Raw genomic sequence first — 57671 nt, forward strand, 5'->3', positions numbered from 1 at the left:
GGGACGCCCCGTTCTCTGCGGCGGCGACACGATGTCCTCAATGAGGGCCCAGCCGTTGTCGGAGATCTCGTAGCGTCCTGCCATGGGTCACCTATACTGCTTCGGCATCGACGACATTAGCAGATTCGACTTTTCGGACAAAACCTAGGTCTCAAACTGCTCGCGGATGTCCTTGAGGCGTGTTCGGACCCGATTCTCCATGCTCTTGTTGCTGAATGAAGGCCCGTAGACAGTTACTGGCTGCGATGCTCCGTAGAACATAATTCCTTTATAGAACCGTATCGATAGGCTTAAACATGGCTTGCATCATTGAGTTTACCGGTAAACCCGGTTCCGGAAAAACGCACTACTGCAGAGAGCTTGTTAGGCGCACTGATGAAGAGAGTATTCATCATCGAGTCAAAGTGATGTTGTTCAGCGGTCAACGGAAATTTAAATATCCGTTGAAGATCATCTCCTGTTTCGAGTGTCTAGTTGCATCAAGGGCTCATGCATTAAAGATTGTAAAAAAAATTAACAATGCACTGTCAGGGGTAAACAAAAGAAGGTTGGTTTCAACTATTGTCAACGCGGCATATATCGACTTCAACCTGCGTCGAGCCCTTCGGGATCATGATATAGTCATTCTTGACCAAGGCTTCGTTCAGCTATGCTGGGCAAATATTCATGACGAAAACATTGAAGAAGTTAAGTCCATGCTACAAACGCTTTACGAGCCATATGCTGATCACGTTGTTTTGATTTCCTATATTCATGCGTCTGGAGAAGTCTTTGAAGCTAACCTGGCTACCAGGCCTGACCTATTGGATAAATGTAATGACCAAGTTAACTTCTTTGATGAAACCACATTTTTAGGCTTGGTTGGGGAGGCCTGTATGTCGAACCGACTTGATTTGATCAGACTCCATAATAATTATTATGGTAGCGCCGATGTTGGGAGGGTGTTTTCTCGGATCGAAGCGGCTTGCTGCGCCAGTCAATGAGTCTATCCAGCCATGCGTTTTTCTTATACGAATAGGTCATCCCTATGGATTTAGGTAAAGTAAATTCTCAGCCAGTGGTCGTGACAGCGATAACATCACATGTGAGTGCAGTCCTGATAAGAGGGCAGTTAAAGTATATAAAGGATAATAATTTTTTGCCAGTTTTGGTCTCGTCACCAGGTCAAAGTGTCAGAGACCTTGCTGCCGTAGAAGGGGTACAGCTCTATGAAATCCCTATGGAGCGTGAGCCCAGTCTCTTTAAGGACATTGGTTCCTTGTTTCGTTTGATCATGCTTTTCATTCGGCTACGTCCCGCTATTGTCAATGCGGGAACTCCGAAAGCCGGTTTTCTGTGCATGATAGCTTCTTTCGTTTGCCGAGTTCCTGGAAGAGTCTATACAATAAGAGGATTTCGCCATGAGTCATTATCTGGTGTTCGCTGCTGGCTGATGAAATGTTGCGAAAAGTTATCCTGCACGCTATCTAACAAAGTTGTATGCATCAGTTCGAGTGTTGCCTTGCAGGGACTAAATGAAAAAATATTGAAGGAGGAGAGCTATCAGCTGAACGGGATAGGCAGCAGCAATGGTTTGAACCTGGATAGGTTCGACCCTACGCGCACGGACTTGACTCCTGTTAATAAAATAAAAGAAAACATTGGTTTCAAGAATGACAATTTCATCATTGGTTTTGTCGGTCGAATTGTTGACAGAAAAGGGGTGGATGAACTCGTTGATGCATTCTTGAGACTAAACTCACAATATCCCCATACTCGACTTCTTCTTATTGGCCCCTATGAGGCTGAACAGAGCGTTTCGGACGTCACACTCGACAGAATAGAAAGCCACGTAAATATCACCAGGCTTGGGTTCGTAGAGGATGTCGAGAATTATTATCGCATAATGGACCTGTTTGTTCTTCCTGCCCATTGGGAAGGATTCGGAAATGTACTTATTGAAGCGGCGGCTATGGAAGTCCCTGTCATCGCATGTAATGTGAATGGAACCAAAGATGCTGTATCCGATGGCTTTAATGGCATGCTTGTGCCGCCGAAAGACGTAGATGCCCTGCACGATGCAATAAGATCTTACATCCTTGACGGTGAGCTCAGGTATGAACACGGTCGGAACGGACGCCTCTGGGCGCAAAAATTCAGTAATGTCCTCATCTGGGAAGACCTTCTCAAGTTATATCGGTCATTGTTGACCATCAAGAATGCTTGACGTATACCCCCTCATATTTTTCTGCACAGTCGTAATTAGTGATCTTAATCTCATTACACACTGATCTCCTGCCAATATGGATAATCCATCTCGATCTCTTGCAAGGACACATTGAGAGTAGATGCGCTTTTTATATGGCTGTCGTAGTTCGCTAAGTATGAGAAAAATAGTGTACGCAAGAAATAGTAGAATAATGTAACATTGTGTATGTGAGTATGTTTCGCTTTGTATTCTCAGGCGTCGTCTCAGAACTTATTATTACTTGGTGATGGCTTCACCCTGGTTATCAAAGAAGAAATTCCACGGACCATTGGGCTCGAGCGGTAGCCATTCCCGTTGACAGGCTACCGGGCCTCACTTCGATAGGGATTGAGAATCTCATGAGATACTTGCTGACAGGCGGCGCAGGCTTCATTGGATCATCAGTGATTCGGCACCTCATAGCCAATACTTCCCATCACGTTGTCAACGTAGATAAGTTAACTTATGCAGGAAACATGGAGTCTCTGCTGGAAGTATCGAATAGCTCACGCTACGCGTTTGAGCGCGTAGATATCTGTGATGCTGAAGAACTGGAAAGGGTATTCTCTACGTACAAACCTGATGTTGTCATGCACCTTGCTGCCGAGAGTCATGTCGATCGCTCAATTGATAGCCCGGCAGCTTTTGTTGAAACAAATATAATTGGTACCTATCATTTGCTTGAAGTGTCAAGACGCTACTGGCTGAAACTCAGCGCCGCGAAGAGAGGGACCTTTAGATTTTTACATGTTTCTACGGATGAAGTGTTCGGTGATCTCGGTCAAGCCAGGGAGCGGTTTACAGAAACAAGCCGATATGCGCCAAGTTCACCGTATTCTGCCAGTAAGGCGAGCGCAGATCATCTGGTTCGTGCTTGGCAACGGACTTATGGTTTGCCGACTCTCATCACAAACTGCTCGAACAACTATGGCCCTTATCATTACCCTGAGAAGATGATTCCATTGATGATATTGAATGCCCTGGAGTGCAAGCCGCTACCCGTATATGGACAAGGCCTGCAAGTGCGTGACTGGCTCTATGTGGAAGATCATGCTCGTGCACTTTGCACAGTGATGGAAAAGGGGAAACCTGGAGAAACCTATAATATTGGTGGAAATAATGAAAAAAGGAATATTCAAGTTGTCGAGGAAATTTGCGACTTACTGGACCTGATACATCCAGCCTCCCGACCATACCGTAGTCTGATCGAATATGTTGATGACCGGCCTGGGCATGATTATCGCTACGCCATTGATCCAGGAAAGTGCCATTCAGAATTGGGCTGGTCACCTAGCGAAACATTTGAATCAGGATTAAGGAAGACTGTTGCGTGGTATCTTGACAACCTTGAATGGTGCCGGCGAGTACAAGAAGGAAAATATCAAAGGAATCGACTTGGAATTTCAGGGGCGGAGGTAGCATGAGCATGAAAGGTATCATTCTAGCAGGAGGTTCCGGTACACGACTCTATCCCATAACGATGGGCATTTCTAAACAATTACTCCCCATCTATGATAAACCAATGATCTATTATCCATTGTCCGTGTTAATGCTGGCTGGTATTCAGGATATCTTGATTATTACCACGCCCGACGAACAGTATTGTTTCCAGAGGCTTCTGGGAGATGGCAAACAATTTGGGCTTAATCTTTCCTATGCTATTCAACCTAGCCCTGATGGTCTGGCCCAAGCGTTCATTATCGGCGAGCATTTTATTGGAGATGATAGAGTCTGCCTTGTGCTGGGGGATAATATATTTTATGGGCAAGGATTTTCGCCCTTACTCAGAGAAACAGCTAGCCGTACTGAGGGAGCCACTGTGTTTGGATATCTTGTAAAGGATCCAGAGCGCTTTGGTGTCGTAGAATTCGATGAAAATAGACGCGTTATATCCATTGAAGAAAAGCCGGAAAATCCTAAATCACGCTTTGCGGTTACAGGTTTATATTTTTACGATAATGATGTGGTTGAGCTTGCCAAGCTTGTAAAGCCTTCAGGTCGGGGAGAGCTGGAAATTACATCTATTAACCAGAGCTATCTCTCTAAAAAAAGCTTGAAGGTTGAGGTGCTAGGTCGTGGTTTTGCATGGTTGGATACGGGAACGCATGAGAGCTTACTTGAAGCCTCCCAGTTTGTTGAAACAATTGAAAAGCGACAGGGATACAAGGTTGCATGCCTTGAAGAAATTGCTTTTAACAATGGTTGGTTGACGGTCAATGATCTTACCAAAGCCGGTAGTTCCCTTTCAAAGAACGGTTATGGTCAGTATCTTCTGGATATAGTGAGTGAGCTATGATTCCTGTCGTCCGCCCTTACCTCCCTGACCGAAGAAAGCTTGACTCATATATTGATAAAATATACCAAAGTAAACAATTGACAAATAATGGAGGGCTGGTCAAGGAGTTGACCTCAAGGCTGGAAGAATATCTCGGTGTAAAACATCTGCTTTTGGTCAACAACGGTACTCTAGCACTCCAGGTTGCCTATACAACCTTCGGCCTAGGAGTGGAAAAATGTATAGATGAAGCCATAACCACTCCGTTTACCTTTATTGCTACAGCGAGTTCATTGAAATGGCAAGGGATCAACCCCGTATTTACAGATATCAATCGGGACACTTGGTGCCTGGATCCAGAGTGTGTAAAAAAGGGTATCACTGACAGGACCCGCCTAGTAGTTCCCGTACACGTTTTTGGAAACGGTTGTGAAGTTGAGGAGCTGGAGAAGATTGCCCAACAGTATGGTGTCAAGGTTATTTACGATGCAGCACATGCGTTTGGTGTAAAATATAATGACAAAAGTTTACTCGCTTACGGTGATGCATCCGCTGTGAGTTTCCATGCGACTAAGCTGTTTCATACGATAGAAGGTGGTGCCATTATCTTCAAAAACCCCGAAGACCATGATTACGCTTCAGAGATAATCAATTTCGGCATGACAAAAGATTCGAATATAGAGTCTCTCGGCATTAACTGCAAAATGAATGAATTCCAGGCTGCCATGGGCCTCTGCGTTCTTGAGGATATTGATAACATAATCGCCATCCGTGAAGAAATATTTTACCGATACAAGAAGGTGTTGACTGACTGGGTTGGATTTCAGGTTCTAAATGACAAGATTACAATAAACTACTCATATTTTCCTATATTGTTATCTAGCGAGTCTGAGGTGGTAAGGGTACGAGATGCCCTAGAGTCTAATGGTATCTTTCCAAGAAGATATTTCCACCCCTCCTTGGATACGCTGAATCTTCCTGGGTTTGATAATAGTCATTGCGACGTGTCAAGAATGGTTTCTCGGCGTGTGCTATGCTTACCCATTTTCTTTGGGTTAAGTGTCAACCAGGTAGACTCCATTTGTTCAATCATTAAGTCGGCCTTGTCAAGGACGCCTGTGATTGACCAACCATGTTTTTAATATCGAATGATCAATATGGTGTGCTTAAAATACGACGAACTGGCCGGCCCTAAAGAACTATTCCATAGCTATTATAAATCGACCGGTGCATATTCTGGTTCTACATCCTTCTGAGAAAATGCAAAAATACCTAAGCGCGGGGGAACCATGAAAAATTCAGTGAACCAACACTATGCAGAGATAGACCTCGGGCGGCTATTCGGGCTGTTGATGGATCACAAGTGGCTAATCCTTTTTATAACTTTCTTGTTTTTTGTTTTCGGAGCAATTTATGCGACTCTCGCAACACCTATCTATAGAGGTGATGCACTCGTTCAGGTTGAACGTCGTGCCAGTGTAAATCCGCTTGAACAAATGTCTGCAGTCGCTCGCGGTGATGAGCGCGAGAGCAGCACTGCTGCTGAGGTCCAGATACTTAAGTCACGCATGGTGCTGGGTCGCGTTGTAGATCGCCTTGGGCTAGATACAGAAGTTTTACCCAAATCTCTGCCAATTATTGGTAGTTATGTCCAGCGGATGGATATACCCAGACCATCGTTTGCCAACAATGACTTTGTGCTTGCAGGCTCACTCCCTGACTTTTTGCAGAAATATGCCCACTTGCCGGACTCTTTGCAAGAACATATTCGTCTTCCAAGCTTCCTCCAGACTCAATCTTTAGTTTGGGGAGGTGAGGAACTCGAGCTTGGTCGCCTCGAAGTGGCTGATTATCTTCGCGGTACCCCGATCATCCTTACTACTGCTGAAGACGGGCACTATTCCCTGAGCCTTGGCGGAAAGACACCTAGAGACGTTGGCGAAAGTCAGGTTGGTGAAATTGCCAATTTCTTAGATGGTGATATTAAACTGCGGATTGCCTCCCTGGATGCTCCTGTGGGTGCCCAATTTACACTCTTTAGGCACTCTCGCGCCTTGGCTATACGAAATCTGGCTAACCGCTTTGATGTGGCGGAAGTAGGCGGATCACGTGACGCGAGCACCGGTATGCTCAAGCTTATGCTCACCGGTGTAGATCGAGAAGAGATTCAACGCTCGCTGAATGCAGTGGCAGAAACCTTTCTCAATCAGAATGTTCAACGTCAGTCTGCCGAAGTCGACGAAAGTCTAGCATTCCTGGAAGAGCAGGCACCTGCTCTTAGAACACAACTTCGTTCTGCCGAGGATAGCCTTAATGAATACCGCTCGAACCAGCATAGTGTCGACTTGACCTCTGAAGCACAGGCAGCTATTGAACAGTTTATCCAACTTGATAGTCAGTTAAATGAATTGGAGTTCAAAGAAGCCGATTTGGCTCAAAGGTTCACGAAAAACCATCCTGCCTATCAGTCTTTGCTTCGTCAGAAGCGACATCTGGAGTCTGAAAGAGCAGAGCTTAATGACAGAGTTGACGATCTTCCAGAAGCACAACAGGAAGTAGTCCGCCGTACCCGAGATGTAGAAGTCACTCAAGCTATCTATGTCAATGTACTTAATCGTATGCAGGAGTTACAAGTCGCCCGTGCTGGTACTATAGGCAATGTGCGTATCATCGATCACGCCCAAGTAGACGCTAGGCCAATAGAGCCCAAGAAGCCCAGGGTCGTGATGCTGTCGACTATGTTAGGTGGCATGTTGGCAGTTAGTCTAGTTCTGGTTCGTGGAGTTTTGAATCGTGGGATTGAACTTCCCGAGCAGCTTGAGGAAGCTGAGTTACCTGTCTACGCAACCGTGCCTTTTTCTAACGAACAAAAAAAGCTTGTCAAAAAGGTCAAGCATCGTCGAGATCGACATGCTTTTGATGTGATGGAAGACTTACTGGCCGAGCGTGTACCTACCGACATTGCGGTAGAGTCACTGCGTAGTCTTCGGACCAGCTTACACTTCGCTATGCTCGAAAAGAAAGATAATCGATTGGTGATCACCAGCCCAACTCCGAATATCGGAAAGAGCTTCATTTCTGCCAATCTGGCTGCCATTTGTGCGCAGGCTGGCCAACGAGTACTGCTAGTTGATGCTGATATGAGGCGAGGGCACCTTCATCATCTATTCAATGATCGCAGCCATGGTGGGTTGTCCGAACTGTTAGTTGGCGATTCCCACTCTCATGATATTATTCGTCACAGTGGAATTGAAGGCCTAGACTATATTTCCCGTGGCCGAGTTCCACCCAATCCCTCTGAGCTACTTATGACATCATCATTTAGTCATTTTTGTGATGAGGTTTCTGAGCTATACGACCTGGTTATTTTTGATACGCCGCCAGTTCTTGCAGTTACGGATTCTTCCGTCATAGGAGCACTGTGTGGTACTTCCCTGCTCGTGGTACGCTTCCAGGTAAACCCAGTTAGGGAGGTCCTGCTGGCTGTGAAACAGCTCGAAAAATCTGGCGTTAAAGTTAGCGGTGCCATTCTCAACGCAATTGAGCGGAAAGCTGCTAATCGTTATGGTTATAGCTATGGTTATAATTATAAGTACAAGTAAAGAAAAGTCACAAAACGTACACTGATCGCCAAACTCCAAGGATTTTTGTCATGCTCCCAAATCTCAAGGATCTTTACTGCCTGCTAACAAGTGGACAGCGGAAGAGACTGATAGGCCTGCAGTTGCTTGTTGTATTAATGGCCTTTGCTGAAGTGGCTGGTGTGGTCGCAATTGGTCCCTTCATGGCCATAGTCGGTGATATGAGTCAACTGGAGGGTGAGGGAGTTATCGCTCGGTTTTATGCATTGTCAGGTTTTCAAGACCCTTCGGATTTTGTTTTCTGGTTTGGGGTGTCTGTCCTTTTCATTCTTATCATGGCTTCTTGCCTGTCGATGTTTACGGTCTGGAAGTTGTCGATGTACGGTCAGCAAATTGGAGCAGAGCTCAGCACTAGACTCTATCGACACTTTATGCAGCAACCATGGCTTTTTCATGCCGGAGGCAGCAGTGCACAGTTGACGAACAAGATATCTCAGGAGTGTGCCAGGATAACAGACAAGATCATTGCTCCAATAATGAAGATGAATGCCAAGGTTGTCATGGTTCTATTCATGTCATTGGCAATTCTGATATATAATCCTTTGGTAGCTGCAACCGGTGTTATCGTTTTCGTCTTGGTGTACTTAACCCTGTATAGAACTGTGCGGCGCAAGCTGGTATCAAACGGAAAGGCAATTTCCCAAACGCAACGTGAACGTTTCAAGCTAATGGCAGAAGGGTTTGGCGGTATCAAGGATGTATTGCTGCTTGGTCGACAGTCGGTTTTTAATTCCCGTTTTGAAAAGTCTAGTCGTTCTTTAGGACGTGCTAGAGGCACTACAAAAGCATTGTCTGAGGTGCCTCGCTATGCCATGGAGATGGTGGCCTTTGGCTCAGTGATATTTCTTGTTCTTTATTTGTTATCTGCACATAGAGGAAACCTGGGAGATATACTGCCAGTGCTGTCTGTTTTCGCTTTAGCGGGACTCAAGCTGCTACCTGCCTTTCAACAGATCTATACCAGTGTCGCTACCATTAGAGGCAACCTGGCAGCCTTTGACAGTATTCGCGAAGACCTTTTCAATAGTCGCCACTCTCAAGACGATGATGGGCTGAAAGAAACGCCTAGAGTCCATGTGGACCTTCATGGTGAGATTGAACTACGCGATATTGTTTTCCATTATCCCGGTAAGTCCGAGGCTGCACTTGATAAGCTATCATTGATTGTTCCGGTAAACAAAGTGATCGGTTTGGTTGGTGCCTCTGGGTCAGGGAAGTCAACAGCAATAGATATTATTCTTGGTTTGATTGAGCCGGATAGTGGTGATTTGCTGATCGATGGCGAGGCACTCACTGAGTCATTGTTACACCCTTGGCAAAACAGTCTTGGCTTCGTTTCCCAGTCAATCTTCCTTGCAGATGCCAGTATTCGTGAAAATATAGCATTTGGATTGCCAGATGAAGAAATCGATGATCAACGCGTATTGCGAGCAGCAAGAATGGCTCGCCTTGATGAGCTTTTATGTGAACTTCCGGAGGGAGTGGAAACACGTGTGGGTGAGCGTGGCATTCAGCTATCTGGCGGTCAACGTCAGCGTATCGGCATTGCCAGGGCGCTTTATGATGACGCTAATATCTTGATACTTGATGAGGCTACCAGTGCCTTGGATGGCATTACCGAAAAGCAGGTCATGGATGCTATTCATGATTTTTCAGGCAATAAGACCATCATTATGATTGCTCACCGCCTGGCTACGGTACGGAAGTGTGATTGCATTTACCTCATCGACAAGGGACGTGTCATCGATTTTGGCGTATATGATGACCTTGTTGATCGTAATACAATCTTTCAACGCATGGCAACTCATGCCTGATCTCCTGGCTTAAAAAGGGTATTGGTATCTTACACTATTTCTATCCGCTTTTTCCTGGAGGTTGAGATGTATGTTAAGCGGTTCCTAGATTTCGTGATTGCATTTTTTTGGCTCGTTCTATTGAGTCCACTGCTTCTTCTGGCTTCTATTGTTGTGTATTTAAATTTCGGGTTTCCAGTCTTATTTCGTCAACAAAGGCCTGGGCTGCATGGACAGCCTTTCGTGATGCTCAAGTTTCGCAGTATGCGTAATGATATCGATGCGGAAGGCAACTTGTTGGCAAATGAGTTGCGGATGACACGCTTCAGTCAATGGTTGCGATCAACCAGTCTGGATGAGTTACCTACTCTGTGGAACGTTCTCAAGGGCGACATGAGCCTGGTCGGGCCGCGTCCCCTTTTGATGGAGTACTTACCACTCTATACCCATCGGCAGGGCCGTCGCCATGAGGTAAAGCCTGGAGTGACTGGCTGGGCACAGGTCAACGGACGCAACGCCATTACTTGGGAAGAAAAATTCGAGCTAGACCTTTGGTACGTAGAGCATCACACCCTATGGCTCGACTTCCGTATTCTCTTTTTGACCTTGCTCAAGGTCCTGCGACGCGATGGCATTACCCATGCAGGGGACGTCTCCATGCCTCGCTTCCGTGGGGAGTCCCATGAGTAGTCCAGCGCGAAGACTTGCCATTCTGGGGGCGAGCGGACATGGCAAGGTTCTGGCTGACATCGCCTTGCTGAATGGTTGGGAGGAGGTCTGGTTCTACGATGACGCTTACCCTGCTTGTAGCGTCGTTGAGCACTGGCCGGTGGTAGGCACCTCGGAGACTTTACTCGCGCATGTCGATTGTTTTGCAGGCGTCATAGTTGCGATCGGAGATAATCGTGTTCGCAACGATCATCTGGCATCTTTGCATGAGCATGGTGTTAACCTGGTGACCCTTATTCATTCACGAGCCATCGTCAGTCCTTTTGCCACTCTAGCGCCTGGCTGTGTGGTGTGTGCCGGTGCGGTGCTCAACCCTTTCGCCTTTGTCGGCCCTGGATGCATCATCAATACGGCTGCGACGGTTGATCATGATTGCCGACTCTTTAACTGTGTCCATGTGTCTCCCGGCGCGAATATCTCCGGGGAAGTGACCATCGGCCGCTTCACCTGGGTCGGTGTTGGGGCCTCTGTTCGCCAGAGAATTAGCGTTGGCGAAAATGTGATAATAGGTGCTGGCGCCGCAGTGATTTCCGACGTGCCTGATGACGTCACTGTTGTGGGTGTACCGGCGCGTCCGGTGCACTCATCAACCTGATTGCTTAACTTCAAGAGGTCGACCATGCTGGATGGACCCTTTTCTCCCTGGCCTTGCTATTCCGAGGAAGAGGCCGAGGCGGTGCGAACTGTCTTGCTCTCCAATCGTGTGAACTACTGGACCGGTCAGCATGGCCGTCTTTTTGAAGCTGAGTTTGCTGATTATGTTGGTGTCAGCCACGCCATTAGCGTCGCGAATGGCACTCTTGCCCTGGAATTGGCCCTTCGTGGTCTAGGTATCGGTAGCTGTCTGGGAAGGCGAGATGAAGTCATTGTGCCCCCTCGTACCTTCCTTGCCTCCGCTTCGAGCATTGTCGCCACAGGCGGGGTACCTGTTTTTGCTGACGTTGATGAAGATTCCCAGAATATCACTGCGGCGAACGTAGCAGCGGCCATCACTCCCTACACCCGAGCTATCATCGCAGTTCATCTTGCCGGCTGGCCATGTGAGATGGACGAGCTGCTCGCACTGTCCGATCGGCTTGGACTGTACCTGATAGAGGACTGCGCCCAGGCCCATGGGGCCACCTGGCAGGGGCAGAGCGTTGGCAGCCTGGGCCATGTGGGGTGTTGGTCCTTCTGCCAGGACAAGATTATGAGTACTGGTGGGGAAGGTGGCATGGTAACCACCCGTGATGAAGAGCTGTGGCGGCGAATGTGGGCCTACAAGGATCACGGCAAGAGCTTGGCTGCCGTCTATGAGCGTGAGCACCCTCCTGGGTTTCGCTGGTTGCACGAAAGCTTTGGAAGCAACTTTCGGTTGACCGAGCCACAGGCGGTGATCGGTCGTCTGCAACTCAAGCGTTTGCCAGCCTGGAAGCAGGCACGCCGGTTTAACGCCGAGCAGATCTGGTCGGCTGCCAGCAATTGTCCGGGCTTGCGTGTGCCCGTAGTTCCGCCTCATATCGAACATGCTGCCTACAAGGCTTACGTCTTTGTGGAACCCAATAGTCTTCGTGAAGGATGGAGTCGCGACCGGATCATTGCCGAAATCATGTCAGCCGGTGTGCCATGTCTGTCCGGTTCCTGTTCCGAGATATACCTCGAGAAAGCCTTTCAATCCATTGGATGGGCTCCCAAACGGCCCTTGCCAGTGGCCAGGCGTCTGGGCAATACGTCACTTATGTTCCTCTGTCATCCCACTCTTACCGATTCTGAGGTCGAGTTGACGTGCAAGGTCTTAAAAAAGGTGATGCGACATGCTGTGAAATGAGTACTCTGCATGCTTTTCGGCATCCAGTCGTGTCACTGTTCTGAAGAAAGGGATGCGGTTCCACCGCAGAAGCGTTTTGGGCAGTCACCAGCACGTCTTTTCGTGGCCTTTGATAGTGCATGATTGCTAATTTTATTTTATATCACCTGCATAAATTTAATGGACTATGATCGCTTCAAGGTTGATTTCGTTGGCCGGTGGTGTTCTTCTGTTCGCCTTTTTGGCGCTATTGATTTCCGTACCATGGGGCTACGCTGTCTTACCTTTATTTATGCTTGTCTCAGTGTTGGTAAGCCTGCCAATGGTATTCAGGGATCTATTGAACAGAGCAAGAAGCTACCTGGGAATTCGTGATTTTATATTTTGCTTTCCTTTAATACTATATTCATTAATATGGTCATGGGATGTCTGGGCTTCTTCAGAAACGCCGATCGATAGCGAGTACGGTGCCATGTCGCTTTGGCCGGCTATGTCCACCGTCGTATTGGTATGGTTTCGCCTCTTTCCCCCTTCTCCTTCATTTTGGTGGGCCGGTATTTTTACAGGCGCCTCTCTCGCAGGGTGCATTGCCCTATTTCAGCGATGGGTGATGATGCATGATCGAGTCGGAAACGGAATGAATGCAATCCCGTTCGGCAACCTTGCACTGTTACTTGGATGTCTGTCGCTTATAGCATACGTCTGGCGGTTATCGCAGGGGAGGTGCGGACGTGGAAAGGGGGTGTTTTTGCTTGCCGCTGCCGCCGGGGGCATTGTAGCCTCATTGCTTTCGGGGACACGTGGTGGTTGGGTGATACTACCTCTATTATCATTCTTTATCTGGGTTATCTGGCGCAGCATGCATGATCACCAAGTGCAACTGTCCCGACGTTTCGACTGGGATGTTGTAGTATTGGTCTCGCTGATTCTCGTCGTCATGATGGCTCTGGGTTCAGCTGGGCCTCGCATTGCCACGGCTTTTGATGAGATGCATGCATACTGGTCACAAGACTTCCGCGGCGGCTCCATAGGTCTTCGCCTGGAGATGTGGAAAGGAGGCGTGATACTTTTCAGTGAACGCCCGCTGACGGGATGGGGCGAGGGAGGCCTTCAGTCTGCCCTTGACACTCTGGTGAGTCAGGGGCTGCTGTATCCAGGTGTCAGCGTATTCACTCAGTTGCATAGCGACATGATTGATACCGCAGCACGACGCGGGTTGGTGGGGCTTGTATCGTTGCTGGGGCTATATGGGGTGCCACTCACGCTGTTCTGGCGATGTCGGCGTGATCCCGACCCTCGTGTGCGCTTGCTGGCGATCGCCGGGGTGATGATTGTGACCTCGTTCATGATCTTTGGGTTTTCGCAGTCCATGCTGCGGGATGTCCGTGGACTCAGCGGCTATCTCGGTCTCTGCGTGGGATGTTGGGCGGTACTGAGATCCATTGAGTCATCGAATCGTTTTGCGTGCCCTCCGGGCGAGAGGTGCGTAAATGCAAGGGCTCTGGTCCGGTAGCGCATTCATTGCCTGCGATGAGATGATTTTTGGATTTGCGTGTCTGTTGACCTGAACACGTTAGACGGGATGGCTTGATGATCGATTCGATACAGCGCTTCTTCAGCGACATCCTGGTGGCGGACGACAGCAGCGATACCGCGGCGCCCAGCCTTGAGCTGGCCACGGCGGCGCTGCTTTTCGAAGTGGCGCGTGCCGACTACCATCTCGACGACAGTGAAGTGGCATTGCTGCGCGAGCTGTTGCAACGGCGTTTCGACCTGGCAGACGCCGACCTCGACGAACTGATGCGCCTGGCGTGGGAAGAGGCCGAGTCGGCCGTGGATCACTACCGGTTCGTCAGCTTGGTCAAGGAGCACTTCGATTATGGCCAGCGTTGCGAACTGGTGCGGATGATTTGGGCGCTTTCGCTGGCCGACAGTGAACAGCATCACCTCGAGGAGCACCGCATCCGCCGCCTGGCGGAGCTGTTGCACGTCAGCCATTCGGACTTCATTCGGGCCAAGTTGAAGGTGCTGGACGCCGAGTCCGACTGATGCCGCGGCGCGACTTTCCCTTGACGGATAGAAAGTGCATGCTCGTCGTCTTCAGTAGCCTGAACAGCAGACAAGGAGTCAGACATGGCGCGTGAGATCGTGGTGATGGGGGCCGGAATGGTCGGTGTATCGGTGGCCTGGCACCTGGCGCGGCGTGGGCATTCGGTGACCCTGGTCGATCGGCGCGAGCCGGGACGCGAGACCTCCTTCGGCAATGCCGGGATCATCCAGCGCGAGGCGGTGCAGCCTTATCCCTTCCCACGAGACCTCGCCACCATGTTGCGCGTGCTGCCCAACCGACAGGTGGATATCCGCTATCGTCCCGGGGGGATGCTGCAGTCTGCCGGGCCGCTGCTTCAGTACTGGCAGAATTCCGCACCCAAGCGCTATGCGCGCATCGTGCCCGAGTATGCCTCGCTGATCTGCCTGTCGCTGGACGCCCATGCGCCGATGGTCGAGGCGGCCGGTGCCGACGCCCTGGTGCGCCGTGACGGCTGGCTGGAGCTCTATCGCAGTCAGGAGGCCATGACGGCGCGCCTGCGCGACGTTGAAGAGAATGCCAAGCGCTTCGGAGTGCGCTACCGCGCGCTGGATGCCGACCAGTTGGCCGCGATGGAGCCTGAACTGAGCGGCAACCTGGCTGGTGCGATCCACTGGGAGCAGCCCTGGACGGTGGCCGACCCCGGCGGCCTGGTGCAGGCCTATGCGCGGAGCTTCGAGGCGCAGGGCGGGCGCGTATGGCAGACGGAGGTGACGGACGTTTCGCGCCAGGGCAACGGGTGGCGGGTCGCCACCGAGCAGGGCACGCTCGAGGCCGAGCAGGTCGTGATGGCCATGGGGCCCTGGTCGCGCGACTGGTTCTCGCGCCTGGGGCTGGAGATCCCGCTGTTCGTCAAGCGCGGCTATCACATGCATTACGGCACGAGGGACTCGGCGACGCTCAACCACTGGGTGATGGATGCCGAGGTCGGCTACCTGCTGGCGCCCATGCAGGCAGGCGTTCGCCTGACCACCGGCGCCGAGCTCGAGCGCCTCGAGGCGCCACCGCACCTGCAACAGTTGGCTGCCGCCGAGCGCGTGGCGAAGCAGCTGTTCCCGCTGGGCGAGCGGCTGGATGACAAGCCCTGGAAGGGGGCGCGTCCCTGCACGCCGGACATGAAGCCGGTGATCGGTCCGGCGCCGAAACAGGATGGGCTCTGGCTGGCGCTTGGCCATGGGCATCAGGGCTTTACGCTGGGGCCGGCGACCGGGCGTCTGCTGGCGCAGATGATGGAGGGGGAGACGCCCGAGATCGACATGGCGCCATTTCGGGCCGATCGGTTCTGACGGGAGGAACCGTCGCGCTACAAGCAAGGCTTCTGCGTGGCGAGATCAGCCCTGAGTTATTGCCTGGCCTTACGCTTCTGCTGGGCCAGGTGCATCAGCAGCTTGGTCACCAGGGTGAAGACGAATACCAGCCAGCCGGCGGTGGCCAGCACATTGAACAGCAGCATTTTCTGCTCGCCGTTCATCGGGGTGATGAGATGTTCGATGACCATGGCCAGCAGGAAGGCCAGGACCAAGGGAAGGGCGAGGATATGCATCCACATCTCGGTGCGCCGCTTGCGAACGTGATAGCGGCCGAGTAGCACGCGGATAGGGCGGTGTACGAAGCTGATCAGGATCAGGCTACCCACCATCAACAGGGCGGCAAGGCTGGGTTCGACGCTGCCAAGGTGCGCGGAGATGCTCACTGACCAGTAGAGCACCAGCCACATCAAGCCGGCCAGGATAGCAACGGTATCGGCATAGTGTCTTACCTTGGGCATCGTGTCCTCATGGATGGCCGGGCCTTGTTGGCGCTGCAAACGCTGGCGCCATGATACGGCATTCCGCGCCGATTGAAGAGTCGCCGTGGCTGATGCGCTTGGGTGGCCTCGGGGTTGCGGCGCGGTTGCGATATACTGGTGCCACGCTTCCGACGACGATCTCGATGCTTTCGACACAGGACCTGCCGTGAACTCTATCACCCTGACCCGCCCGGACGACTGGCACCTGCACCTGCGCGACGGCGACGCCATGGCGGCCGTGGTAACCGCCAGCGCGCGCCAGATGGGGCGCGCCATCATCATGCCCAACCTCACGCCGCCGGTGACCACCACCGAGCGTGCGTTGGCCTATCGCGAGCGGATTCTCGCCGCGCTGCCCACCGGGGCCGCCTTCGAGCCGCTGATGACGCTCTACCTGACCGACAACACACCGGTTGATGAGATCGAGCGGGCCCATGCCAGCGGCCTGATTCAGGCGGTGAAGCTCTATCCTGCAGGGGCGACTACCAACTCGGCCTCTGGCGTCACCGATCTCACCCTGTGCGATTCGGCCATCGGCGCCATGGCGCGGCTGGGCATCCCGCTGCTGGTGCATGGCGAGGTGACCGATGCCGATATCGATATCTTCGACCGCGAGGCGGTGTTCATCGAGCGGGTCATGAAGCCCCTGCTCGAGCGCCATCCGGACCTGAAGGTGGTCTTCGAGCACATCACCACGGCCGATGCCGCTGAGTTCGTGACGGCAGCCCCGGCTAATGTCGCCGCGACCATCACCGTTCACCACCTGCTGTTCAACCGCAACCACATGCTGGTGGGCGGCATTCGCCCCCACTATTACTGCCTGCCGATTCTCAAGCGCGAGCGCCATCGCCAGGCCCTGATGGCCGCCGCGACCTCGGGCAGCCCGAAATTCTTCCTGGGTACCGACAGCGCGCCGCATGCCCGCGGCGACAAGGAGAGCGCCTGCGGCTGCGCGGGGGCCTTCACCGCACCTGCCGCGCTCGAGCTCTATGCCACTGCCTTCGAGCAGGCCGGGGCCCTGGAGCGTCTGGAGGGCTTCGCCAGCCACTTCGGCCCCGACTTCTACGGCCTGGCGCGTAATACCGATACCGTCACGCTGGTCCGCCAGCCGTGGCAGTTGCCCGAGACGCTGCCCTATGCCGAGGGCCAGCGCATTGTGCCCCTGGCCGCCGGCGAGACGCTGGAATGGAAACTGCAGGACTGATGCCCGTCACCGGTGATCGCGACAGGTAGTCGCGAAAGTGGCAAGCGGCCGCCCCTCGGGGCGGCCGCTGTTGTTCCGGGCACGGGCTCAATCGTCGAGGAGCTGGCGGTCGAGAAAGGCGATACCGGCCTCGATGGCGTGGCCGCGGGTCAGGAAGCTGGTGAAGTGGCCGCGGAAATGCTGCAGGTAGAGCTCGCTCTCCACGCCCTGAGCGAGTAGCTCGGCGTAGAAGTCAGTGGCATGGTCCACCGGCACCAGGCCGTCCCAGCGGCCATGAAAGAGGAAGTGGGGCGGCGTATCGGCGTCGACGTGATAGATCGGCGAGGCCAGCCGATACTGTGTGGGCTGCTCGGCCCGAGTGCCGCCGATGAACTCCACCACCAGCCGTCCGTCATCGAACTTGAAGAGGTCGCTCGGCAGGCCGCCGCCCAGCACGGCGGCCAGCCGGGCGTGCTTGCCACCGTAGGGCTCGGCGAGGGCCGCGACATTGCCCGACACGCCGAGCAGGCTGACCAGGTGGGCGCCGCTGGAGTAGCCAACGCCGACGATATGGTCGGTGTCGATGCGCCATACATTGGCCCGGCTATGGATCCAGGCCATGGCCTGCTGCAGGTCGTGGAGCTGGGCGGGGAAGCGGTGTTGCGGGGCGAAGCGATAGGCGACATTGACCGTCACGTAGCCGCGCTCGGCGAGTCGCTCGGCGATCTCTTCCATGTCGTCTGGGCTGCGACGTTGCCAGCCGCCGCCGTGCACCAGCAGCGCCGCCGGGCGCAAGCGGCCCTCCGGTGTGTCGGGAAGCAGGACGCGTGCCTCCAGCGCCTCTGGCCAGTCGTCGGGAGTATACGGCGACGGCGCCAGGCGCTGGACGTCATAGTGGGCTTGCGCTTCCCTCGCCTCGGGGGTTGTGACCTCGCCGTTGCGGTCGAGGTGGGTGGCACAGCCGGCCAGCAGCAGGGGCACGCTCAGTGCCAGTCCTCGATATCCGCGCGCGGTTTTGCCCATGCCCTCAGCCTCCGACGCTGTCGGCCTGTCGCGAGGTATGGCCCAGGCGGTCGACCATGGCCATGACCATGCGCGTGGAGTGGTCGGCTGCCTTCTCCAGGAACTCCGTGAAGGAAAGGTGGTTGTCGCCGCCGCCGGCGATGTCGGAGAGTGCACGGATCACCACGAAAGGGCAGCCGTAGTGGTGACAGGTCTGGGCGATTGCCGCGGCTTCCATTTCCGCGGCGAGCATGGTGGGAAAGCGTGACCGGGTCGTCGCCACCAGTTCGGGGCAGGCCATGAAGACATCGCCGGTGGCGATCAGCCCCTCGACGACGTTGACTTCACCTAGCTGCTCGATGCACTCGCGGGCCATGCGGATCAGTCGTGCATCGGCCTGGTAGGCGGCGGGCATGTTGGGCACCTGCCCGTGCTCGTAGCCGAATACCACGGCATCCACGTCGTGGTGGCGCACCTCGCTTGAGACGACGATATCGCCGATCGCCAGGCCCTCGCCGAAGCCGCCGGCTGAGCCGGTGTTGATGATCGCCTCGGGATGGTAGACGTCCAGCAGTAGGGTGGTGCCGATGGCGGCATTCACCTTGCCAATGCCGGATTGGAGGATCACCACGTCCACGCCACGCAGCTTGCCCAGGTGGAAGGTGCAGCCCACGTGTTCGCGGGTGCGTCGGCCCTCGAGCTGGGCGGCGAGGGCCGCGACCTCCTGAGGCATGGCGCCGATGATGCCGATGCGTTTCATGCGAAGACCTGGCTCCACTCGCCGCGCTTGGCCAGGACGTCACGGGCGATCTGCTGCGCGCCTTCCAGGCTGTGGCTGGCGGCCCAGCCGCACTGCATCTCGTTGCAGGCCGGGACCTCGTCGGCGACCAAGACGTCCTTGAGCGTGGCCTCGAGCAGCTCGAGCACGCCGTCATAGTCGTCGTGGTTGATCATGGCTACGTAGAAGCCGGTCTGGCAGCCCATAGGGCTGATGTCGACCACCTTGTCGGAATGGTTGCGCGAGAGCTCGGCCATCAGGTGTTCCAGGGAGTGCAGCGCGGGCATCTCCATGTGGTCCTGGTTGGGCTGGCAGATACGCATGTCGTACTTGTAGATGGTGTCGCCGTGCTCGCCGGTCTTGATGTCGGCAAGGCGGACGTAGGGAGCCTTCACCTTGGTGTGGTCGAGGTTGAAGCTTTCGACGTTCATTGGCTTGTCGGTCATCGGGACGACCTCGCGAGTCTGGCAAAATGAGCGCATTATTCTAGCCGAGTTAGACCAAAGGTGCACGGGCGGCGGCCCGGGGTCAGACCCCAACGTCTACCCCTACGTCTGATTATGCTGTGGCGTCATGCATATCGGCGGCCTGCAGGGTGTTCTCGAGCAGGGTGGCAACGGTCATCGGGCCGACGCCGCCGGGGACGGGCGTGATCCAGCTGGCCCGCTCGGCGGCGGCGGTGAAGTCGATGTCGCCGATCAGGCGGCCATCTTCCTGGCGGTTGATCCCCACGTCGATGACGATGGCGCCGGGCTTGATCCACTCGCCCTTGACCAGACCGGGCAGGCCGACGGCCACCACCAGCAGGTCGGCGCGGCGCACGTGCTCTTCCAGGTGCTGGGTAAAGCGATGGCAGACGGTGGTGGTGCAGCCGGCGAGCATCAGCTCCAGCGACATCGGGCGACCGACAATGTTGGAGGCACCGACCACGGTGGCGTCCAGGCCGCGGACCTCGAGACCACTCGCCTCGAGCAGGGTCATCACCCCCTTGGGCGTGCAGGGGCGCAGCAGCGGCAGGCGCTGGGCCAGGCGGCCGAGGTTGTAGGGGTGAAAGCCGTCGACATCCTTGTGCGGCAGGATGCGCTCGAGGATCGGGCGGGCGTCGAGGTGCTCGGGCAGTGGCAGCTGCACCAGGATGCCGTCGATGCGCGGGTCGTCGTTGAGCTGGTCGACCAGGGTCTCGAGCTCGTCCTGGCTTGTGTCTGCCGGCAGCGGGTACTTGAACGAGTGGATGCCGGCCTCCTCACAGGCGCGATGCTTGTTGCGCACATAGACGGCGGAGGCGGCGTCCTCGCCCACCAGCACCACCGCCAGGCCGGGAATCCGCCTTCCGGCCTCGCGGCGTGCCTGCACCTGGCGAGCGACCTGCTGGCGGACTCGAGCGGCAATGGCCTTGCCATCGATCAGTTGGGCGGTCATCGAACTTCCCTCTGCTGTGTGGTGGGTGGGCTGGGTGGATAGGCGCTGCGTGGGGCGAAGGATTTTCGCATGCCGGGGCACGAAGGCAAAGCCGCCGGTCAGGCGTGGCGGTATCTCCCTGCGCTTGCCCCGTCATACTGGCCTGTGTCGTTCACGATCGTCATGGCGCCGCGACGCGGTTCTCGCTTGACCTGCGGGGAAAGTTCCGTAGAATACGCATCGCTTGACGAGGCCCCTGCGGCGGCGTCAGGGCCGTGCAAGAGCCGGCGGGGTGTAGCGCAGTCTGGTAGCGCGCCTGCTTTGGGAGCAGGATGTCGGGGGTTCGAATCCCTCCACCCCGACCACAACTTGTTGATTGAGAAGTTTTTTATTTCTCGCTTCGGGTTGCGGTCAGGCGCTCTGATACATAGAATGCGCCCATAGCTCAACCGGATAGAGCAACGGCCTTCTAAGCCGTAGGTTGCAGGTTCGATTCCTGCTGGGCGCGCCATGTTCCATGGAGTGTTCGGTAGCGGTTCAGCCAGATCGTTTGGGCATTCAGCAAGACCCGTGTCGTAGTGGTGGATGTAGCTCAGTGGTAGAGCCCCGGATTGTGGCTCCGGTGGTCGTGGGTTCGATCCCCATCATCCACCCCAACTCGACATGATCTCCAGGCAGTGGTGGATGTAGCTCAGTGGTAGAGCCCCGGATTGTGGCTCCGGTGGTCGTGGGTTCGATCCCCATCATCCACCCCATTGCCTCCCTCAGCAGTCTTCTTTCTCTGCGTTATCTCCCTGATCTTTCTTTCGGCGTGGCGATTGCCTTCGCTCGCTTTGCCGATGCTGAGCGCAGCAGTGGACCTCTCGGAAAATTCCCTTTCCTGGCCCTTGTAATGTGCCGTCAGGCCCCCATCTGTTCAGGCATAGCGCTTGCCAGTACCGGGCGGGATTCTTAGAATCAGCCCTTTGACCCTTTCACGCTTTCACAGAACGCCCCAGTCGGTAGAGGACATTTCATGCAAGTTTCCGTCGATACGACCTCCCAGATTGAACGCCGCATCAAGGTCCAGGTGCCGGCCGCCGAAATCGACGAGGCCGTTGACGCCCGTCTCAAGGACGCCGCCAAGACCGTCCGCATGGACGGCTTTCGCAAGGGCAAGGTCCCGATGTCGGTGATCCGTCAGCGCTATGGCGCCGGCGTGCGTGATGAAGTCGTGGGCGAAGTGATGCGCGAGCGTTACGTGCGTGCCATTTCCGAGAACGAGCTCAACCCGGCCGGGTATCCGCAGATCGAGGCCGAGGTCAACGAGCCGGGCAAGGATCTGGCGTTTACTGCGACCCTCGAGATCTATCCCGAGGTCGAGCTGGCCTCCATCGAGGGCACCGAGGTCGAGCGTCCGGTGGTCGAGGTGACCGAGGCCGACGTCGACGAGATGATCGATACCCTGCGCAAGCAGAACGCCGGTTGGGAAGTGGTCGACCGGGCCGCGGAAGAGGGCGATCAGGTCACCATCGACTTCCAGGGTTTCCTGGGCGGTGAGCCCTTCGAGGGCGGCAGCGCCGAGGGGCACGAGCTGGTAATCGGTTCCGGTAGCTTCATCCCCGGCTTCGAGGAGCAGCTGATCGGGGCCAAGGCCGGCGACGAGATGGAGATCAAGGTCACCTTCCCCGAGGACTACCAGGCCGAGCAGCTGGCCGGCCAGGACGCGACCTTCAAGGTCAAGGTCCACGAGGTCAAGGGCCAGGCCCTGCCCGAGGTCGATGCTGAGTTCGTCGAGAAGTTTGGCGTCGAGGACGGCGATCTGGACAAGTTCCGCGTCGAGGTCAAGCAGAACATGACCCGCGAGGCGAGCCAGGCCGTCGACAACCGCGTCAAGCAGCAGGTGCTCGAGGCGCTCAAGAAGGCCAACGACATTCCTGTGCCTCAGGCGCTGGTCCAGCAGGAGACCGACGGGCTCAAGCGTCAGGCGGCTCAGCAGTTCGGCCTCGGCGAGGACTTCGACGTCAGCCAGCTGCCCGACGAGCTGTTTGCCGAGCAGGCCAAGAGCCGTGTACAGGTTGGCCTGTTGCTGGCCGAAGTGATCAAGCAGCACGAGCTCGAGGCCACCGACGAGGAGATCCGGGCCAAGGTCGAGGAGCTAGCCCAGCAGTACCAGGACCCTGAGCAGGTGGTCGAGTACTACATGGGTAACGACCAGCTCAAGACCCAGGTCCAGTCGGCTATCCTCGAGGAGAAGGCCGTCGATGTCCTGCTCGAGCAGGCCGCCGTCAAGGACGTGGAAATGAGCTATCAAGATGCTCTCGCCGCGGCCCAGCAGCAGGGTGGCGTTGACGAGGAAGGCGACGAGGCCGAAGAGCAGGGCGAGGAAAAGCAGGCCTGATCGGTCCTGCCGTGGCCTGCTCGGCCCGCTGGCCGAGCAGGCACACACCCTAGGCGTTCATTCATCGGATCCAAGGACATCACCCAGATGAGCAACCCGTTCGATATTCAATCCGCCGGCGGCCTGGTGCCCATGGTGGTCGAGCAGAGCGCGCGCGGCGAGCGGGCTTATGACATCTATTCCCGCCTGCTCAAGGAACGCGTGATCTTCCTGGTGGGGCCGGTGGAAGACTACATGTCAAACCTGCTGGTGGCACAGCTGCTGTTCCTCGAGTCCGAGAACCCGGACAAGGATATCCACCTGTACATCAACTCGCCGGGTGGCTCCGTGACGGCGGGCATGTCGGTCTACGACACCATGCAGTTCATCAAGCCCGATGTGTCCACCGTGTGCATCGGTCAGGCGGCGAGCATGGGCGCGCTGCTGCTGGCTGGCGGTGCGGCGGGCAAGCGTTACTGCCTGCCCAATTCGCGGATGATGATCCACCAGCCGCTGGGCGGCTTCCAGGGCCAGGCTTCGGATATCGAGATCCACACGCGTGAGATTCTCGGCATTCGTGACAAGCTCAACCGGATCCTGGCGCACCATACCGGTCAGGACATCGAGACCATCGCCCGGGATACCGACCGCGATAACTTCATGGATGGTCCGCAGGCCGCCGAATATGGCCTGATCGATGCGGTACTGGAACAGCGGCCGACATCCTGATAGCGTGAATTTCACCCGAGTGACCTTCATGCATTGAGACGTTTCCCGGCGGCCCGTGCTGCCGTGGTGAACCCGACGCCCCACGTGCCATACTCTTGGGGCGTCATTATGAAAGAGGTACGCGAATGGCCGACGGCAAAGGCAAGGACGAAGGTGGCAAGCTGCTCTACTGCTCGTTCTGCGGCAAGAACCAGAATGAGGTGCGCAAGCTGATTGCCGGCCCGTCCGTGTATATCTGCGATGAGTGTGTCGACCTCTGCAACGACATCATTCGCGAGGAGGTGCTCGATGCCGATGCCGAGACCGACGAAGAGCGCCTGCCGGCTCCCCGCGAGATTCGTCACACCCTCGATGACTACGTGATCGGCCAGGACCGCGCCAAGATGGTGCTGTCCGTGGCGGTGTACAACCATTACAAGCGTCTGCGCTATGGCGGCAAGGAAGAAGTCGAACTCGGCAAGTCGAACATTCTGCTGATCGGTCCGACCGGCAGCGGCAAGACGCTGCTCGCCGAGACGCTGGCGCGGCTACTCAACGTGCCCTTCACCATCGCCGATGCCACTACCCTCACCGAGGCGGGTTATGTCGGCGAGGATGTCGAGAACATCATCCAGAAGCTGCTGCAGAAGTGCGACTACGATGTCGACAAGGCCCAGCGCGGCATTGTCTATATCGACGAGATCGACAAGATCTCGCGCAAGTCGGACAACCCCTCGATTACCCGTGATGTCTCCGGCGAGGGTGTACAGCAGGCGCTGCTCAAGCTGATCGAGGGCACGACCGCCTCGGTGCCGCCCCAGGGTGGGCGCAAGCATCCTCAGCAGGAGTTCGTTCAGGTCGACACCACCAACATGCTGTTTATCGTCGGTGGCGCCTTCTCCGGACTCGAGAAGGTGATCCGCGATCGCGCCGAGAAGGGCGGTATCGGCTTCAACGCCGAGGTGAAGAGCAAGGACGAGAGCAAGGGCGTAGGCGACCTGCTGCTTGACGTCGAACCCGAGGACCTGGTCAAGTTTGGCCTGATTCCCGAGTTCGTGGGTCGTCTGCCGGTGATCGCAACGCTCACCGAGCTGACCGAGGACGCGCTGATCCAGATCCTCACCGAGCCCAAGAACTCGCTGATCAAGCAGTACGCCCGGCTGTTCGACATGGAAAGCGTGGAACTGGACTTCCGCGAGGACGCCCTGCGGGCGGTGGCCCACAAGGCCATGGCGCGCAAGACGGGGGCGCGCGGCCTGCGCTCGATTCTCGAATCAGTGCTGCTCGATACCATGTACGAGATTCCCTCCCTGGAGGGGGTATCCAAGGTGGTGATCGACGCCTCGGTCATCAGCGGCGAGAGCGAGCCCCTGTTGATCTACTCCCAGCAGGAGGCGCAGCGGGTCGACGGTACCGACGGCTGAACCACCGGGCGCCAAGGCGTCCTGAGAGGGAGCGGCTTCATCCGCGAGGTGCCCAGCCGGCATCTCGGGCGATGGATCCGCTCCCCTTCTTTTTATGCGCCGGCTCGCGTTGCCTTGCAATGCCGCCTGCACGCCCCCACTTTCCGGGTATCCATCCGATTTCGTGAGGAACGTCTGCGATGCAGCAGAACGCTGAACAGACCCTGAGTCTGCCCCTTTTGCCACTGCGGGACGTGGTCGTCTATCCGCAGATGGTCATCCCGTTGTTCGTCGGCCGCGAGAAGTCGATCCAGGCGCTCGAGGCGGCCATGGAGGCCGACAAGCGGGTCCTGCTGCTGGCTCAGCGTGAGGCCAGCAAGGACGATCCCGATAACGAGGACATGTTCTCCATCGGCACCGTGGCCGAGATCATGCAGCTGCTCAAGCTGCCCGATGGCACCGTCAAGGTGCTGATCGAGGGCGAATCGCGTGCCGATATCCGCGAGATCGTCGCCGTCGATGGCGGCTACAGCCGCGCCGAGGTGAGCCTGCGCGAGAGCCAGCCACTGAGTGAGCGCGAGCAGGAAGCGCTGGTGCGGGTACTGCTCAACCAGTTCGAGCAGTATGTGAAGATGTCGAAGAAAGTGCCCAATGAGGTGCTCAATTCGCTCTCTGGCATCGAGGACCCCAGCCGGCTGGTGGACACCATCTGTGCCCACCTGTCGTTGAAGATCGACGACAAGCAGCAGCTGCTGGAAATGGACCGGGTGCGCGATCGCATCGAGCACCTGATGGCGCTGATCGAATCCGAGATCGACCTGCTGCAGGTAGAAAAGCGCATCCGCTCGCGGGTCAAGGAGCAGATGGAGAAGTCGCAGCGCGAGTACTATCTCAACGAGCAGATGAAGGCCATCCAGAAGGAGATGGGCGAGCTCGAGAACGTGCCTAACGAGGCCGAGAAGTACGAGCAGGCCATCGAGGAGTCCGGCATGCCCAAGGAGGCGCGCGAGAAGGCGCTCCAGGAGCTGGGCAAGCTGAAGATGATGTCGCCGAACTCTGCCGAGGCCACGGTGGTTCGCTCCTACCTCGACTGGCTGGTAGCGGTGCCGTGGAAGAAGCGCACCCGCATCAAGCATGACCTGGTTCACGCCCAAAAGGTGCTCGACGAGGATCACTACGGCCTTGAGGAAGTCAAGGCACGCATTCTCGAGTACCTGGCGGTGCACAAGCGAGTCAAGAAGCTCAAGGGCCCGGTGCTGTGCCTGGTGGGCCCGCCCGGGGTGGGCAAGACCTCGCTCGGTCAGTCCATCGCCCGGGCCACCAACCGCAAGTACGTGCGCCTGGCGCTCGGCGGGGTGCGCGACGAGTCCGAGATCCGCGGGCATCGCCGTACCTATATCGGTTCGCTGCCCGGCAAGATGGTTCAGCGCATGGCCAAGGCCGGGGTCAAGAACCCGCTGTTCCTGCTCGACGAGGTCGACAAGGTGGGCATGGACCATCGCGGCGATCCCTCCTCGGCGCTGCTCGAGGTGCTGGATCCGGAGCAGAACGACACCTTCAGTGACCACTACCTGGAGCTGGACTACGATCTGTCAGAGACGCTGTTCATCTGCACGGCCAACTCGATGAACATCCCGGGCCCGCTGCTGGATCGCATGGAGGTGATCCGCCTGCCCGGTTACACCGAGGACGAGAAACTGGCCATCGGACGTCGTTACCTGGTGCCCAAGCAGCTCAAGGCCAACGGCTTCAAGGCGGACGAGCTGTCGTTCTCCGATGACGCCCTGCTCGAGCTGATCCGCTACTACAGCCGCGAGGCCGGGGTGCGCGAGCTGGAGCGCCAGATCGCCAAGGTGTGCCGCAAGGTGCTGCGCGAGCGCCTCGAGAAGGAGAGCCAGGAGGGTGCCCAGGCGTCGATGCTGCTCTCCGCGGCTGATATCGAGGCCTATGCCGGGGTGCGCCGCTACAGCTACGGCCTGGCCGACCAAGAGGACCAGGTGGGACGCGTGACCGGTCTTGCCTGGACGTCGGTGGGGGGTGAGCTGCTCAACATCGAGTCGGTGGTCACCCCCGGCAAGGGGCGCCTGGACAAGACCGGCTCGCTCGGCGACGTTATGAAGGAGTCGGTGAGCGCGGCGCAGACGGTGGTGCGTGCCCGGGCGCTGGCGATGGGCATCGACCCTGAGCGCTTCGAGAAGGAGGACCTGCATATCCACGTGCCCGAGGGCGCTACGCCCAAGGACGGTCCCAGTGCGGGCATCGCCATGGTCACGGCCATGGTATCGGCCTATACGGAACGGCCGGTGCGCTGCGATGTGGCCATGACCGGTGAGGTCAACCTGCGCGGCGAGGTACTGCCGATTGGTGGGCTGAAGGAGAAATTGCTGGCCGCCAGGCGCGGTGGTATAAAGACGGTGCTTATACCGGAGGAGAATCGCCGCGACCTCAAGGAGGTTCCGGACAATATCAAGGAGGCCCTCGACATTCGGCCCGTACGCTGGATCGACGAGGTTCTGGAGTCGGCGCTGGCAGACAAGCCAGCGCCAAACAAGGAAGATTCCCGAGCGGAAGATTCTACCACTTCAGCGTCGATGGTCAGTACGCACTAACAACAATTTTCTCGCCATACTGGGGCTGAAACCCCGGTATGGCGGGGTTTGGCAAGGAAGATTGCTTGACAGATCTTTCACCGCATTGCTATAAACTATCGCCATGCTGTGATCGCGTCAGTCAGCCGAATGTCTCGCCGATTAGAGCCAATTTTCGAAAACGTCAAGGGGTGAAGTGTGAACAAATCCGAGCTGATCGAAGCCATTGCCGCGTCTGCCGATATTCCTAAGGCGGCTGCTTCCCGCGCACTGGATGCCATGGTCGACACCGTAACCGACAGCCTCAAGAAAGGTGACAGCGTATCCCTGGTGGGCTTCGGGACTTTCCAGGTCAAGGAGCGGGCGGCCCGCACTGGCCGTAACCCGCAGACCGGCCAGCCGATCGAGATCAGCGCTGCCAAGGTGCCGAGCTTCAAGGCCGGCAAGGCGCTCAAGGATTCCGTCAACTGAGTCGAGGGCGCCTGCCGCACCATTGACGGTTGGCTCCACAACAGGCGCATCGCTCAGGCGATGCGCCTGTTTTTTTCGGTTTGCGTTTTCTTGGCCACCTTGTACCGCCGCCGGCGTCGCGTGAGACGCGGTGATGCGTATAATGTGGCGCGACTTGACTCATTGATCCGCAGAGGCCTGCATGCTGCAAAGTATTCGTGATCGCTCCAAGAGCTGGGGCGCGAAGATCATCATCGGTGCCGTGGTCGTGACCATGGCGCTCTTCGGCGTGGAATCGCTGGTCGGGCTGCTGGGCAACAATCCCGACACCGTCGCCGAGGTCAATGGCGAGGCCATTACTCGCCAGCAGCTGGAAATGGAAGTCCAGCGAGCGATCCGCAGCGGTCAGGTGCCCCCTGACCAGGAGCGCGCCCTGCGGGCAGAGATGCTCGACATGCTGATCACCAATCGCCTGCTCACTCAGTACGCCGAGGAAGGTGGTCTGCATGTCTCCGAGGCGCAGCTGGACCAGCTGATCGTCAACCTGCCGGAATTCCAGGACGCCAATGGCCGTTTCGATCGCGACCTGTTTCGCAACCGTCTCGCCAGCGCCGGTTTCACGCCGCTGACGTTTCGACAGCAGCTCAGCGTCGACGTGAAGCACCAGCAGCTTCAGCAGGGTCTGGCGGTGAGCGACTTCACCCTGGACGAGGAGCAGGAACGACTCGCTACCCTTCAGCGCCAGCGTCGCAGCTTCCGCTACCATGCTCTGGTAGCGTCGGACCTGTCATCACCGCCGGAGGTGGGTCAGGAGGCGCTGGAGGCCTACTACGACGCTCATCAGGCAGACTATCGCCGCCCCGAACAGGTCAGGCTGAACTACGTGGTTCTCGATCGTCAGCAGATGGCCGAGCAGGCCGAGATCAGTGAAGAGGCGCTGCGTGAAGCCTGGGAGACCGGCGCCGCCGAGGCCGACCGCCGGGTATCGCACATCATGGTCACCTATGGTGATAGTCAAGGGGGTGACGGGCGCAGCCGCGAAGAGGCCGAGGCTATCCTCGAGCAGGTACAGGAGCGCCTCGACGAAGGCGAGGCGTTCGCCAAGCTGGCCGGCGAGGTGTCCGACGACACTTCCACCAGCGACGACGGTGGCGACCTGGGCGTGATCTCGCGCGGCTTCTTCGGTGAAGCCTTCGAAACGGCGGCGTTCTCGCTGGGTGAGGGCGAGGTGTCCGGGATTGTCGAGACCGACAACGGCCTGCACCTGATCAAGGTGACCGAGCTGGATCGCCCCGCGTTCGAGGAGAGCCGCGACCAACTGCGCCGCGAGCTGGCGCGTGAGCGGGTTACGGATGCCTTCAACGAAAAGGCCCAGCAGCTGATCGATGACAGTTTCGCCGCCGAGGACTTGGCAAGTGTCGCCGAGGACCTGGACCTGGAGCTTCAGCAGAGTGATTGGGTCGGTCGCGGCGGTGGCGATGGTGTGCTGTCCGAGCCGGGCGTGATGGAGCAGGCCTTCAGTGACGATGTACTGGAAGAGGGCTACAACAGCGAGGTGATCGAGCTCGACGAGGATCGCCGCCTGGTGCTGCGAGTGGCCGAGCATCGCGAGGCGACCACGCTGCCCCTGGAAGAGGTACGTGACGAAGTCGAGGCGGCGGTTCGCCGTGAGAAGACCCGCGAGGCGTTGGTCGAGCTGGCGGCAGAGCGCGTCGAGCGCCTGCGCGCCGGGGAATCCCTGGAAATCGATTGGCAGCAGGCCGAGGCCATCAGTCGCCAGGGCGGCACGAACCTCCCGGAGGCCTTGATCCAGTCCGCCTTCCGTCTGCCGCACCCGGAGGGCGATTCACCCGTCTATGGCCATGCCGCGGTCGGTGATCGGGTGATGTTGATCGCCCTGGACAACGTGCAGGCCGGCGAACCCAACGAGCAGATCGAAGCCTTCGTGGCCAACATGGCTGAACGGCTGCGGGCCCAGGCGGCGATTCAGGGGCTGATCGACCATCTGCGCGATCAGGCCGAGATTCGCCGATAGGGCCATCGGCCAGCGGCAAGGCTCAAGGAGCAAGCGACAAGGAAACCCCTTGGCTTGCTCCTTTTTCGTTGCTGGCCTGGTTCCTCGACCCTCGATCCTTTATGTTATCTTGTAACGTTTTCCGCACGCCTACCGGAGCGACCCCATGCCCGAGCCCCTTACCAACGTGCCCGTCCATCTGATCACCGGTTTTCTGGGGAGCGGCAAGAGCACCCTGATTCGCCGTCTGATCGAGCAGAAGCCCGACGGTGAGCGCTGGGCGGTGGTGATCAACGAGTTCGGTCGCGTGGGGATCGATCAGGCGATGTTTGCCGAGCGCGATGATCTGGTGATCAAGGGGCTACCCGGGGGCTGTCTGTGCTGCCAGCTGGCCTTCGTGCTGCAGGCGTCGCTGGTCAACCTGCTGCATCGCTACCGTCCGGACCGCTTGATCATCGAGCCCTCGGGGCTGGGTCATTCGGCCGGGCTGCTGGATGTGCTGCGCGGCGAGGGGTTCAGCGGTGTGCTGGAGGTCCGCGACATCATTGCGCTGCTGGATCCGCGTCGCCTGGACGATCCGCGTGCCCGGGATCACGACACCTTCCTCGATCAGCTGGCCATGGCCGATGGGGTGGCCATGACCATGACCGACCTGTCCAGCGGCGGTCAGCTCGAGGCGGCGCGTTCATGGCTCGACGCCTTCTGGCCGGCCAAGCGCTGGATCGCCGAGGCGCCCCACGGGGAACTGCCGCTCTCCCTGCTGCTGGATAGCCGACAGCATACGAGATCGAACGGGATTGCCTCGTCCGCTCACCAGGCGGCTCGCCTGGAGCAGGCGATCCTGGTGCTGGATGAGGTGCCGTTCCGTGAGCCGGAACCCGGCAAGCCGCTGCGAGAGGAGGGCGCCTCCTTGGGCCATGCCACCCTGGGGTGGCGCTGGCATGCCGGCGAGGTCTTCGACCTGGACCGGGTCACGCCGCTGCTGGGCAGCTTGCCTGCGGCGCTGCGCGTCAAGGGCGTGCTGCATACGGCTGATGGCTGGAAGCTCTATAACCGCGCCGATGGCGCGGTCAGTCTGACTGACACGTCCTGGCGCCGGGACTCACGACTGGAGCTGATTGGCGAGGCGGGCAGCTTGCCGGACCCCGAGGTACTGGAAGGCAAGTTGGCGGGTTGCCTGGCACATCGCTGAGATGCCAGGCGTGTCGGAGCGTTCGGTTCGACGTCTCGACTTGCCGCGCGATTCAGGAGAGCGAGAACGCCTGCAGCTGGGGCTCGCCACCCTCCTCGATGACGATCTCCCAGCCCTTGCCGGGTTGCCAATCGCCCAGCACATAGCGCTTCGCAGGCTGACCGTCGACCTCAAGGTCATGCACCGCAGGGCGGTGGGTATGGCCATGAATCAGCGTCGTGACGCCGTGCTCGGCCATCACCTTCACCACTTCGTCCAGGGTTACGTCCATGATGTCCTCGGCCTTGTTGGAGTTGGCCTCACCGGACTGCTCGCGCAGCTGCCGGGCCAGGGCGATGCGCTCCTGAATCGGCATCGACAGCACCTGCTCCTGCCAAAGCGGATTGCGTGCCTGGGCACGAAAGGCCTGGTAGGCCTCGTCGTGAGTGCAGAGGCTGTCGCCGTGCATCAGCAGCACGCGCTCACTGCCGAGCGCTACCACGCTGGGGTCGGGCAGCAGGGCGGCGCCGGCGTCATGGGCGAAGCGCTCTCCCAGCAGGAAGTCGCGGTTGCCGTGCATCAGGTAGATGGCGGTGCCGCCATCGGCCAGCCGCTTCAGGGCGGCAGCAATTCGTGATGCCAGGGTGGCGTTGCCGGTGGGATCCTGCTCCCCCAGGTCAAGCAGGTCGTCGCCGACCCAGGCCTCGAAGAAGTCGCCGAGAATATATAGGGCATCACTGCCCCGGGCGCGTTCGTCCAGCCAGTGCAGGAATCCCTCGCTGACCCCGGGGGCGCCGGGATGGAGGTGCAGGTCGGATATCAGCAGGGCGGTCATGGGGAGCTCTGAACAGACGGTGAAATGAAGCACGCCCACCCGGGTCCAAAGACGCGCGGCGGGCGTGAGGCGAGACGCGACGGGGCTCAGGCCTCGGGCTCGTCCTTCACGTAGGCCTTCTGGATGACCACGTCCTCGGCGGGCACGTCGGCGTGCATGCCGCGACGCGTGGTGGGTACCGCCTTGATTTTCTCGACCACGTCCATGCCCTCGACCACGGTGCCGAAGGCGCAGTACCCCCAGCCCTGGATGGTCTTGCCGGTGTGGTTGAGGAAGTCGTTATCGGCGACGTTGATGAAGAACTGGGCGGTGGCGGAGTGCGGGTCCTGGGTGCGCGCCATGGCCAGCGTGCCGGTGGTGTTCTTCAGGCCGCTGTCGGCCTCGTTCTCGATCGGGTCGCGCGTCGGCTTCTGGTTGAAGTCGGTGTCGAAGCCGCCGCCCTGGACCATAAAGCCGGGGATCACGCGGTGAAAGAGGGTGCCGTCATAGAAGCCGTCGCGGACGTACTGCTCGAAGTTGGCAGCGGTCTTGGGTGCCTTCTCGTGGTCGAGCTCGACGGTGATGTCGCCGAAATTGGTCTGCAGTACGATCATCGGTAAGTTCCTGTGCGGTAAAGGGGAGTGGCCTTGGCGTTGTACATGGCTGTGGCGCTATAATACGTGTTTTGCTTCGATGCGCGAAGTGAGCGCCCGCAACTTCAACCAGAGGTCGTTTTTTCCGACATGTCCACCGACACCACCAGCGCGCCGAATTTCATCCGCAACCAGATCCGCGAGGAGATCGAAGGCGGCCGTACCGGGAAGATCGTCACCCGCTTTCCGCCGGAGCCCAACGGCTTTCTGCATATCGGCCACGCCAAGTCGATCTGCCTGAATTTCGGGCTCGCCGAGCATTTCGGTGGCGATTGTCATCTGCGCTTTGACGATACCAATCCGGCCAAGGAGGAGCAGGCCTACATCGACGCCATCAAGGCGGACGTTCACTGGCTGGGCTTCGAATGGGCCGGTCCGGTGCGCTTCGCCTCGGACTATTTCGACACGCTCTATCAATGGGCACAGCACCTGGTTCGCGAGGGCAAGGCGTACGTCGATGACCTCTCGCCGGACGAGATCCGCGAATATCGCGGCACCCTGACCGAGGCAGGCAAGCCGAGCCCCTATCGCGAGCGCAGCGCCGAAGAGAACCTCGACCTGCTGGAGCGCATGCGCACCGGCGAGTTCGCCGAGGGCGAGAAGGTGTTGCGAGCGAAGATCGACATGGCCGCGCCGAACATCAACCTGCGCGACCCGATCCTCTACCGTATCCGTCACGCCAGTCACCACCAGACCGGCGACAAATGGAAGATCTATCCCTCCTACGACTTCACCCACGGCCAGTCGGATGCTCTCGAGGGCGTGACGCACTCGATCTGTACCCTGGAGTTCGAGGATCACCGCCCGCTCTACGAGTGGTTTCTGGACAACCTGCCGGTGCCGGCGAAGCCGCGTCAGATCGAGTTCGCGCGGCTCAACCTCAACTACACGCTGACCTCCAAGCGCAAGCTCAAGCTGCTGGTGGACCAGGGCATCGTCGACGGCTGGGACGACCCGCGCCTGCCGACCATCTCCGGCATGCGCCGCCGCGGCTACACGCCGGCCTCGATTCGCAAGTTCTGCGAGATGATCGGTGTTACCCGCGCCGATGGCGGCCTGGTGGATATCGCCATGCTCTACCACGCCATCCGCTCTGACCTCGAGGACAACGCCCCGCGCGCGATGGCCGTGCTCAAGCCATTGAAGGTCGTGCTGACCAACGTGCCGGAGGATTTCGAGGAGGTCTACGAGGTGGCCGGCCATCCGGCGCGCGAGGACATGGCGGTGCGCAAGGTGCCGTTCACTCGCGAGCTCTATATCGATCATGACGACTTCATGGAGAACCCCCCCAAGAAGTTCTTCCGCCTGGCGCCGGGCAAGGAAGTGCGTCTTCGCAACAGCTACGTGATTCGCTGTGACGAGGTGATCAAGGACGATGCCGGCGAGCTCAGCGAACTACGCTGCTCGGTGGACTTCGACACCCTGGGCAAGAACCCGGAGGGGCGCAAGGTTAAGGGCGTTATCCACTGGGTCAGCGCCGAGCGCGGCATCCCCATGGAGGTGCGGCTCTACGACAACCTCTTCCTCGAGGAGCAGCCCGACAAGGACAGGGACGCCGACTTCCTCGAGCATCTCAATCCCGAGTCGCTGGTCACCGTCCGAGCCATCGGCGAGCCGAGCCTGGCCGAGAGCGAGCCGGAGAGCCGCTTCCAGTTCGAGCGGGTGGGCTACTTCTGCGCCGACCGCCACGCCTGTCGCGACGGTCAACTGGTGTTTAACCGCACTGTAGGACTCAAGGACAGCTGGGCTCGAATGCAGAAGAAAGATCAAGACAAGAAGAAGGGGTGAACGTGAGCGCAGAACTGCAGATCTACAACACGTTGACTCGCCGCAAGGAGCCCTTCACGCCCATCGAGCCGGGCAAGGTGCGCATGTACGTGTGCGGCATGACCGTCTACGACTTCTGCCACCTGGGTCACGCCCGTGTGATGGTGGCCTTCGACGTCATCACCCGCTACCTGCGGGCCCGCGGCTTTGATGTGACCTACGTGCGCAACGTCACCGACATCGACGACAAGATCCTGCGGCGCGCCGAGGAGAATGGCGAGAGCATCAACGCGCTCACCGAGCGCATGATCGATGCCATGCACGAGGATCAGGCGCGGCTTTCCGTGTTGCCGCCGGACCGTGAACCTCGCGCCACCCAGCATATCGACGACATCCTGGCGATGATCCAGACCTTGATCGACAAGAACTTTGCCTATGCCGCCGATAACGGTGATGTCTACTATCGGGTGCGGCGCTTCGAGCGCTACGGGCGCTTGAGCAATCGTGACCCCGACGAGATGCGCGCTGGCGCCCGCATCGAGGTAGACGAGCACAAGGAGGATCCGCTGGACTTCGTGCTGTGGAAGGCCGCCAAGCCCGGGGAGGCGAGCTGGCCCTCGCCGTGGGGCGAGGGGCGGCCGGGCTGGCATATCGAATGCTCCGCCATGTCCACCTGCTGCCTGGGCGAGACCTTTGACATTCATGGCGGCGGCCCGGATCTGCTGTTTCCCCACCACGAGAACGAGATCGCCCAGAGCGAGGCAGCCACCGGCCACGCCTACGTCAATACCTGGATGCATGCCGGGGCGGTGCGGGTGAATCATGAGAAGATGTCCAAGTCGCTGGGCAACTTCTTCACCATCCGTGAGGTGCTCGAGCACCACGATGCGGAGGTGGTCCGCTATCTGCTGGTGGCCAGCCACTACCGTAGCCCGATCAACTACGCCCCGGATTCGCTGGCCGAGGCGCGCAAGTCGCTGGAGCGCTTCTACACGGCGCTGGAAGGCCTGGTGCTCGACGAGACGGTCGAGGGTCCCATCACCGGCGTGGATTCGAGTTTCGATGCGCGCTTCACGGCCGCCATGGACGACGACTTCAATACCCCCGAGGCGCTGTCGGTGCTCTTCGACCTGGCGCGCGAACTCAATCGGACCAAGCAGGAGGCCCCCGATAAGGCGCTGGCCCTGGCGCACGAGCTTCGCCGGCTCGGCGGCGCGCTGGGACTGCTCGAGCAGGCCCCGGCGAGCTTCCTGCAGGGCAGCGGCGCCGCGCTACCTCTCTCCGAGGCGGAGATCGAGGGCAGAATCAGCGAGCGTGCCACGGCCAAGCAGGCCAAGGACTTCGCTACCGCCGACGCCATCCGCGACGAGCTCGCTGCCCTGGGGATCATTCTCAAGGATTCCCGCGAGGGCACGACCTGGGTCTTCGAGAAGCCTGAGGGCTGACACCTCCGCACAACGCCAAGCGTGCGCCCGGTCTGCCTTACAGCGGGCCGGGCGTTCGCGTATCAGGGAACGTGGACGTGATAGCAGGGCCGTGGCCGTTGATAGGGTGGCAAGGGAATCTTCCGCGGCCAATCGTCGGCCACCACGAACAGGCGTTGCCAGCCTTTCTCCTCCTGCCACAGCGCCAACTGGACGGGGGCGTCCGATACATAGAGGTGTTGAACCAGCTGGGCGTCAAGGTCGCGCAGGGACAGCAGCGCCTCGCGGCGGGGCGGGGCAAGCCAATGCGGCTTGTTCAGCCGGGCGCCGAGGGTGCCAGGGTGAAGGCCGTCGCGCAGCCGAGGCCAGTCGCCGGCGGTCACCCATTGGCCTCGCCGGTAATCGGTCGCGGCCTCACACGGGGGTGGCAGTGGTGCGTGCCAGGGGTGAAAGAGCACACCGGGTATCGCCAGACGCACCGTCATGGAGGGCATCGCCCCTTCTTGTTCGAAAACCGACCCTTCCTGCACGGAAGAGGGCGGCGACCACCAGGGCGCCAGAGTCTCGCGGGCCTCGGGAGAGGCGGTGAGTCGCAGCTGATGACGGTGCAGGTGCTCGCGCTTGACGGCCAGGCTGTCGGCGCCGCCCGGGCCGATCCAGCGGGCCTGGCTATCCGGCCCGCCCGGTCCCTGGGGCAGGCCCAGGTAGAACTTGATGGCGACCTCCAGGTGAACCGGGCGCGGGTCGTCGCGTCGGCAGTAGAGCAGATCCAGCTCTCCCAGGGTGCGCTTGCCCTGATGGATGCGCAGGTTATGGGCCAGAAGCCGGGTATTGGGTGCCGTGTCGAGCAGGAATTGCCAGAGCCGTTCGTGGTAAAGGCCCATGCGCCCCGTCAGGGCGGGTGCCAGAAAGGCCTCAAGCCTCTCGGGTGCCATCTCTAGCGTCTTCAGCCAGGCCGCCAGGCGGTCGTCGTCGCCGAGGCCGAGTTCGCCAAGCGACGGTCGCCCGGGGCAGGGCATCACGATCAGGTCGGACGCCAACAGCAGCCACGCTAGGTCGCGAACCAGCGGATGATGACATCGGGCGAGGCATTCCTCGGCGGATAGAACCATGGCATTGTCCAGACGTTGACGGAGAGTCTGACAGAGAAGCTGTACAGGCCTTATACTGCGGTCACATTCTCAATGAACCAGGTGAAGATCATGATCCGTACGCTGATTTCCCGCCCAGTGTCTCGCGGCGTGGCGCTGGCCGCCGGTACCCTTATCGCGCTCTCGGCCCAGGCGCAGGATCCCGTGGTGGTCTCTTCCAAGATCGACACGGAAGGTTCGGTGCTCGGCCAGCTGATCCTGCAGCGTCTGGAACAGGGCGGCATCGAGGTCGAGGATCGCCTCCAGCTGGGTGGCACCAGCATCGTGCGCGAGGCGCTGATTGCCGGTGAGATCGACCTCTATCCCGAGTATACCGGTAACGGCGCCTTCTTCTTCGACATGGCCGATAGCCCGGTATGGAACGATGCCGACAAGGCACTCGAGACGGTGCGCGAAAAGGATCGCGAGATCAACGACCTGGTTTGGCTGACCCCGGCGGAGGCCAACAACACCTGGGCGATCAGCGTGCGCGGCGAACTGGCGCGTGAGCACGACCTGGCAAGCCTCGAGGATCTGGCGGACTATCTCGACGACGAGGGGCAGTTCAAGCTTGCCGCCAGCGCCGAATTCGTCGAATCGCCCCAGGCGCTGCCGGCGTTCCAGGATGCCTACGGCTTCGAGCTCTCCGACGACCAGCTGCTGGTGCTCTCCGGGGGCAACACGGCGGCCACCATGCGCGCCGCGGCCCAGCAGACCAGCGGCGTCAATGCGGCCATGACCTACGGCACCGACGGGGGGCTGCAGGCCCTGGATCTGGTGGTCATGGATGACACCCTGGGCGTGCAGCCGGTCTACCAACCCGCCCCGGTCGTGCGTGAGCCTGTGCTCGAGCGCTATCCCGAGATCGAGACCCTGCTCGAACCGGTCTTCCAGTCGCTGGATCTCGAGACCCTGCAGCGTCTCAATGGCGACGTGGCGGTAAACGGGCGTGCGCCTGCGGCGGTCGCTGCCGACTTCCTCGACAGCCTGGGCGACTGAGGCGATCTTGCGCTCGCAAACGCCGGGTACCAACGTCGTCCTGCTGAGCCTGTCGCTGCTGGCGCTGGTTGTCTGGCTGGGCCTTGATACGGTCAGCCTGGCGGCCAACCGCATCGTGCCCGGTACCGGCTATCGCATCGACGAGATCCTCGGGTGGGGCGGTGCGCTGGCGACCTGCCTGCCATGGCTGGCCCTGGTGGGGATTGCCTGGCGGCCTACTCGCCCCCGGCTCGTGCTGGCCCTGGCGCTGGTGGTGCTGATGCTCTCGGCGCTGCCGGCATGGCTGGCGCTGTCGGCCGAGACCCTGGTAGACATCCCCGGGGCTCGCCTGGGCATCGGTGCCGGCATCTGGGTGGTGCTCTTCCTGCTGCTGCTGGCATTGATCGAGCTGCGCACTCGGCTGGTGCTGGGCAGACTGCTCGGCTGGGGCTTGCTGCTGCCGCCCGTGGCCAGTGCCGGGTTCTGTCTGGCGCGCTGGCTAGAGCCGCTGGCGCTATGGCAGGAATATCGCAGCCGCAGCGACCAGTTTCTCGGTGCCGTCGGCGAGCATCTGCTGCTGGTCGGGGTGGCCGTGGGCACCAGCCTGGCGCTGGGCGTGGGCCTGGCACTGGCCATGCGGCGTTGGCCCGGCGTGCAGAAGGTCGGGTTCGGTGTGCTCAATTTCCTGCAGACGATTCCCAGCATCGCGCTCTTCGGCCTGTTGCTGGCGCCGCTTGCCTGGCTGTCGGCGAACGTCGACTGGCTGTCCGCGCTCGGCGTTAGCGGTATCGGCTGGGCGCCGGCGCTGCTCGCCCTGGTGGGCTACAGCCTGCTGCCCATGGTGCGCAACACCTTTGTCGCCCTGGAAGCCGTCGATCCCGGCGTCGTCGATGCGGCGCGCGGCATGGGCATGAGCCGTGGTCAGGTGTTTCGTCAGGTGCGCCTGCCGCTGGCGCTGCCGGTGATTCTCGAAGGCGTGCGTATCACCACGGTCCAGGCCATCGGGCTGACCGCCGTGGCCGCGCTGATCGGCGCCGGCGGCCTGGGTACCTTCATCTTTCAGGGGCTGGGGCAGGCCGCCATGGACCTGGTGCTGCTGGGCGCGCTGCCGATTCTGGTGCTGGCGCTGCTGGTGGATGCCCTGCTGGGCGCCCTGACCGATATCCTGCGCCCGGGAGGGGCCGAATGATCGATCTGATCCACGTCTCCAAGCGCTTCGGCGCCGCCGCCGCAGTGAACGATATCTCGCTAAGCATTGCCGAGGGTGAGCTCTGCGTGCTGGTGGGGACCTCGGGCTGCGGCAAGTCGACCACGCTGCGCATGATCAACCGGCTGATCGAGCACAGTGAAGGCGAGATCCATATCGATGGCCAGCAGATCCGCCGTTTCCGCGAGGAGGCGCTGCGTCGTCGCATGGGCTATGCGATCCAGAGCACGGGACTCTTTCCCCACTGGACGGTGGCCCGCAATATCGGCCTGGTGCCGCGGTTGCTCAAGTGGCCGGCTGCGCAAGTCCAGGCGCGCGTCGAGGAGCTGATGGAACTGCTGGGGCTTAGCATGGAGCAATTCGCCGGCAAGTACCCCCATCAGCTCTCCGGCGGCCAGGCCCAGCGCGTGGGCGTCGCCCGGGCCCTGGCGGCCGACCCGGATATCCTGCTGATGGACGAGCCCTTCGGCGCGCTGGATCCCATCACCCGGGAAAGCCTTCAGGACGAGCTGCGCGAGCTGCAGGCTCGACTGCACAAGACCATCGTCTTCGTCACCCACGACATGGACGAGGCGTTGCGGCTGGCCGATCATCTGGTGGTAATGCATCAGGGGCGCATCGTGCAGCAGGGGCGGCCCCTCGAGCTGCTGCGCGAACCGGCCGACGACTTCGTCGAGTCGCTGCTCGGCGGCGAGGATCGCGGCCTGAAGGAGGCGGCGCTGCTGCCCGTCAGCCAGCGGATGCGCCCGCTGAGCCCCCGGCTGCTGGCGCGTGAGCGGATCGGCCAGCATGCTAGCCTGCGCGAGGCGCTATCGCTGATGCTGTGGCGCCATGCCGAACGCCTGACCGTGGTCGACGATGCCGACATGCCGGTCGGCGAACTCTCGCTGCGCCGGCTGGTGGGAGAGCGTAGCGATGACTGATCCGCGTCGCTGGCTGGTGCCAATGGTCTGGCTGGCGCTGCTGCTGGCCGCCACCCTGGGCATGGGGCAACTGGAAGGGCTGTTCCGCTGGCTCGAGTCCGACAGCCGCCAGGTGATCTATGCGCGTGCCGATTTCCTAACCCTGTTGGGCCGTCACCTGCTGGTGGTCAGCGTGGCCGCCGCCTTGGCCATCCTGATCGGCGTGGGCGCCGCCATCGCTGCGACGCGCCCTTGGGGGCGTGATTTTCTGCCGTTGGTCAGCCAGCTGGCCTCCATTGGCCAGACCTTCCCGCCGGTGGCGGTGCTGGCGCTGGCGGTGCCGGTGCTGGGCTTTGGAACTCTGCCGATCATCGTGGCGCTGCTGCTCTATGGCCTCTTGCCGATCGTGCGCAACACCCTGGCCGGCCTGGCGGGTATCGAGGCAGGTGTGATGGAGGCGGCGCGCGGCATGGGCATGAGTCGCGGCCAGATACTGCGCCAGGTGGAGCTGCCGCTGGCCGCGCCGGTGATCCTTGCCGGGATTCGTACCTCGGTGACCATCAACATTGCCACGGCGGCCATTGGCGCTACCGTGGGGGCGAGCAACCTGGGCGATCCGATCATCTCGGGAATCGTCAATGGCAACACCGCCTATGTGGTCCAGGGGGCACTGCTGATCGGCCTGCTGGCCATCAGTGTCGACAGCCTGTTCAGTCGTCTGCCGATGTCAGGCGCGCGCTGATCGGTCATTCCACGATGATGCCGATTTCCGACCTTTCGGGGCTACCCAATCCAGCCAGTTTACGTTAACGTCAAGCCTGTTGCGTTGACCGGTCTCGGGGCGACCCCCTGGCGAACCGGAACATTAAAGACAACACTGCCCTCAAAAGGGGCACAGGATCACGACGATGACAACAACACCGGATATCCACGAGCCGACCTTCCTGGCCGGTGACGAGTTCAGCATCCCCACCTTCCGCCTGCTCAAGCAGGATGGCTCCCTCCATGAGGGCGCCAAGGCACCCGACCTCGAGCATGACAAGGCCCTGGCGATCTATCGCGCCATGGTGGCCACGCGCGTGCTCGATGAGCGGATGCTGGCCGCCCAGCGGCAGGGACGACTCTCCTTCTACATGCAGTGTACCGGCGAGGAAGCCGCCGTGGTCGGCGCCACGGCCGCGCTGGATGATGCCGACATGATCATGGCGCAGTATCGCGAGCAGGGCGCGCTGGTCTATCGCGGCTTCACCTTCGACGAGTTCATGAACCAGCTGTTCGGCAACGAGCTGGACTATGGCAAGGGCCGCCAGATGCCGATCCACTACGGGTCGCGCAAGCTGCACTACATGACCATCTCGTCGCCGCTGGGTACGCAGATTCCCCAGGCCACCGGCTACGCCTATGGCCAGAAACTGGCCGGTGACGGGCAGTGCACCACGGTCTTCTTCGGCGAGGGGGCGGCCTCCGAGGGCGACTTCCATGCGGCGCTGAACATGGCGGCGGTGCACGAGGTGCCGGTGATCTTCTTCTGCCGCAACAACGGCTATGCGATCTCCACCCCGTCCATCGAGCAGTTTGCCGCGGATGGCGTGGCGCCCCGGGCCTTCGGCTATCGCATGCACGTGATACGCGTCGATGGCAACGACATCCTGGCGGTCTACGCCGCCACCCGGGAGGCGCGCCGGATTGCCGTTGAGCATAATCAGCCGGTGCTGATCGAGGCCATGAGCTATCGCCTGGCCGCGCACTCCTCCTCGGACGACCCTTCCGGCTATCGCTCGAAGAAGGAGGAGGAGGCCTGGCGCGAGAAGGACCCCATCCTGCGCATGCAGCGCTGGCTGATCGACCTGGGCTGGTGGAGCGAAGACGAGGAGAAGGCCCTTCAGGAGAGCCTGCGCCGCGAGGTGCTGGAGACCATGAAGCGCGCCGAGAAGCGCCCGCCGCCGCCGCTCGACAGCCTGGTGACCGATGTCTACGCCGACGTCACGCCGGAGCTGCAACGCCAGCTCGATGCGCTGAAGCGCCACATTCGTCAGTATCCGGAGGCCTACCCGAAGGGAGCGCGCTCCCTCGATCCGGACGTGCGTGCCGGGGACGACGCCGCTGCCAAGGGAGGGGAGTGACATGCCGACCATGAACATGCTGCAGGCCATCAACAACGCCTTGGATACGGCCATGGGCGAGGATGACAAGGTGCTCTGCTTCGGCGAGGACGTGGGCAGCTTCGGCGGCGTCTTCCGTGCCACCAGTCACCTGCAGGAGAAGTTCGGCCGCGCGCGCTGTTTCAACACGCCGCTGGTGGAGCAGGGCATCATCGGCTTCGCCAATGGCCTGGCTGCCCAGGGCTCGGTGCCGGTCGCCGAGATCCAGTTCGCCGATTACATCTTTCCGGCCTTCGACCAGATCGTCAACGAGACAGCCAAGTTTCGCTACCGCTCCGGCGATCTCTTCAACGTCGGTGGCTTGACCATCCGTGCGCCCTTCGGTGGCGGTATCTCCGGCGGTCTTTACCACTCCCAGTCGCCCGAGGCCTATTTCGCGCATACGCCGGGTCTCAAGATTGTGGTGCCCCGCGACCCCTACCAGGCCAAGGGGCTGCTGCTGGCCTCTATCCGCGACCCCGACCCGGTGATCTTCTTCGAGCCCAAGCGACTCTACCGGGCCTCCGTCGGCGAGGTGCCGGAGGAGGATTACCAGCTGCCCATCGGCGAGGCCGAGGTGACCAAGGAGGGGACCGACATCACCCTGGTGGGCTGGGGAGCGCAGATGGAGGTGATCGAGCGCGCCGTGGAACTGGCCGAGAAGGACGGCATCTCCTGCGAGGTGATCGACCTGCGCAGCCTGCTGCCGTGGGACGTCGACACCGTGGCCGAGTCGGTGCTCAAGACCGGGCGGCTGGTGGTCACCCACGAGGCGCCGCGCACCGGAGGCTTTGCCGGCGAGATCGCCACGGCCATCCAGGAGCGCTGCTTCCTGTACCTGGAATCACCCATTGCCCGGGTGACCGGCCTGGATACGCCTTTCCCGCTGACGCTGGAGAAGGAGTACCTGCCGGATCACCTGAAGATCGTCGAGGCCATTCGCGCCAGTGTGAATTTCTGACGACCCGGCTTCAGGACAGGAGAGACAAGATGACAGATTTCAAGCTGCCCGATATCGGCGAAGGTATCGTGGAGTGTGAGGTGGTGGAGTGGCGCGTTGCCGAAGGTGACGTCATCGAAGAGGACCAGCCGGTCGTCGAGGTGATGACCGACAAGGCGCTGGTCGAGATTACCGCCCCCGAGGCGGGACGTGTGACCCGCTTGCACGTGCCCAAGGGCGAGATCGCCAAGGTGCATGAGCCGCTGTTTGCCTATGAGGCCGAGGGCGACACCGCGGCCTCTCCGTCGCAGCCTGCCGATGACGCCCCGGCCGAAAGCCCCGCGGCGGCATCGACGGCACCGGCCAAGAGCGTCGCCAGCAAGGACTTTATCCTGCCGGACATCGGCGAGGGCATCGTCGAGTGCGAAGTGGTGGAGTGGCGCATCGCCGAGGGCGACGACATCGAGGAAGACCAGCCGGTCGTGGATGTGATGACCGACAAGGCAATGGTCGAGATTACCGCCCCCGAAGCGGGGCGCGTCACCCGACTGCACGTGGCCAAGGGCGAGATCGCCAAGGTCCATGCGCCGCTGTTTGCCTATGCGCCGGCGCATGCCGACGAGGAGGCCAGCGACGCGGCCGCGGCGCCGCCGGCTTCGACCGAGGCGACACCGCACCCGGCCGCGGCGCCGTCGGCACCGGCTGAACGGACGTCGGGTCTTGGCCCGCATGGGCGGATTCCGGCGAGCCCCGCGGTGCGTCGGCTGCTGCGCGAGCATGGTCTGCGCCTCGAGCAGGTGCCGGGTTCCGGCAAGCAGGGGCGCGTGCTGAAGGAAGACGTCCAGGCCTTCCTCGAAGGCGGTGGCCCGAGTGCCGCGCAGGCACCCACGCAGGAGGCGGCACCCTCGGCTCGGGCGTCAACCGGCGAGGCGGAGGTGCGCGTCGAACCGCTGCGCGGGGTGCGTGCCGCCATGGCGCGTCAGATGGTGGCCTCGTCCTCGACGATCCCGCATTTCCAGTATGGCGAGGAACTCGATGTCACCGACCTGCTGGCGCTGCGTGAGCGCCTCAAGCCCGAGGCCCAGGCCTTTGAGGCGCGCCTGACGCTGATGCCGTTCTTCATGAAGGCCATGGCGCTGGCGATCCGCGACTTCCCGATCCTCAACAGCCGTCTCAACGAGGCCGGCAACGAGATCCACTACCTGCCGTCCTGCAATATCGGCATGGCGGTCGATGGCAAGGCGGGCCTGATGGTCCCCAACGTCAAGGGGGTGGAGGGGCTGACCCTGCTGGAGATCGCCGGCGAGATCCAGCGGCTGACCCAAGAGGCCCGCGAGGGCAGGGTGGCATCGGCCGACCTGAAGGGCGGCACCATCAGCATCTCCAACATCGGCGCGCTGGGTGGGACCTATGCCGCCCCGATCATCAATGCCCCGGAAGTGGCCATCGTCGCCATTGGCAAGACCCAGTGGCTGCCGCGCTTCGACAGCAACGATGAGGTGGTGAAGCGGGCGATCATGACCGTCACCTGGGCGGGGGACCACCGCCTGATCGACGGCGGCACCATTGCCCGCTTCTGCAACACCTGGAAGGGCTATCTGGAGGCGCCCGAGACCATGCTTCTGCATCTAGGGTGATGCGATGACCCAGGCGTCCCTGCAGCAGTTCTACATTCCGGAAGAGCAGTCGGTCTATCTGCTCAGCCATGACGACGCTCGCAAGCTCAGGTCGTGGGTGGCGCTGTGCCAGGAGCAGCTGGAACAGTTGGGTTACCGGAACATCGAACTGATCGGCAAGGGCGCCTATGGCTTCGTCTTCGCCGGGCTCACCGCTGGCGTTTCCAGCCCACGCGAGCAGTACGTCTTCAAGTTCACGCGCGTCAACCTGCCCCAGCACCTCCAGGACCGCCTGGAGGAGGAAGCCTTCATGCTGGAGCAGGTCGACCACCCTCGTGTGCCCAAGCTGATCGCCTTCCAGCGGGTGCGCAGCCAGTCGATTCTGGTGATGCAGCGCGCACCGGGGTTCAACATGGAAGAGGTCTCGCTGCATGAGGGGCGGTTGTCGCCGCGCCTGGTGGTGCGCATCGCCGACCAGCTGGCGGATATCCTGCGCACCCTGCGCCGCGAGAGCGGGCCGGCCGGCAAGCCGGTCGTCCATGGCGACATCAAGCCCTCCAACTTGGTCTTCGACGAAGGCTCCGAAACCATCGCGCTGATTGACTGGGGCTCCTCGGTGTTCGCCCAGCTCGATGCCAGCCTGCAGTTCGTGTCGACCAATGTCATGGAGCTGATGTCGGACAACCTTCAGCAGACCAACGCGCGGCTGGGGGATGTCTATTTCATCGGTGAGGAGCAGCTCAACGGTGCGCTGTCGTCGCCGCGCTTCGACGAGCAGGGCGCAGCGGCCACCCTCTATGCCCTGGCCTCGGCCCAATCCTGTCGCTTTGGCCACCGCGCCATTCCCGCGACCTCCTTGGGACTGCCGATGGAATTCGCGCGCATGCTCGACGGCATGCTTGCTCCCGACCTACGAACCCGCCTGCGGGCCGGCGACCACTTCATTCGCGAGATGCCGCGGCTGGGCCGCCTGGTGATGCTCGACCTGCCCGCGCCCCAGGAAGCCCCGCTGGTGCCGGTCTGGAGCCGGCCGGCCGCTGGCGAGATCGATACCGTGGTCTACAGCTCGCGCAAGTCTTTCCTGCGTGAGGAGGGCGGACGCGAGACTCTCAATGACGTCAACGACGTTCAGCTCGATCGCTACTACAAGAACTTCATGCAGAACATGGGCGAGACCGAGAAGGCTTTCCTGGCGGCGGTGAGCCGGCTCGGCAAGTATCCGGTGGTCGGTGGGCTGGCCGTGCGCTGGGAGGCCGAGGGGGTCTATATCGATACCTCGCTCAACCTGCACGACCCGGCTCGCCGCTCGGCCTTCATTGCCGCGGTCAACAACATGGTGACCCTGGCACGGGCGATTCACCGTCAAGGCATCTTCAAGAGCTGCCTGTTCAATGCCCGCGATACGCTGCATCTCGACCGCGAGAGTCCCGATCAGCCCTTCGAGGTCCTGCCCGACATGCGCCTGCACTATGAGCTCAGCGCCGTGCCCGAGCTCGAGGACCGCTCGCGTCTGCACAGCTACTTCGAGGATGGACCCGACCCCGAGGAGTTCCTGGTGCTGCCCGAGGCGATCATCGCCTCGCTGGAAGCCCTCAACGAGATCCACCACACCGGGATGATCATTTTCGAGGCGCTGCCCCATCACCTCAAGATCCACAGCCACTACCGGCTGCTCGATCCCTCTCGAGAGGCTGAGTTCCGGGGCCGCCTGGATGACATTCTCAACGCGGTGGGGCTGATCGAGGGGCTTGGGGTGTCGGGCTTCATGAAGATGCCCTACAAGGACACCCGCTTCTTTGCGCATATCGAGCGCCAGCCGGAGCGCTTCTATCCTCGCGACCCCAGGGCTGTGCTCGAGCAAGCGGCCCGCGAGTAACGCCGGGGTATTGCCCTGGTGACCCGTTACAGCGAGGCGGCAGAGCGCGCTGCCTGGTCATAGAGTCCGGACATGGCGCGCAACAGTCCCGCCAGGCGGCTTATCTCCTCGCGTTCGATGCCCATGGAAGAGAGCGAGTCGACCAGGCAGGCCTCGCGGATCTCGGCGTAGCGACTGCAAGCCTCCCGCCCGGATTCGGTGGTGCGGAAGAAGGTTTCCTTGCCCTGTTTCTCGCCGGCCACCAGCCCCAGGCGGCCCAGCTTCTTCAGCGCATAGGTCACCGTATGAGTATCCTCGACGTTGAGCACCAGGCAGATGTCTGCCTGGCGCTTGGCGCGCTCGCGATGATTGACGCTGTGCAGCACCAGGACGTCCAGGGCGCCGAGCTCCGGATAGCCGCTGGCCGTCATGCAGCGCACCATCCAGCGGTCGAAGGCATGCCCGGCGATGATCAGGCCGAACTCGAACTCCGAGAGCTCCTGGCTGCTGCGCGACAGGTGTTCCGAGGAGACGATGGGGCCGCGAGGTGTCCGTGTGGGTGTCACATGCTGCTCCTTTTCCATGCCTGTGGTCATGACTAGTTGCCCATCGCCTGTGGCAGCCAGGTAACGATGCCGGGAAAGAGGCTGATCAGCACCACGCCGAGCATCATCAGGAAGAAGAACGGCATGGCCGCCCAGGCGATCGAGAGGATATTGCGTCCGGTCATGCCCTGCAGCACGAAGAGGTTGAAGCCAATCGGCGGGGTGATCTGCGACATTTCCACCACGATGACCAGGTAGATGCCGAACCAGATCAGGTCGATGCCGGCGGCCTCGACCATGGGCAGCATGATTGAGGTGGTCAATACCACCACCGAGATGCCGTCCAGGAAGCAGCCCAGCAGGATGAACAGGAGCGTCAGCGCCGCGAGCAGCATCACCGGCGACAGTCCCAGGGTGCCGATCCAGGCGGCGAGTTCGCGGGGCAGGCCGGTGAAGCCCATGGCGGCAGTGAGGAAGGAGGCGCCGGCGAGAATGAAGGCGATCATGGTCGAGGTGCGTACCGCCCCGAGCAGAGCGTCGCGGAACACGACACCGTCCATGGCGCCCTGGAAGCGGGCCAGCAGGAGCGATAGCACCACCCCCACGGCCGCTGCCTCGGTGGGCGAGGCCAGGCCGGCATAGATCGAACCGATGACCCCGACGATCAAGGCCAGCAGGGGAATCAGCCGGCGTGCCCGGCGCAGCTTCTCGCCCAGCGGCAGGCCGGTCTCGGCGGGGGGAATCTTGTCCGGAAAGCGCCAGGACCAAAGCATCAGGTAGCCGGCGAACAGCGAGATCAGCAGCAGGCCCGGGAAGATGCCGGCCATGAACAGCCGCGCGATCGACTGGTCGGTGGCCACGCCGTAGACAATCAGGATGATCGAGGGCGGGATCAGCAGGCCCAGCGTCGCCGAGCCGGCCAGGGTACCGATGATCAGCTTCTCGTCATAGCCGCGGCGGGTGAGCTCGGGAATGGTCATCTTGCCCATGGTGGCGCAGGTGGCCGCCGAGGAGCCGGAGACGGCGGCAAACAGCCCGCAGCCGACCACGTTGGTGTGCAGCAGGCGCCCGGGGATGCGCTGCATCCAGGGCGAGAGGCCGGTGAACATGTCATCGGCGAGCCGCGAGCGGAACAGTATCTCGCCCATCCAGATGAACATCGGCAGGGCGGTGAGTTCCCAGCTGTAGCTTTCTCCCCAGACGTTGGAGGCGAGCACGTCGCCAGTGGGCACCGAGGTGAACTGGGAGAGGCCCAGCCAGCCCAGCCCCAGCAGGGAGAACGCCACCCAGACGCCGCTGCCCAGCAGCAGCAGGAGGGTGACGAAGAGGACCGTCATCATCACGAGCATGGTGCGTCTCCCGGGCTCATTCCTGGCCGCTGTCGTCGATAGTGAAGGTGGAAGGCCGGGTCACGGCGGTTACCAGAGTCGTCAGCCAGGCCTCCGCCAGTGCCAGGCAGAACAGCACGATCCCGGCGAGCATGGCCGTCTGGGGGATCCACAGCGGGATGCTCAGCAGGCCGTAGGAGGTCTCGTTGAAGGCGATACTGTCGTCCAGCAGCCAGTAGAGGTACCAGCCGAGGTAGAGACTGAGGACCAGGGCAACGCTCAGGCAGAAGAGTTCGACGAAGGCGCGCGGTGCGGCGGGAAGCCGTCCGATCAGCAGCGTCACGCGGATATGGCCGCAGTGGACGAAGGTATAGGCGAGCCCCAGGAAGCTGGCACCCACCAGCAGGAAGCCGGAGATTTCCGAGAGACCGGGAATCGCCAGGCCGATGCGGTCGCCGCCGATCCCGGTGGCGACGCGATCGACGATGCGTCCGAGGATCTGGGCGGTGATCAGTGCGCAGATCAGGCAGAGGCAGAGGGCGGCCAGGTAGCCGCCCAGGTTGTAGAGCGGTCGAAGGCGGTAGGTCATGGCAGCGTCCAGAGGTGGCTGCCGGGGCGACGCGCGCCCCGGCAGGGAGGGGCGGGTCAGTCGCGTGCGGCCTGGTAGGCCTCGAGGATGGCGGCTCCCTGGTCGCCGGCACGACCGGCCCACTCCTCGGTCATGGTTGCGCCGACCTCCTCGAGCAGGTCGGCGAGCTCCGGGGTCGGCTCACTGACCTCGATGCCGTTCTCCTTGAGCACGGCAAGGGCGTCGTCGGTCTCCTGGCGGCTCATCTCCCAACCGCGTGTCTCGGCCTCGGCGGCCGCGTCCAGCACCGCTTGCTGAGTGGCCTCGTCGAGGCGCGAGAAGGCCTTTTCGCTGACGATCACCATGTTCTTGGGCAGCCACAGCTGGGCGTGGTTGAAGTGGCTCAGGTAGTCCCAGGCCTTGGTATCGGCGCCGGTGGCCGGCGAGGTGATCATGGCATCGACGCGGCCGGTGCTGAAGGCGGTGGGGATGTCCGGCACCTCGACCTGGGTCGGCACGGCGCCGACCAGCTGGGCGATCCGCTCGCTGGCGGTATTGTAGGCGCGCATGCTCAGGTTCTTCAGATCGTCTGGCTCTTCCAGCGGCTGCTGGGTGTAGATCCCCTGGGGCGGCCAGGGAACGGCGAACAGCAGCTGCAACTGCTGTTCGGCCAGTTCCTCGGCAATGATCTCCCGCGAGGCGTCCCACAGGATCTCGGCATCCTCGTAGCTGGAGGCCAGGTAGGGCACGGAATCGACTTCGAAGATCGGGTTCTCGTTGGCCAGGCGCGACATGATCAGCTCGCCGATGGGCACGATGCCGCGTCGAACGGAATTCTTGATCTCGGCATGGCCAATCAGTGAGCCGTTGGAGTGCACGGTGATGTCCAGTTCGCCATCGGTGGCCTCTCGCACGTCGTCAGCGAACGCGCGGATGTTCACGGTATGAAAGGTCATGTCGCCGTAGGGGGTGGGCATGTCCCATTCGGTCGCCGCCTGGGCGATGCCGCCCACGGTGGCTAGGCTGAGACCAAGGGCGGCGGCCGAGGTCAGAGGCAGAAAGGAGAAGCGAGCAGTCATGTGCGGTACCTCGTGTCGGATTCTTGTTGTCGCGGCAGGCGGTCGGATAGCGAGCCGTCCAGAAGGAGTCTAGCGAGTGTTCGAGTCGAAGGTTAGGCGGGCGACCGCCGACTGGTCAACGATATGTAGACTAAAGAACGATGTTTCATCGATAAAACATTGATAAGTTATCGACATGTTCTGGTGTGTAGGAGGTGGATCATGAAGCGCCTGTTGCTCAATGCCGATATGGGCGAGAGCTTCGGCCCCTGGGTCATGGGGATGGACCACGAGGTGATGCCCCACGTGGATCTGGCCAACGTGGCCTGCGGGTTCCACGCCTCCGACCCGGACGTGATCCGCATGACCGTGCGTCTGGCCAAGCGCCATGGCGTCACCGTGGGGGCACATCCCGCCTATCCGGACATGGTTGGCTTCGGGCGCCGCTCCATGGCCTGCTCGGCAGAGGAGGTCGAAAACCTGGTGCTCTATCAGGTCGGCGCACTGGCCGGGGTCTGCCGCGCCGAGGGCCTGGAGGTGGGTTACGTCAAGCCACACGGCGCGCTCTACAATGACATGATGCGCGACCCAGAAATCCTCGAGGCGGTGATGCGCGCGCTGGTGGCCTTCGACGTCCACCTGCCGCTGATGGTGATGGCCACTCGGGATACCGCTCCGGCTCAGGCGATGGCCGAGCAGCACGGCGTGACCCTGTGGTTTGAGGCCTTCGCCGATCGTGCCTACGACGGCGAGGGGCGGCTGGTCTCACGCCGAGAACTGGGGGCCGTGCACCACGACCCCGACGTGATCCTCGACCAGGCGCAGCGCATCGCGCGCGGCTTGCCGCTCACGGCGAGTGACGGCAGCGACCTGGTGCTGGTGGCCGACACGCTTTGCGTGCACGGCGATAACGCCGAGTCGATCGCCGCCATCAAGGCGATCCGCGATGCGCTCAACGGCCTGGCGAGCGCCTCATGAGCGGCGTTTTCCCGCCGGGGCTGCCGCGCCTCGAGTCCGCCGGGCTGGACGGCTGGATGGTGCGGCTGTTCGATGCCATCGACGAGGCCAACATGCCCTGGCTGACCGCCCTGGTGAGAGACTGCGAGAAGGCCTTCGGCGACCAGCTGGTCGATCTGGTCCCGTCCTATACCACCCTGCTGGTGACCTTTGACCCGCTGCGACTCTCGCCCGGCGAGGCCAGGAAACGGCTGATCGAGCGCCTGCAGTGGCTGCAACCCGACGAGGAGCCGGCCGACGCACCGGTCAAGGAACTGCCGGTCTGGTATGACCCCGCGGTGGGGCCCGAGTTGTCTCGCCTGGCCGAGCTTGCCGGCATGAGCCTCGAGGAGGTGGTGGCCGGCCACAGTGAGCGAACCTATCGGGTCTTTGCGCTGGGTTTTGCCCCGGGCTTCGCCTTCATGGGCAGCGTCGATGCCAGGCTCGAGGCGCCACGACTTGCTACCCCGCGTCGGCGCGTGCCGGCAGGCAGTGTGGCAGTCACCGGGCAGCAGACCGCGGCCTACCCCGCGGTCACGCCGGGCGGCTGGAATCTTATCGGTCGCACCCCGGCGGTGCTCTTCGACCGCGACCGCGAGGGCTTCAGCCTGTTCCAGGTGGGCGACCGGGTTCGCTTCGTGCCGATCGATCGTGCCGAGTTCGAACGACGGGGGGGCGATACGCGCCCGATGGAGGAGGAACGATGACGGAGGCAAGCGTTGGACTGCGCGTCACGCGTGCCGGCCCTCTGGCGCTGCTCCAGGATGCCGGGCGCTTCGGGGTGCGACGCCTGGGCGTGACCCAGGGCGGACCGGTGGACCTGCATGGCTGGGCCTGGGCCAACCATCTAGTGGGTAACGCTTGGGGAGCCCCGGCTCTCGAGGTGACCTTCGGCGGCCTGGAACTTACCGCCGAGCGCGGCCTGGTGCTCGCCGTGGCCGGGGCCGACCTGTCGGCGACCCTGGACGGTCAGCCGCTGCCCGGCTGGCGCGCGCTGTTCGTGGAAAGAGGCCAGCAGCTCGCGTTTGGCTCACCCGTCAACGGCCTCAGGGCCTATCTGGCGGTGGCTGGTGGTTTCGCGGCAGCGCCGGTACTGGGCAGCGTGGCCTGCGTGGCGCGCGAGGGGCTGGGCGGCCATGACGGCCAGGGTCATCGCCTGGCCGAGGGCGACGGCCTGCGGGTCACGCCGCGTCGTGCTGCCGTCGGCAGGACGGCGCCTCGGGACGACGCGGAGATCGATTATCGCCGTCCGGCCGAGTTGGCGCTGCTGCCCGGTGCCCAGATCGCTGAGTTCAGCGGGGAGAGTCTCTTCCAGGCGTTCAATGCGTCGTGGCGGGTGGACGATCGCGCCGATCGCATGGGCGTGAGATTGACCGGTCCGACGCTTCAGTGCCGGATGACCAGCATGATCTCCGAAGGGATCAGCCTGGGCGCCGTGCAGGTGCCGCCCGACGGACAGCCCATCGCGCTGCTGAACGATCGCCAGACCATCGGTGGCTATCCCCGGCTCGGGGCGCTCACGCCGCTGGCTTGCTCCCGGCTGGCGCAGTGCCTGCCGGGGCAGGAAGTCAGGTTGAACGCCGCCGCGACCGAGAGTGCCCTGGAGGCGTACCGACGTTTTCGTGGCGGGTTCGCGTGAGACACCGATTCAGGCACCCAGGCCACTCTCACGCAGCAGCTGGTCAATGCTGCGCTCGACGCGAGGCCTTGAGGTATCCTCGAGCAGCAGCTGGGTTTCCAGGTCGGTGAGGCCATCCTGAACCAGACGCTCGATCAGTTCGGCCTTGGTAATGCCGGTTTGGTGGCTGGCACGCTCCAGACGGGCTTCCAGGTCGCGGGGGAATCTCAGCAAGTGTGGCATGTCGTTGTCTCCGTAATGGCCCGCTCCCGGGCGGCCTGATCCTTCTGACACCATAAAATGCCGGTTGGGTGCTGTCACGCCCTCGAGTCTCTCGGGCCGGGGTGACAGCATCATGACAGCGTAGGAATTCGTCACCCTGCGCAGGGACGGGGGCAGGTCAGGCGTGCTGATCAACGGTCGCCCTCAAGCAAGCCCTTGGCGACGCATGACGTCGGTGATGATGGGGACCGGCGTCATCAGATGCTCGCGCATCATCCTGGCGGCGCGCTGGGCATCGCGGGAGAGAATGACCTCCACCAGGGCGGCATGTTCGCGCCGCTTGCGTTCGAGGGCCTCGGCAGAGAAGACCGTCTCGCGCAGCCAGAGGTGACGATACCGCTCCACCTGGTCGAACAGGCTCTCGCGGACCTTCATCAGATGGGGGGAGTTGCAGCCGGCGGCGATGGCGGTATGGAAGGTCTTGTGGCGAGTATCCCAAACATCGAGCAGCTCCTCTGAACTGTTGACTTCCGTCACCTTCGCCAGCGTATGGGCCTTGGCCAGAATCTCGGCCTCCCAGTCGTCGCCGCCGCGTTGAATGGCGAGTTCCAGGACCAAGCCTTCCAGCTGGGCCCGAGCATCATAGAGGTCGGCGAGCTCCGACAGTGACATGGGCGCGACCCGGTAGCCGCGCTGGCTGATGGCCACCACCAGACTCTCGGCCACCAGCTGCGAGAGGGCTTCGCGCAGGGGGCCGATGCCCAGCCCGTAGCGGTCCTTCAGGCCGCTCATCAGCAGCTTCTCGCCGGGCGTGAAAACGCCGCGGATGATGTCGCGTTTCAACCAGTGGTAGGCACTGACGCCCAGATTCTGTTTCGATGAGGTATCCATGGCGCGCTATCGTTCCGAATGTAACAGCCATCATACCCAATCATCGCCAGTGTGGTGAATCGTGTCGTGGTATAGCAAAAAATGGAAACAGTTCGGGATCATGGATATTCTCCCATCTGATGCCTGTCATACCGAGGTAAGCCGTGTACGACTTCGTGATCATCGGCGGGGGGATCCTCGGCATGTCCACCGCCATGCAGCTGAGCGAGACCTTTCCTGACCGTCGCATCCTGCTGCTGGAAAAGGAGCCGCATGTGGCCCGCCATCAGAGCGGCCGCAACAGCGGCGTGATTCATGCCGGCATCTACTATCCCCCCGGCAGCCTCAAGGCGCGCTTCTGTCGAGAGGGAAACCGGGCGACCAAGGCATTCTGCGACGAGCATGGCATCGAGACCCGGACGTGTGGAAAGTTGCTGGTCGCCACCAACAACTTGGAACTCGAGCGCATGCAGGGGCTCTGGGAGCGCACCGCCGCCAACGGCCTGGAGCGCGAGTGGCTCTCCGGCGAGGCACTTCGCGAGCGGGAGCCGGCGATCAGCGGCGTCGGGGCGCTGTTCGTGCCCTCCAGCGGCATCGTCGACTATACCCGAGTCACTCGCGCCATGGCCGACACCTTCGAGCAGCGTGGTGGCCAGATCCGTTTCGAGCAGGAGGTGACCGGCATCGACGAGCGCCCCGGCGAGGTCGTGATCAAGACCCGTGACGCGGAGTACTCGGCGCGCTACCTGATTTCCTGTGCGGGGCTGATGGCCGATCGCATAGTGAGGATGCTGGGGCGCCATCCCGGCTTCATCATCTGCCCGTTCCGCGGCGAGTACTTCCGTCTGCCCGAGCAGCGTGACGGGATCGTCCAGCATCTGGTCTACCCGATACCCGACCCGGCCATGCCCTTTCTCGGCGTTCATCTGACGCCGATGATCGGTGGTGGCATCAGCATCGGTCCCAATGCCGTGCTGGCGCTGGCGCGCGAGGGGTATCGCAAGCGGGACGTCTCGCTGCCGGATGTGGCGCGCCTCTTTACGCACCCGGGGGTGTGGCGGATGCTGGCCGACAACGTGCGCCCTGGGCTGGCGGAGTTGCGCAACACCTTCTCCCGTCGCCGTTACCTGGCGCTGGTGCGTAGCTACTGTCCCGAGCTGACCCTCGATGATCTGCAGCCCTGGCCTGCCGGCGTGCGCGCCCAGGCCGTCTCTCGCGATGGTCGGCTGATCGACGACTTCCTGTTCGTCAACACGCGGCGCACCGTCAACGTCTGCAACGCGCCGTCGCCTGCGGCCACCTCGGCGCTGCCGATCGGGCGCTATATCGTCGACAAGGTCAAGGAGCAGGTAGCGGTCGGCTGAGCGGTCTTCAGGTCGCCTCGGAAGGCCGCCTCAGCTCCTGCCAGGCGGCGTACGTGCTAAGAAATACCCGGCCGGTAAGATCGTCGAGGAAGTCGCTGCGCTTGAGACGGTCCATCACAGGCCCCTTGACCTCGGCCAGGTGCAGGGTCACCCCGGAGTCCTCGAGCCTCGCGTTGATGGCCTCCAGACTCTCCAGAGCCGACGCGTCGATCAGGTTGACGGCCGAGCAGATCAGCACCACGTGCTCGAGCTCCGGGCGACTCGCGACCAGCGTATAGAGGGTGTCCTCCAGGTAGCGGGCATTGGCGAAGTAGAGGCTCTCGTCGATGCGCAGCATGGCCAGGTGGCTGACGGTCTCGGTCTCGTGGCGCTTGATGCTGCGGAAATGCTCGGTACCCTCGATGCGCCCCACCAGCACGCTGTGCGGGCGGCTGGTGCGATAGAGGAAGAGCGCGATGGAAAGCAACACCCCCGAGACAATGCCGGCCTCGACCCCCTCCAGCAGGGTCAGCGCGATGGTCACGGCCATGGCCGAGAAGTCGCTGCGCGAGTAGCGCCAGGTCTGGCGAAGCAGCGGGATATCCACCAGGGTCAGGATGGAGACGATAATGGTGGCCGCCAGGGTGGCGATCGGCAGATGCTGCAGCAGGGGAGTCAGCGCCAGCGTCACCGTGCCGATTCCCAGCGCAGCGAATAGCCCGGCCATGGGCGTGCGGGCGCCAGATTCGAAGTTGATCACCGTGCGCGAGAGCCCCCCGGTGACGGGCATCCCCCCCGAAAAGGCCGCGGCGAGATTGGCGCCCCCCAGGCCCACCAGCTCCTGATTGGGCGAGATCCGCTCGCGACGCTTGGCGGCCAGCATTTGGGCCATGGAGATCGATTCGACGAACCCCACCACGCTAATCAACAGGGCGGGAATCAGCAGCGCACGCCACAGCGGCAGATCCAGCGGTGGCAGGCCCAGTGGGGGCAGGCCACCGGGGATGGCGCCGACGACGGCAACGCCCTGCTCCGCTAACCCCAGCCGCCAGCTTAGCAGCGTCGTTACCACCACCGCGACCACCGGCCCGGTGCGCGCCAGCAGCGAGGCGAACCCCTTGGGCAGCTTCATGGCCCTCAGCAGCCGTTCCCCGTGACGGCGCATGCCGATCAGGAAGGTCAGGCAGCCCAGGCCAAGCAGCAGAGTCGGCCAGTGTGTGTGCCGCCACTCACCACTCAGGCTGACGACTAGCTCCAGCGCGTTGTACCCGCTCGCCCCGATGCCCATCAGGTGAGCGGCCTGACTGATGGCGATCAATACCGCCGAGGCGGAGAGGAAGCCGGCAATGACGGGGTGACTCAGAAAGTTGGCGAAGAAGCCAAGGCGCAGCAGGCCCATGGCCGCGAGCATCAGCCCGGAGAGCAGTGAGAGCACCAGGGCCGCCTGCAGATAGGCCGTGCTGCCCGGGGCGGCCACTTCCGAGAGTGCCGCCCCGGTCATCAGGGCGATGATTGCCACTGGGCCCACGGCCAGGGTGCGGCTGGTACCGAGCAGGGCATAGGCAACGGCCGGCAGCAGGCTGGCATAGAGCCCGACCACCGCCGGCAGCCCGGCGAGCAGGGCATAGGCCAGCGATTGGGGAATCACCATCACGGTGACGATCACCCCGGCCAGCAGGTCGGCACCGGCCAGTCGACGGGTGTAGTGGGGCAGCCAGCTAAGGATCGGCAGGTAGCGCTTGAGCATCCTTTCTCGCCATGTCGGTGGCAGGGGCGATGGGAATGATTCCCGGAACATGTCTACCAGACTAAACGATATTGGTCGCGGGGTTCAGGGTTGGGTAGCATCGGGGAATCGTTGGATCCGCATGACAACCTGCAAGGACCTATCATGAAGCCCGAAACGCTCGCCCTGCACCATGGCTACGCCCCCGATGACCAGCATGCCGTGGCAGTGCCCATCCATCAGACCACCTCGTTCTCGTTCGACAGCGCCCAGCACGCGGCGGACCTTTTCGACCTCAAGGTCGAGGGCAACATCTACTCGCGGATCATGAACCCGACCTGTGCGGTGCTCGAGCAGCGCGTGGCGGCCCTCGAGGGGGGCATTGCCGGCCTGGCGGTGGCATCCGGCATGGCGGCCATTACCTATGCCATCCAGACCATCGCCGAGGCCGGCGACAACATCGTCTCGATCAGCGAGCTCTATGGCGGCACCTATAACCTCTTCGCTCATACGCTGCCGCGCCAGGGGATCGAGGTGCGCTTCGCCGACAAGGATGACATCGCCGGCCTCGAGTCGCTGATCGATGC

51 protein-coding genes and 4 tRNA genes (1 of these 55 running past the window's edge) are annotated in these 57671 nt (G+C 61.1%); 40 read left to right on the top strand and 15 right to left on the bottom strand.

Annotation, left to right across the window (positions count from 1 at the left end; all coding sequences use genetic code 11):
• The first annotated feature begins 296 nt into the window (after nt 1-296).
• From FHR95_RS00005 to FHR95_RS00065, 13 genes are all read left to right on the top strand, one after another.
• Entirely contained in the window at nt 297-983 is a 687-nt protein-coding gene (locus FHR95_RS00005; protein ID WP_183312893.1) for a hypothetical protein, read from the top strand.
• 44 nt (nt 984-1027) lie between these two features.
• Nucleotides 1028-2206 carry a glycosyltransferase family 4 protein gene (locus tag FHR95_RS00010; RefSeq protein WP_183312894.1) on the top strand — a complete coding sequence of 393 codons (1179 nt, stop codon included), beginning with the start codon at nt 1028-1030 and terminating at the stop codon, nt 2204-2206.
• Between the two features lie 380 nt (nt 2207-2586).
• Nucleotides 2587-3651 carry a dTDP-glucose 4,6-dehydratase gene (gene rfbB / locus FHR95_RS00015; protein ID WP_183312895.1) on the top strand — a complete coding sequence of 355 codons (1065 nt, stop codon included), beginning with the start codon at nt 2587-2589 and terminating at the stop codon, nt 3649-3651.
• A 2-nt stretch (nt 3652-3653) separates the two neighbouring features.
• Entirely contained in the window at nt 3654-4523 is an 870-nt protein-coding gene (gene rfbA, locus FHR95_RS00020) for a glucose-1-phosphate thymidylyltransferase RfbA (RefSeq protein WP_221199176.1), read from the top strand.
• Entirely contained in the window at nt 4520-5644 is a 1125-nt protein-coding gene (locus FHR95_RS00025) for a DegT/DnrJ/EryC1/StrS family aminotransferase (RefSeq protein WP_183312897.1), read from the top strand. Before rfbA ends, FHR95_RS00025 begins: the two co-directional genes overlap by 4 nt.
• Nucleotides 5645-5803: 159 nt before the next feature.
• A complete protein-coding gene (locus FHR95_RS00030; protein ID WP_343065146.1) occupies nt 5804-8104 on the top strand; it encodes a polysaccharide biosynthesis tyrosine autokinase in 2301 nt (766 codons plus the stop codon).
• A gap of 50 nt (nt 8105-8154) precedes the next feature.
• Nucleotides 8155-9957 (top strand): ABC transporter ATP-binding protein, encoded by a 1803-nt coding sequence (locus FHR95_RS00035; protein WP_183312899.1) that lies wholly within the window; start codon nt 8155-8157, stop codon nt 9955-9957.
• A gap of 66 nt (nt 9958-10023) precedes the next feature.
• Nucleotides 10024-10626: a sugar transferase gene (locus tag FHR95_RS00040; RefSeq protein WP_183312900.1), complete on the top strand. Its 603-nt coding sequence runs from the start codon at nt 10024-10026 to the stop codon at nt 10624-10626.
• Nucleotides 10619-11260, top strand: a complete 642-nt coding sequence (locus FHR95_RS00045; protein ID WP_183312901.1) for an acetyltransferase — start codon at nt 10619-10621, stop codon at nt 11258-11260. Before FHR95_RS00040 ends, FHR95_RS00045 begins: the two co-directional genes overlap by 8 nt.
• A gap of 24 nt (nt 11261-11284) precedes the next feature.
• Nucleotides 11285-12472, top strand: a complete 1188-nt coding sequence (locus FHR95_RS00050) for a DegT/DnrJ/EryC1/StrS family aminotransferase (protein WP_183312902.1) — start codon at nt 11285-11287, stop codon at nt 12470-12472.
• 190 nt (nt 12473-12662) lie between these two features.
• Entirely contained in the window at nt 12663-13964 is a 1302-nt protein-coding gene (locus FHR95_RS00055; protein WP_183312903.1) for an O-antigen ligase family protein, read from the top strand.
• Nucleotides 13965-14041: 77 nt separating this feature from the next.
• Entirely contained in the window at nt 14042-14500 is a 459-nt protein-coding gene (locus tag FHR95_RS00060) for a tellurite resistance TerB family protein (protein WP_183312904.1), read from the top strand.
• 84 nt (nt 14501-14584) lie between these two features.
• Nucleotides 14585-15826, top strand: a complete 1242-nt coding sequence (locus FHR95_RS00065; protein ID WP_183312905.1) for an NAD(P)/FAD-dependent oxidoreductase — start codon at nt 14585-14587, stop codon at nt 15824-15826.
• Between the two features lie 56 nt (nt 15827-15882).
• On the opposite strand, the gene FHR95_RS00070 is transcribed toward FHR95_RS00065, so the two are convergent.
• Nucleotides 15883-16308, bottom strand: coding sequence for a hypothetical protein (locus FHR95_RS00070; RefSeq protein WP_183312906.1), 426 nt, complete (start codon nt 16306-16308; stop codon nt 15883-15885).
• Nucleotides 16309-16495: 187 nt separating this feature from the next.
• On the opposite strand from FHR95_RS00070, the gene pyrC reads away from it, so the two are divergent.
• Nucleotides 16496-17533, top strand: coding sequence for a dihydroorotase (gene pyrC / locus FHR95_RS00075; RefSeq protein WP_183312907.1), 1038 nt, complete (start codon nt 16496-16498; stop codon nt 17531-17533).
• Between the two features lie 87 nt (nt 17534-17620).
• Here pyrC and FHR95_RS00080 read toward each other — a convergent pair whose 3' ends face one another.
• From FHR95_RS00080 to folD, 4 genes are all read right to left on the bottom strand, one after another.
• The gene (locus tag FHR95_RS00080; protein WP_183312908.1) at nt 17621-18535 is read right to left on the bottom strand and encodes an alpha/beta hydrolase; all 915 of its coding nucleotides are present in this window, start codon (nt 18533-18535) and stop codon (nt 17621-17623) included.
• 4 nt (nt 18536-18539) lie between these two features.
• Nucleotides 18540-19274 (bottom strand): 5'-methylthioadenosine/S-adenosylhomocysteine nucleosidase, encoded by a 735-nt coding sequence (mtnN, locus tag FHR95_RS00085; protein WP_040186938.1) that lies wholly within the window; start codon nt 19272-19274, stop codon nt 18540-18542.
• Entirely contained in the window at nt 19271-19738 is a 468-nt protein-coding gene (locus FHR95_RS00090) for an S-ribosylhomocysteine lyase (RefSeq protein ID WP_183312909.1), read from the bottom strand. The genes mtnN and FHR95_RS00090 overlap by 4 nt, the downstream gene beginning before the upstream one ends.
• 112 nt (nt 19739-19850) lie before the next feature.
• Nucleotides 19851-20711, bottom strand: coding sequence for a bifunctional methylenetetrahydrofolate dehydrogenase/methenyltetrahydrofolate cyclohydrolase FolD (folD, locus tag FHR95_RS00095; protein WP_040186935.1), 861 nt, complete (start codon nt 20709-20711; stop codon nt 19851-19853).
• 267 nt (nt 20712-20978) lie between these two features.
• Between folD and FHR95_RS00100 the strand changes: the two genes are divergently transcribed.
• The 11 genes from FHR95_RS00100 to FHR95_RS00150 all read left to right on the top strand — a co-directional run bounded on the left by FHR95_RS00100 (nt 20979) and on the right by FHR95_RS00150 (nt 31404).
• Nucleotides 20979-21055, top strand: a tRNA-Pro gene (locus FHR95_RS00100).
• Nucleotides 21056-21124: 69 nt separating this feature from the next.
• Nucleotides 21125-21201: transfer RNA gene (locus FHR95_RS00105), tRNA-Arg, on the top strand.
• A gap of 70 nt (nt 21202-21271) precedes the next feature.
• Nucleotides 21272-21346, top strand: a tRNA-His gene (locus FHR95_RS00110).
• Nucleotides 21347-21370: 24 nt separating this feature from the next.
• A tRNA-His gene (locus tag FHR95_RS00115) sits at nt 21371-21445 on the top strand.
• A gap of 260 nt (nt 21446-21705) precedes the next feature.
• Nucleotides 21706-23070: a trigger factor gene (tig, locus tag FHR95_RS00120; RefSeq protein ID WP_183312910.1), complete on the top strand. Its 1365-nt coding sequence runs from the start codon at nt 21706-21708 to the stop codon at nt 23068-23070.
• A gap of 87 nt (nt 23071-23157) precedes the next feature.
• Nucleotides 23158-23778, top strand: coding sequence for an ATP-dependent Clp endopeptidase proteolytic subunit ClpP (gene clpP / locus FHR95_RS00125; RefSeq protein WP_183312911.1), 621 nt, complete (start codon nt 23158-23160; stop codon nt 23776-23778).
• A 125-nt stretch (nt 23779-23903) separates the two neighbouring features.
• Entirely contained in the window at nt 23904-25181 is a 1278-nt protein-coding gene (clpX, locus tag FHR95_RS00130) for an ATP-dependent Clp protease ATP-binding subunit ClpX (protein WP_040186932.1), read from the top strand.
• Between the two features lie 179 nt (nt 25182-25360).
• Nucleotides 25361-27769, top strand: a complete 2409-nt coding sequence (gene lon, locus FHR95_RS00135; protein WP_183312912.1) for an endopeptidase La — start codon at nt 25361-25363, stop codon at nt 27767-27769.
• 177 nt (nt 27770-27946) lie between these two features.
• Nucleotides 27947-28219, top strand: a complete 273-nt coding sequence (locus FHR95_RS00140; protein ID WP_040186928.1) for an HU family DNA-binding protein — start codon at nt 27947-27949, stop codon at nt 28217-28219.
• Between the two features lie 181 nt (nt 28220-28400).
• Complete coding sequence (locus tag FHR95_RS00145) at nt 28401-30233, top strand: SurA N-terminal domain-containing protein (RefSeq protein ID WP_183312913.1); 1833 nt, start codon at nt 28401-28403, stop codon at nt 30231-30233.
• A 145-nt stretch (nt 30234-30378) separates the two neighbouring features.
• Nucleotides 30379-31404, top strand: a complete 1026-nt coding sequence (locus FHR95_RS00150; protein ID WP_183312914.1) for a CobW family GTP-binding protein — start codon at nt 30379-30381, stop codon at nt 31402-31404.
• Nucleotides 31405-31456: 52 nt separating this feature from the next.
• On the opposite strand, the gene FHR95_RS00155 is transcribed toward FHR95_RS00150, so the two are convergent.
• Entirely contained in the window at nt 31457-32218 is a 762-nt protein-coding gene (locus FHR95_RS00155) for a UDP-2,3-diacylglucosamine diphosphatase (protein ID WP_183312915.1), read from the bottom strand.
• Nucleotides 32219-32304: 86 nt separating this feature from the next.
• Complete coding sequence (locus tag FHR95_RS00160; protein ID WP_040186923.1) at nt 32305-32811, bottom strand: peptidylprolyl isomerase; 507 nt, start codon at nt 32809-32811, stop codon at nt 32305-32307.
• Between the two features lie 129 nt (nt 32812-32940).
• Here FHR95_RS00160 and FHR95_RS00165 point away from each other — a divergent pair, with 129 nt between their 5' ends.
• Both FHR95_RS00165 and cysS read left to right on the top strand, forming a co-directional pair.
• Nucleotides 32941-34638: a glutamine--tRNA ligase/YqeY domain fusion protein gene (locus FHR95_RS00165; protein WP_183312916.1), complete on the top strand. Its 1698-nt coding sequence runs from the start codon at nt 32941-32943 to the stop codon at nt 34636-34638.
• A 14-nt stretch (nt 34639-34652) separates the two neighbouring features.
• On the top strand, nt 34653-36062 hold the full coding sequence (cysS, locus tag FHR95_RS00170; RefSeq protein WP_183313352.1) for a cysteine--tRNA ligase: 1410 nt from the start codon (nt 34653-34655) through the stop codon (nt 36060-36062).
• A 62-nt stretch (nt 36063-36124) separates the two neighbouring features.
• Here cysS and FHR95_RS00175 read toward each other — a convergent pair whose 3' ends face one another.
• Nucleotides 36125-37153: a DUF1853 family protein gene (locus FHR95_RS00175; protein ID WP_183312917.1), complete on the bottom strand. Its 1029-nt coding sequence runs from the start codon at nt 37151-37153 to the stop codon at nt 36125-36127.
• 90 nt (nt 37154-37243) lie between these two features.
• Here FHR95_RS00175 and osmF point away from each other — a divergent pair, with 90 nt between their 5' ends.
• The 8 genes from osmF (at nt 37244) to FHR95_RS00215 (ending at nt 46831) form a co-directional block, all read left to right on the top strand.
• Entirely contained in the window at nt 37244-38170 is a 927-nt protein-coding gene (gene osmF, locus FHR95_RS00180; protein WP_183312918.1) for a glycine betaine ABC transporter substrate-binding protein OsmF, read from the top strand.
• 7 nt (nt 38171-38177) lie between these two features.
• Nucleotides 38178-39338: an ABC transporter permease gene (locus FHR95_RS00185; RefSeq protein WP_246378287.1), complete on the top strand. Its 1161-nt coding sequence runs from the start codon at nt 38178-38180 to the stop codon at nt 39336-39338.
• Nucleotides 39335-40279, top strand: coding sequence for an ABC transporter ATP-binding protein (locus FHR95_RS00190; RefSeq protein WP_183312919.1), 945 nt, complete (start codon nt 39335-39337; stop codon nt 40277-40279). The genes FHR95_RS00185 and FHR95_RS00190 overlap by 4 nt, the downstream gene beginning before the upstream one ends.
• Nucleotides 40272-41000, top strand: a complete 729-nt coding sequence (locus FHR95_RS00195; protein WP_246378289.1) for an ABC transporter permease — start codon at nt 40272-40274, stop codon at nt 40998-41000. The genes FHR95_RS00190 and FHR95_RS00195 overlap by 8 nt, the downstream gene beginning before the upstream one ends.
• Before the next feature lie 166 nt (nt 41001-41166).
• The gene (locus FHR95_RS00200) at nt 41167-42381 is read left to right on the top strand and encodes a thiamine pyrophosphate-dependent dehydrogenase E1 component subunit alpha (protein WP_040186912.1); all 1215 of its coding nucleotides are present in this window, start codon (nt 41167-41169) and stop codon (nt 42379-42381) included.
• Nucleotide 42382: 1 nt separating this feature from the next.
• Entirely contained in the window at nt 42383-43360 is a 978-nt protein-coding gene (locus FHR95_RS00205; RefSeq protein WP_183312920.1) for an alpha-ketoacid dehydrogenase subunit beta, read from the top strand.
• A 29-nt stretch (nt 43361-43389) separates the two neighbouring features.
• A complete protein-coding gene (locus FHR95_RS00210; RefSeq protein ID WP_183312921.1) occupies nt 43390-44976 on the top strand; it encodes a dihydrolipoyllysine-residue acetyltransferase in 1587 nt (528 codons plus the stop codon).
• Between the two features lie 4 nt (nt 44977-44980).
• On the top strand, nt 44981-46831 hold the full coding sequence (locus FHR95_RS00215) for a protein kinase domain-containing protein (protein ID WP_183312922.1): 1851 nt from the start codon (nt 44981-44983) through the stop codon (nt 46829-46831).
• A gap of 26 nt (nt 46832-46857) precedes the next feature.
• Here FHR95_RS00215 and FHR95_RS00220 read toward each other — a convergent pair whose 3' ends face one another.
• From FHR95_RS00220 to FHR95_RS00235, 4 genes are read right to left on the bottom strand one after another with little or no spacing between them, the layout of a single operon-like run.
• Nucleotides 46858-47376 (bottom strand): winged helix DNA-binding protein, encoded by a 519-nt coding sequence (locus FHR95_RS00220; RefSeq protein WP_425485248.1) that lies wholly within the window; start codon nt 47374-47376, stop codon nt 46858-46860.
• 32 nt (nt 47377-47408) lie between these two features.
• Nucleotides 47409-48704, bottom strand: coding sequence for a TRAP transporter large permease (locus FHR95_RS00225; protein ID WP_040186886.1), 1296 nt, complete (start codon nt 48702-48704; stop codon nt 47409-47411).
• A 16-nt stretch (nt 48705-48720) separates the two neighbouring features.
• Nucleotides 48721-49272 (bottom strand): TRAP transporter small permease, encoded by a 552-nt coding sequence (locus FHR95_RS00230; protein ID WP_183312923.1) that lies wholly within the window; start codon nt 49270-49272, stop codon nt 48721-48723.
• A gap of 56 nt (nt 49273-49328) precedes the next feature.
• Nucleotides 49329-50330, bottom strand: a complete 1002-nt coding sequence (locus FHR95_RS00235) for a TRAP transporter substrate-binding protein (RefSeq protein WP_183312924.1) — start codon at nt 50328-50330, stop codon at nt 49329-49331.
• 201 nt (nt 50331-50531) lie between these two features.
• Between FHR95_RS00235 and FHR95_RS00240 the strand changes: the two genes are divergently transcribed.
• From FHR95_RS00240 to FHR95_RS00250, 3 genes are read left to right on the top strand one after another with little or no spacing between them, the layout of a single operon-like run.
• A complete protein-coding gene (locus FHR95_RS00240) occupies nt 50532-51287 on the top strand; it encodes a 5-oxoprolinase subunit PxpA (RefSeq protein WP_183312925.1) in 756 nt (251 codons plus the stop codon).
• Nucleotides 51284-52012 carry a 5-oxoprolinase subunit PxpB gene (gene pxpB / locus FHR95_RS00245; RefSeq protein WP_183312926.1) on the top strand — a complete coding sequence of 243 codons (729 nt, stop codon included), beginning with the start codon at nt 51284-51286 and terminating at the stop codon, nt 52010-52012. Before FHR95_RS00240 ends, pxpB begins: the two co-directional genes overlap by 4 nt.
• The gene (locus FHR95_RS00250; protein ID WP_183312927.1) at nt 52009-52944 is read left to right on the top strand and encodes a 5-oxoprolinase subunit C family protein; all 936 of its coding nucleotides are present in this window, start codon (nt 52009-52011) and stop codon (nt 52942-52944) included. The genes pxpB and FHR95_RS00250 overlap by 4 nt, the downstream gene beginning before the upstream one ends.
• 9 nt (nt 52945-52953) lie before the next feature.
• Here FHR95_RS00250 and FHR95_RS00255 read toward each other — a convergent pair whose 3' ends face one another.
• Nucleotides 52954-53166 carry a hypothetical protein gene (locus FHR95_RS00255; protein WP_183312928.1) on the bottom strand — a complete coding sequence of 71 codons (213 nt, stop codon included), beginning with the start codon at nt 53164-53166 and terminating at the stop codon, nt 52954-52956.
• A gap of 183 nt (nt 53167-53349) precedes the next feature.
• The gene (gene csiR, locus FHR95_RS00260; protein ID WP_052448832.1) at nt 53350-54036 is read right to left on the bottom strand and encodes a DNA-binding transcriptional regulator CsiR; all 687 of its coding nucleotides are present in this window, start codon (nt 54034-54036) and stop codon (nt 53350-53352) included.
• A gap of 143 nt (nt 54037-54179) precedes the next feature.
• Between csiR and lhgO the strand changes: the two genes are divergently transcribed.
• Complete coding sequence (gene lhgO / locus FHR95_RS00265; RefSeq protein ID WP_183312929.1) at nt 54180-55379, top strand: L-2-hydroxyglutarate oxidase; 1200 nt, start codon at nt 54180-54182, stop codon at nt 55377-55379.
• Nucleotides 55380-55386: 7 nt separating this feature from the next.
• Here lhgO and FHR95_RS00270 read toward each other — a convergent pair whose 3' ends face one another.
• Nucleotides 55387-57105 carry a SulP family inorganic anion transporter gene (locus FHR95_RS00270; RefSeq protein ID WP_183312930.1) on the bottom strand — a complete coding sequence of 573 codons (1719 nt, stop codon included), beginning with the start codon at nt 57103-57105 and terminating at the stop codon, nt 55387-55389.
• A gap of 144 nt (nt 57106-57249) precedes the next feature.
• Between FHR95_RS00270 and FHR95_RS00275 the strand changes: the two genes are divergently transcribed.
• Nucleotides 57250-57671, top strand: partial view of an O-acetylhomoserine aminocarboxypropyltransferase/cysteine synthase family protein gene (locus FHR95_RS00275; RefSeq protein ID WP_183312931.1) — the 5' end (the start) only. 853 nt of this gene lie beyond the right edge of the window; 422 of the gene's 1275 nt are visible here — the first part of the coding sequence; its start codon is at nt 57250-57252; the stop codon falls past the right edge of the window.

Origin of the sequence: Halomonas fontilapidosi (assembly GCF_014192285.1) — a bacterium.
In the GTDB taxonomy this organism is placed as follows: domain Bacteria; phylum Pseudomonadota; class Gammaproteobacteria; order Pseudomonadales; family Halomonadaceae; genus Halomonas; species Halomonas fontilapidosi.

Excerpts from the sequence above, each read along its gene's own strand:
- FHR95_RS00005 (WP_183312893.1), top strand. The coding sequence starts at position 297 with ATGGCTTGCATCATTGAGTTTACCGGTAAACCCGGTTCCGGAAAAACG.
- FHR95_RS00010 (WP_183312894.1), top strand. The coding sequence starts at position 1,028 with ATGGATTTAGGTAAAGTAAATTCTCAGCCAGTGGTCGTGACAGCGATA.
- rfbB (WP_183312895.1), top strand. The coding sequence starts at position 2,587 with ATGAGATACTTGCTGACAGGCGGCGCAGGCTTCATTGGATCATCAGTG.
- rfbA (WP_221199176.1), top strand. The coding sequence starts at position 3,654 with ATGAAAGGTATCATTCTAGCAGGAGGTTCCGGTACACGACTCTATCCC.
- FHR95_RS00025 (WP_183312897.1), top strand. The coding sequence starts at position 4,520 with ATGATTCCTGTCGTCCGCCCTTACCTCCCTGACCGAAGAAAGCTTGAC.
- FHR95_RS00035 (WP_183312899.1), top strand. The coding sequence starts at position 8,155 with ATGCTCCCAAATCTCAAGGATCTTTACTGCCTGCTAACAAGTGGACAG.
- FHR95_RS00040 (WP_183312900.1), top strand. The coding sequence starts at position 10,024 with ATGTATGTTAAGCGGTTCCTAGATTTCGTGATTGCATTTTTTTGGCTC.
- FHR95_RS00045 (WP_183312901.1), top strand. The coding sequence starts at position 10,619 with ATGAGTAGTCCAGCGCGAAGACTTGCCATTCTGGGGGCGAGCGGACAT.
- FHR95_RS00050 (WP_183312902.1), top strand. The coding sequence starts at position 11,285 with ATGCTGGATGGACCCTTTTCTCCCTGGCCTTGCTATTCCGAGGAAGAG.
- FHR95_RS00060 (WP_183312904.1), top strand. The coding sequence starts at position 14,042 with ATGATCGATTCGATACAGCGCTTCTTCAGCGACATCCTGGTGGCGGAC.
- FHR95_RS00065 (WP_183312905.1), top strand. The coding sequence starts at position 14,585 with ATGGCGCGTGAGATCGTGGTGATGGGGGCCGGAATGGTCGGTGTATCG.
- FHR95_RS00070 (WP_183312906.1), bottom strand. The coding sequence starts at position 16,308 with ATGCCCAAGGTAAGACACTATGCCGATACCGTTGCTATCCTGGCCGGC.
- FHR95_RS00080 (WP_183312908.1), bottom strand. The coding sequence starts at position 18,535 with ATGGGCAAAACCGCGCGCGGATATCGAGGACTGGCACTGAGCGTGCCC.
- mtnN (WP_040186938.1), bottom strand. The coding sequence starts at position 19,274 with ATGAAACGCATCGGCATCATCGGCGCCATGCCTCAGGAGGTCGCGGCC.
- FHR95_RS00090 (WP_183312909.1), bottom strand. The coding sequence starts at position 19,738 with ATGACCGACAAGCCAATGAACGTCGAAAGCTTCAACCTCGACCACACC.
- folD (WP_040186935.1), bottom strand. The coding sequence starts at position 20,711 with ATGACCGCCCAACTGATCGATGGCAAGGCCATTGCCGCTCGAGTCCGC.
- tig (WP_183312910.1), top strand. The coding sequence starts at position 21,706 with ATGCAAGTTTCCGTCGATACGACCTCCCAGATTGAACGCCGCATCAAG.
- clpP (WP_183312911.1), top strand. The coding sequence starts at position 23,158 with ATGAGCAACCCGTTCGATATTCAATCCGCCGGCGGCCTGGTGCCCATG.
- clpX (WP_040186932.1), top strand. The coding sequence starts at position 23,904 with ATGGCCGACGGCAAAGGCAAGGACGAAGGTGGCAAGCTGCTCTACTGC.
- lon (WP_183312912.1), top strand. The coding sequence starts at position 25,361 with ATGCAGCAGAACGCTGAACAGACCCTGAGTCTGCCCCTTTTGCCACTG.
- FHR95_RS00145 (WP_183312913.1), top strand. The coding sequence starts at position 28,401 with ATGCTGCAAAGTATTCGTGATCGCTCCAAGAGCTGGGGCGCGAAGATC.
- FHR95_RS00150 (WP_183312914.1), top strand. The coding sequence starts at position 30,379 with ATGCCCGAGCCCCTTACCAACGTGCCCGTCCATCTGATCACCGGTTTT.
- FHR95_RS00155 (WP_183312915.1), bottom strand. The coding sequence starts at position 32,218 with ATGACCGCCCTGCTGATATCCGACCTGCACCTCCATCCCGGCGCCCCC.
- FHR95_RS00160 (WP_040186923.1), bottom strand. The coding sequence starts at position 32,811 with ATGATCGTACTGCAGACCAATTTCGGCGACATCACCGTCGAGCTCGAC.
- FHR95_RS00165 (WP_183312916.1), top strand. The coding sequence starts at position 32,941 with ATGTCCACCGACACCACCAGCGCGCCGAATTTCATCCGCAACCAGATC.
- FHR95_RS00175 (WP_183312917.1), bottom strand. The coding sequence starts at position 37,153 with ATGGTTCTATCCGCCGAGGAATGCCTCGCCCGATGTCATCATCCGCTG.
- osmF (WP_183312918.1), top strand. The coding sequence starts at position 37,244 with ATGATCCGTACGCTGATTTCCCGCCCAGTGTCTCGCGGCGTGGCGCTG.
- FHR95_RS00190 (WP_183312919.1), top strand. The coding sequence starts at position 39,335 with ATGATCGATCTGATCCACGTCTCCAAGCGCTTCGGCGCCGCCGCCGCA.
- FHR95_RS00195 (WP_246378289.1), top strand. The coding sequence starts at position 40,272 with ATGACTGATCCGCGTCGCTGGCTGGTGCCAATGGTCTGGCTGGCGCTG.
- FHR95_RS00200 (WP_040186912.1), top strand. The coding sequence starts at position 41,167 with ATGACAACAACACCGGATATCCACGAGCCGACCTTCCTGGCCGGTGAC.
- FHR95_RS00205 (WP_183312920.1), top strand. The coding sequence starts at position 42,383 with ATGCCGACCATGAACATGCTGCAGGCCATCAACAACGCCTTGGATACG.
- FHR95_RS00210 (WP_183312921.1), top strand. The coding sequence starts at position 43,390 with ATGACAGATTTCAAGCTGCCCGATATCGGCGAAGGTATCGTGGAGTGT.
- FHR95_RS00215 (WP_183312922.1), top strand. The coding sequence starts at position 44,981 with ATGACCCAGGCGTCCCTGCAGCAGTTCTACATTCCGGAAGAGCAGTCG.
- FHR95_RS00225 (WP_040186886.1), bottom strand. The coding sequence starts at position 48,704 with ATGCTCGTGATGATGACGGTCCTCTTCGTCACCCTCCTGCTGCTGCTG.
- FHR95_RS00230 (WP_183312923.1), bottom strand. The coding sequence starts at position 49,272 with ATGACCTACCGCCTTCGACCGCTCTACAACCTGGGCGGCTACCTGGCC.
- FHR95_RS00235 (WP_183312924.1), bottom strand. The coding sequence starts at position 50,330 with ATGACTGCTCGCTTCTCCTTTCTGCCTCTGACCTCGGCCGCCGCCCTT.
- FHR95_RS00240 (WP_183312925.1), top strand. The coding sequence starts at position 50,532 with ATGAAGCGCCTGTTGCTCAATGCCGATATGGGCGAGAGCTTCGGCCCC.
- pxpB (WP_183312926.1), top strand. The coding sequence starts at position 51,284 with ATGAGCGGCGTTTTCCCGCCGGGGCTGCCGCGCCTCGAGTCCGCCGGG.
- FHR95_RS00250 (WP_183312927.1), top strand. The coding sequence starts at position 52,009 with ATGACGGAGGCAAGCGTTGGACTGCGCGTCACGCGTGCCGGCCCTCTG.
- FHR95_RS00255 (WP_183312928.1), bottom strand. The coding sequence starts at position 53,166 with ATGCCACACTTGCTGAGATTCCCCCGCGACCTGGAAGCCCGTCTGGAG.
- csiR (WP_052448832.1), bottom strand. The coding sequence starts at position 54,036 with ATGGATACCTCATCGAAACAGAATCTGGGCGTCAGTGCCTACCACTGG.
- FHR95_RS00270 (WP_183312930.1), bottom strand. The coding sequence starts at position 57,105 with ATGCTCAAGCGCTACCTGCCGATCCTTAGCTGGCTGCCCCACTACACC.